Raw genomic sequence first — 48,361 nt, 5'->3', positions numbered from 1 at the left:
CGAGCGCGCGCGCCGCCGCCGTGATCAGCGAATCCATGCTCATGGGAATCCCGCCACACTTGTCACTCCCCGCCGCCCGTGGTCCAGACCTAATCTAACACGGCACTTCCGCTCATTCGCTCGCTGCGTCGCTGCATCGATCGGCGCGGCAAACCACAGGAGGACTGAACAATGGCCACGAACCCGACCCAGCCGACCCATCCCACCGCCACGCGCAACGCCTGGCTCGCCGCGCGTCTCGATCTGCTCGAAGCCGAAAAAGCGCACACGCGCCAGAGCGACGCCCTCGCGCGGCAACGCCAGGCGCTGCCGTGGGTGCGCGTCGACAAGACCTACAGCTTCGATACCGAAGCCGGTCAGGCGAGTCTCGCCGATCTGTTCGCGGGACGCTCGCAACTGCTCGTCTATCACTTCATGTTCGGCCCCGATTACGCGGCGGGCTGCCCGTCGTGCTCGTCGATCGCGGACGGCATCGAAGGCGCGGCCACGCATCTCGCCCACCACGACGTGATGCTGAGGGCGGTCTCGCGCGCGCCGCTCGCGAAGCTGCTGGCCTATCGTGCGCGCATGGGCTGGACGTTTCCGTGGGCGTCGTCGAACGGCAACGCCTTCAATTACGACTTCAACGTCGCGTTCACCGAAGCCCAGCAGCGCGACGGCGCGATCGAATACAACTACGCGCAGCAGGGACACGCGATGGACCTGACGCCGCCGCCCGAACCCGTCGCGCAGTTCGCGGCAAGTTGCGGCACCGACGCCGCCACCTACACGCGCGACCGCCCCGGACTCAGCGCGTTCGTGCTTGAAGACGGCGTGGTCTATCACACCTACTCGACCTACGCGCGCGGCCTCGACGGCGTGTGGAGCATGTATCAATGGCTCGACCGCGCGCCGAAGGGACGCAACGAGACCGGCGTGTGGTGGCACCGTCACGACGAATACGCGAAGGCGTGAGCGCATCATGAACGGCATCGGCGAACGGCGCGCGGCGCCCGTTTCGAAGCGCTTGCGCGTCTTCATCGTCTCGTCGGCATGGCTCGCGGCGAGCAAGGCGATGAACAGCGTGCAGCCCGCCTCGTTCGGCGCGATGGGCGGCATGCCGATGCCGGGCGGCTGGATGCTCTCGCACGTCTGGACGCCGACGTGCGGACACACCTGGCTCGACGCCGCCGCCGCGTTCGCCGCGATGTGGCTCGCGATGACGATAGCGATGATGCTGCCTTCGCTCGCACCTGCGCTCTATCGCCATGCGCGTGCGACCTATGCAACGCGAGCCACGCGCTTAATGCATGCGCCGTCGCGCGCGCTGCTGGTGGGCGCGGGCTATTTCGGCGTGTGGCTGCTCGCGGGCTTGCTGCTGTTTCCATGCGGCGCGGCGCTCGTCGCCCTCGCGCTGCACGTACCGGCCCTCGCACGCGCGACGCCAGGGATCGCCGCTTGCATCGTGATCATCGCGGGCGCGCTGCAATTCACACGCTGGAAAATGCACGCGCTGATGTGCTGCCGGATCGAGGCGCATGGCGAGCGCATCGAACATGACGTCAAGTTCGCTTCTTCATTTTCGTTAGTTGCATTAACTTCGTTAGTTGCATTAACAACATGGACGTCGTTGCGCGACGGCGCGCGTTTCGGCCTGCATTGCGTGATGTGTTGCGCGAACTGGATGGCTGCGCTGATCGCCATCGGCATGATGAATCCGCACGCGATGCTCTGGGTGACGGCCGCCATTACCGCCGAACGCGTGCTGCCAAATCAGAGACTTATCGCACGCACGACCGGTAGCGTTTGCCTCGCATGGGGCGCGTGGATGATCGCGCGCGCGGCCATCGTCTAACGCATCACGCAAAGCGATGCACATCACGCTGGCGGCAAGCGTGACGAACCGCTAACATCATCGCCTTTTCGTATTTCGGCGCTCGCGCATTTGCCCGATGAAGGCCCCGCTTCTAACCGCCCTCGCGCTCGCTTCGGGCAACACCGTGACGTGGCTGCTCGGCTTGCGCGTCGTCGGCGCGACCGACTGGCTGCCTGGCTGGTATCGGCTGCATCATTGGGGCGATACGACCGTGGTCGTGCTCGCCACGCTCTCGCTCTATCTGATGAGCCGCGCGTCGCTCAAGGCTTATGCCGTGCATTGCCTCGCGCTGTTTCTGCTGTGGGAAATTCCCACCGTGCTTTACGGCGTCGAGCGACTCGCCGGGCCGCCCGTGCCCGACGCCGTCCATGCGCAGATCGCGCCGTTCATCGCGGGCTGCCTGCTTCTGCTGACGGCCGCGTCGGCCATCGGCGCGGCCAATTATGTTGCGCCGCGCCGTAAAACACGGCGTAAAAAATAACCTCGAGATAACCTCGCGATAACGTCGCGCCCGCGCCTCCCGACGGCGATTCACGTCATACTGACGCCTCCATCCGCCCGAGGACCGCACGCGATGACCACGACGCCGACGAACCCCTCCGCCCGCATCGACGAACTGATCGCCGGCATCGACGACTGGCGCGGCGCCACGCTCGCCGCCGTGCGCCAATGCATGCGCGAAGCCGACCCGGCCATCGTCGAGGAATGGAAGTGGATGGGCAGCCCGACCTGGTCGTGCGACGGACTCATCGCCGTCGCGAACGCACATAAGGGCAAGGTCAAGGTGACGTTCGCGCACGGCGCGGGCCTGGCCGATCCCGATGGACTGTTTAACGCGGGACTCGAAGGCAACGCGCGCCGCGCCATCGACTATGCCGAAGGCGACAAGGTCGATGCCCGCGCGCTCAAGCGGCTCGTGCGCGCCGCGATCGAATACAACCGCGCGCATCTGAAGAAGAACGCAAAGACAAAGTCCGCGTGAACGCATCACGCGGCACCGTTCGCGCGCCGGAAGTCGCTCACGCGATCGCCTTCCCCGCCTCCACATCCGCGAGCCGATCCACGGGCACGCGATACCGCCGCGCCGTGAGATCCGCGACGATCGACAACGCGATCTCGGGCGGCGTGCTGCCGCCGAGATACAAGCCGACCGGCGCGCGCAACGCATCGAGCGCGGCGTCCGTCACGCCGAACAGTTGCAGACGCTCGCGACGCGCCGCGCTATTGCGCCGCGAACCGATCGCGCCGACATAGAACGCGGGCGTCATCAACGCTTCCATCAGCGCGAGGTCGTCGAGCTTCGGATCGTGCGTGAGCGCGATCACGGCCATGCGCGCGTCGGGGCGCATCGCGAGCACGGTGTCGTCGGGCATCGTGCGCACGCGCGCCACGCCCGCCACGCGCCAGTCGTCGAGATACGATTCGCGCGGATCGCAGACCGTCACCGCATAGCCGAGCGGCAAGGCCATCGTCGCCACGTATTCGCTCAACTGTCCCGCGCCGATCAGCAGCAGGCGCCACGACGGACCGTGCACCGTGGTGAGACGTTCGCCGTCGAAGCTGAAGGCATCCGCCTGTGTTGGCGAGTGCGAGTGAGCGTGCGACTGCACGCGCACGAGCGTCACCGCGCCGCTGCGCAGATCGAGCGTGCGGCGCACGAGTTGTCCTTCGCGCAGCGCGTCGAGCAGCGCATCGAGGCGGCTATGCGCGCCGAGCGTTTCGCACGCGAGGCGCATCGTGCCGCCGCAAGGCAGGCCGAAGCGATGCGCTTCGTCGGCGCTCAGGCCGTACTCAAGCGTCGAGGCGCGCGTGCGCGGCGGACCTTGTGCGCGCAGGCGCTCGACGAGATCGTCCTCGATGCAGCCGCCCGAGACCGAGCCGACGATATGGCCGTCGTCGCGCAAGGCCATCAGCGAGCCGAGCGGACGCGGCGACGAACCCCACGTGCGCACCACCGTGTAGAGCCACGCCGCGCGCCCCGCCGCCAGCCAGCGCGTCGCTGTTTCCAGCACTTCGCGATCCGCGTCCTGCAGGTTCACGCTTGCCTCCGTTTCGTTCCGTTGTGCGCCGTTTTGAATCGGTTGGCGCTGCAAGCTCAATGCGTCTGCGCCCGCACGCGCGCCGACGCGCTCTCCAGATCGCGCCACGCAGGTTCGTCCGGCGCATAACGCGCGCGGATATAGCCCGCGAGTTCGGCCATCTGGCGGTCGTCGAAACTGTCCTTGAAGCCGGGCATGTAGCCGAGCCCCGCCGTGGCGGGCTGGTCGATGCCGTTCATCAGCACGTGCAGCAGATTGTCGGGGCTCGCCTGGCTCACGCTCGTGTTCAGCCCCATCAGCGGACGCACGCCGAAGTGACCGACGCCGCCCGATTGCGCGTGACACACCGCGCACGCGGCTTCGAACATGCGCTGGCCGTTCTGGAAGCCGAGCGCCGTGAGCGTGTCGGCGTTCGCGCCCGCCGCGCGCGTGGCGGCGGCGTGCGCGGCGTCGGCCGCTTCGACCGGCGGCGAGAGCGAAGCGATGTAATGCGCGATCGCGCGCACGTCCGATTCGGGCAAGTCGGCGAGACCCGCGACCACGGGCGCCATCGGCCCCGCCGCCACGCCGTGCTCCGGCGAAAAACCCGTGCGCAGATAGGCGAACAGCGCGTCCTCGGTCCATGGCACGGGCGCAGCGCCTTTGCCATCCTTGCTGGCTTTGCCCGCGTGCGCGGCCAGCAGCGAAGGTGCGTCCCAGCCTTCGGCGCTGCCGCCCGTGAGGTAGGCGAAGCCGCCCTTCTCCGCGCCGAGCGCGTTGCGCGGCGTGTGGCACGCGCCGCAATGGCCCGCGCCATCGACGAGATATTTGCCGCGATTCCAGAGCGCCGAACGTTGCGGATCGGGCGCGTACTGGGCGTCGTCGTGGAAAAGCCAGTTCCAGCCCGCGACGAGGCGGCGCTGATTCATCGGAAACGGCAGCTTCGTTTCGGGCGCGGCCTGCTTCACGGCCGGTTGCGACATGAGCCACGCGTAGAGCGACATCATGTCGGCGTCGCTCATGCGCGCGAACGACGTGTACGGAAACGCGGGATACAGATGGCGGCCGTCGCGCGCAATGCCCTGACGCATCGCGCGCGCGAATGCTTCGTAAGTCCATGCGCCGATGCCGGTCTCGCGGTCGGGCGTGATATTGGTCGACCAGACCGTGCCGAACGGCGTCTCCAGCGCGAAGCCGCCCGCGTTGGTCGCGCCTCCCGGCGCGGTGTGGCAGACGGCGCAATCGCCCGCGATGGCGATCTGCCGGCCGCGTTCGAGCATCGCGGCGCTCCATGCCGAGGCGTCCGCGTTCGCGCCCGCAGGCAACGGGGCGATGGGCGCGGGGCCAGGCAGCATCGAGCATGCGAGGCCGATCAGCCCGCCCGCCACGCCGCCGATGCCGCCGCCCGCGAGCCAGCGTTTCCAGCGCGAGGGACGACGCTGCGCCGCGGGCGCATCGAGCGCGACGGCCGGACCGGCTTGCGCGAACGCGCGGCGCAGCGTCTCAGGATCGAACGGCGGCGCGCGAAAGCGCACGCCGGTTGCGTCGTAGAGCGCATTGGCGATGGCGGCGGCCGCAGGCGCGCTCATCCGATCGATACGATTTTCGTCTTGATCGTTGCGGCCTTGAATCGATACGGATTCCGAATCACATGGCGATTCGATCAGGTCGTGCGAGACCGCTGCCTGATTGCTTGCTGGCGCGCCGGTTTCGTCGTGCGTCGCGCGTGCGATGCGACGTACGCCGGTTGCGCGCGCGATAGCCTCTTCGATCTCCCACGCGGGCATGCCCGTGAGCGCGCTTTGATCCGGCGTGCCCGCGCCTTGACCGGCCACCACGCGGCGCACGGCGATATCGCCGGTCTCGCGGTTCACGTCGAGATCGACGACCCATGCGGACCAGCTTGCAACTTGCGTCACCGGTTGTGCCGATGCGCTTTTATCCGCGTAATCGAGTGCGGGCGCTGAACGCGGCGCGTCGTCGACATGACTTTCGCCATCGAACGCGAACCCGCGCCCACGCACCCACGGCGACGCGGGTTCTGCGGCGGGCGCAACCGGCGCGCCCCACGCGGCACGCTCGCTGACCATGCGGATCACCTCGCGCGCCCCGGCGTCGCGATTCGCGTCGAGATGGTCGAGACGCAGCGCGACCGCATCGCGGCGCACGTCGTGCGCGATTTCGTCGATGAACGATTCGCGCGCGAACGCATGCGCCTGAGCGGAAATCGCGCGCGCAGGATCGTCCACGGCGACGCTGGCCTGAACATGGCGATACAGCAGCGGCGGCATGGCCGCTTTTTGTGCATCGGCGGATTCGGCCTCTGTATCGAGACGCGCGCGGTAATGCCACTTCGTCATCGTGCCATCCGCCGCGAGACGGGCTTCGACGGCCAGTTGCGCATCGGCATCGCGTCCGTGAGCGGGCCACGCGTAATCGGCGCGGCGCAGCGTGCCGGGTTCGTGCGCGGTCGCATCTGTATTCAGAGCGGTCGGCGCCACATCGGCACGCACGCGCAGCCCTTGCGGATCGTCCTCGCTCATCGCGCCTCGCTTCCCTGCTGACGTTCCTGCTCCTGCTGCAGATACAGCGCCGCGCGCTTCACGGCGCGCACGATCTCCAGATGCGTGCCGCAGCGGCACAGATTGAAGCGCAGCGCGTCGCGTATCGCGTCTTCATCGGGCGACGGATTGCGCGCGAGCAGCGCCGTTGCGCTCATGATCATGCCGTTGAGGCAATAGCCGCACTGCGCGGCCTGCTCGTCGATAAAGGCGCGCTGCACCGGATGCAGCGCGTCGAGCGTGCCGAGTCCTTCGAGCGTCGTCACCTCGCGTTCGCGCGCCGCCGCGACCGGCACCACGCACGAACGCGTCGGCTGGCCATCGACGAGCACCGTGCACGCGCCGCACTGGCCCAGACCGCAGCCGTACTTCGGCCCATTGAGTTCGCAGTCGTTGCGCAGGATATAGAGCAGCGGCGTGTCGGGCGTGGCGCCCTCGATGGTGCGCGTCGTGCCGTTCACGCTGAGCGTGAGCGGCCCCGCGTGGGAAGCGGAATGCAACATGAACTGACTCGAATTGAAGGTAAACACCGGCCGCATCGTGCATGACGGCTTGCGGCCCTGCACGGCGTTCGACGAACGCGCGCACAGGACCCGCGCACAAGACCGCCGCACAAAACCTTATAACCCGCCGAAATTCGACGCGCACGCGCATTCGCGCGCGCGTGCACAGCGCTGTTACGCCGTGGCGGCCTCGCTGGCCGTCTGCGCGTGCTTCGCTTGCGGCGAAACGAGCGGCGTGTTGAACACGTCGTACGCGAACACCCACGCCGGATCTTCGTTCGTGCGCAGCCACGTATTGTTGTGCGAGACCAGCTGCACCTTCGACGCGCGCTCGGCCCGGTTCGCTTCATACAGCGCGAACGCACCCGCGTAATCGGTCGTGCCCACTTCGTCGAGACAGCGCGTGAGCATCGCCGCGTCCTCGATCGCCATCGCCGCGCCCTGCGCCATATGCGGCTTCATCGGATGGCAGGCGTCGCCGAGCAGCACGAGACGGCCACGGCTCCAGAGCGGCAGCGGATCGCGTTCGAGCAGCGGCCACTTGGTGATCGACGGCGACACGTTGATGAGGTTCAGCACGTCCGGGTGATAGCCCGCGAACGCCTCGCGCATTTCCTCGCGGCTGCTCTCCATCATCGAAACGCCCGTGGGCCATTCGGCTTGCGGCACGCCCGTCACGTAGTAGTACTCGTCGCGCTTCTCGGTCACGTAGTAGACCATCATGTGACGATCTTCCGACCACCACTTCACGCACATATCGTACGGACGATTGCCGAGCAGCGAAGCCGGAAACACCGCGCGATGCGCGACATAACCCGTATAACGCGGCGGCTCCGCGCCCAGCAGATGTTCGCGGATCTTCGAGTTCACGCCGTCCGCGCCAATCACGATATCGGCGGTTTCCACGCTGCCGTCGGCGAACGTCAGGCGCACTTCGCTGCCCGTATCCTCCACCGCGCTCAGGCACTTGCCGAACGCGATCGTGCCCGGCGCAACGGCATCGGTCATGAGCTTGTGGAAGTCGCCGCGATGCACGGTCAGGTAGCTCGCGCCGTAGGTCTTGAGCGCGTAATCGCCGAGCGGAATCTGCGCAATCGCTTCGGCCGTCTGCCAGTCGCGGCTGTACCAGTAATCGGGGTGCGAGCCCATGACGTTGAGCGCGTCCTCGCAGCCGATGCGGCGCATGATTTTCATGACGTTGGGCCCGAGGTGGATGCCCGCGCCGAGACGCGAAAACGCGGGCGCCTGCTCGTAGAGGCGGACGTCGTGGCCGCGGCGCTGCATCAGCGCGGCGGCTGCCACGCCGCCAAGGCCTGCGCCGATGATGGCGATACGGGGTTTGCTCATGATTTCTCCAGGTCGTGCGCCCTCGCGGCAAACGCGCCGCCGGGCCGGGTTGAGTTCGAGGTCTGTCGAGGTGAAATGTAGCGTACACATTAGAAAATAAATCGGCAAGCACAAACTTTTCCTCTGCACATCCCCCACGTTTACAGCATAAAGTCGCTATATATGAAGCGACTCGCGCAGGCGATTAATTTTCCACGTTGCACATTTAAAACGTACACACTAGACTTTGCCCAGATTTCGACGACGCCTGCGCCAGGCGGGTCTCGTCGCCGCCCAACTGCAATGGAGTGAGCGTCATGAGCAAGACTTACCGCATCGGCCAGATCGTGCCGAGCTCGAACACCACGATGGAAACCGAGATTCCGGCGATGCTGCGTCTGCGCGAAGCGATCCGCCCCGAGCGCTTCACGTTCCATTCGAGCCGCATGCGCATGAAGAAAGTCGTCAAGGAAGAACTCGCCGCAATGGACGCCGAATCGGACCGCTGCGCCGTCGAACTCTCCGACGCGCGCGTCGACGTGCTCGGCTATGCGTGCCTCGTCGCGATCATGGCGATGGGCCGCGGCTATCACCGCGTTTCGCAGGCGCGCCTCACGAAGCACACGGCCGAAAACGGCGCGGCCGCGCCGGTGCTCACGAGCGCGGGCGCGCTCGTCGACGCGCTCAAGGTGATCGGCGCGAAGCGCATCGTGGTGGTCGCGCCGTACATGAAGCCGCTCACGGAACTCGTGGTCGACTACATCCGCCACGAAGGCTATGAAGTGCTCGACTGGCGCGCGCTGGAGATTCCCGACAATCTCGAAGTCGGCCGCCACGATCCCGCGCGTCTGCCCGAGATCGTCAAGACGCTCAATTACGCCGACGCCGATGCGATCGTGCTGTCCGCCTGCGTGCAGATGCCGTCGCTGGCCGCCGTCGCGAAGGTCGAAGCGATGACCGGCAAGCCGGTGATCACGGCCGCCATCGCGACCACCTACGCGATGCTGCGCGAACTCGATCTCGAACCGATCGTGCCGGGCGCGGGCGCGCTGCTCTCGGGCGCTTATTAAGTCCAATCGATCTCAATCGACCTCAACGACCGCAATCGATCCGTCAAGCAACCGGAGCCCCTCATGTCCAGCACGTTTCTCTACGGCGCGAACGTTCACGCGAACGGCATCCGCCAGCACTATCTGCGCTACGGCGGCAATGATCGCGCGCGCGCCGCACGGCCCGCGGTCATCGTCATTCCCGGCATCACGAGTCCGGCGATCACGTGGGGCTTCGTCGGCGAGGTGTTCGGCGCGGCCTTCGACACCTATGTGATCGACGTGCGCGGACGCGGTCTTTCCGAAGCGTCGGCCACGCTCGATTACAGCGTCGATGCGCAAGCCGCCGACGTGGTCGCGCTGGCCGCCGCGCTCGGCCTCGAACGCTATGCGCTGGTCGGTCATTCGATGGGCGCGCGCATCGCGGCCCGCGCAGCGCTGCGTGCGGATCGCGCGCTCGAATCGGTGGTGCTGGTCGATCCGCCGGTCTCCGGCCCGGGACGCCGCGAGTATCCGGGCAAGCTGCCGTGGTACGTCGATTCGATGGCGCTCGCGCGTCAGGGCATCGACGCCGAAGGCATGCGCGCGTTCTGCCCCACGTGGACCGACGAGGAATTGCGTCTGCGCGCCGAATGGCTGCACACCTGCGATGAACGCGCCGTGCTCGCTTCATACGAAGGCTTCCATACCGACGACTTCCACGCGGACGCCGCGCAACTGACGCAGCCCGCGCTGCTCATCACCGCCGAACGCGGCGACGTGGTGCGCGACGAAGACGTGGCCGAACTGCAGCGCGCCACGCCCGCGATGCAGCACGTGCGCGTGCCCGACGCGGGCCACATGATTCCGTGGGACAACGCCACCGGTTTCTACGCGGCATTCGGCGATTTTCTCGGCGCGCCGCTCGCGCAAAACGCCGACGTCAACACGGCCGTCACGGCTTGATTCGCAACGCTCACCGGAGAACTCACGATGCCCGTCAGCGACCATCAATTGATCGAAGCGTGGAAGGAAGTGCTCACGCTCTCGCGCCTCGAAGCCGGCCAGACCGTCACGATCCTCACGAGCGTGGCCACGCATCCGCAAACGCTCGCGTGCGCGCTGATCGCCACGCAGTCGATGGGCGCGATCGTCAACCGGCTCGACCTGCCGCCCGTCAATGGCGAAAAAGCCTTCAGCCGCGACTCGCTCGCGTGGCTCGGCACCACGCCGCTCACGGGCAATCACGCGGCCATCGCGGCGCTCAAGGCCAGCGATCTCGTGCTCGACCTCATGACGCTGCTCTTTTCGCCCGAGCAGCACGACATCCTCAAGTCGGGCACGAAGATCCTGCTCGCGGTCGAGCCGCCCGAAGTGCTCGCGCGCCTCGTGCCCACGCGCGAAGACCGCGAGCGCGTGCTCGCCGCCGCGAGCAAGATTAGCGCGGCGCGCGAGATGCGCGTGAGTTCGCCCGCGGGCACGGCGCTCGTCTGCCCGCTCGGCGAATTCGGGCCGACCGCCGAATACGGTTTCGTCGACGAACCGGGCCGCTGGGATCATTGGCCGAGCGGTTTCGCGCTCACGTATCCCGACGACCGCACCGCGCACGGCACCATCGTGATCGATCGCGGCGACATCCTGCTGCCGCAAAAGCGCTATGTGACGGAGCCGATCGTGCTGACCGTCGAAGGCGGCTACGCGACGAAGATCGAAGGCGGCGTCGATGCCGCGCTGCTGCGCGACTACATGGAAACGTTCGCCGATCCCGAGGGCTATGCGATCTCGCACATCGGCTGGGGATTGCAGCCGCGCGCGCGCTGGTCGACGCTCGGCCTCTACGATCGCGAGGCGACTATCGGCATGGACGCGCGCGCGTTCGAAGGCAACTTCCTGTTCTCGCTCGGACCGAACAACGAAGGCGGCGGCTCGCGCACCACGACCTGCCATATCGACATTCCGCTGCGCAACTGCACCGTCAAGCTCGACGACGACACCGTCGTGCGCGACGGGCGCGTCGTGCGCTGAGCGCCGCTTCTAAGCGCCGTTTCTGAGCGCCAATTCATTCGCAGGACATTCGCACATGAACGATCACGCACATCACAGCGATCACGCCGAAGCCGCCGTCTACCGCCAGCAAGGCTTCGGCACGCCGCTGCCCGTGAAGGGCAACATCGGCCTGCTCATCATCGACTTCGTGGTGGGTTTCGCGGACCCGAAGACCTTCGGCGGCGGCAATATCGCGCCCGCCATCGCCCGCACGCAGCAGGCGCTCGCCCTCGCGCGCGAACACGGCTGGCCGGTCGCGCACAGCCGCATCGTCTACGCGGCCGACGGCAGCGACGACAACGTGTTCTCGCTGAAAGTGCCGGGCATGGCCACGCTCACCGAGGATCATCCGAACAGCGCGATCGTGCCCGAACTCACGCCCGCGCGCGGCGAACTCGTGGTGCGCAAGACCGTGCCGTCGGCGTTCTTCGGCACGCAGCTTGCGCCGTGGCTATCGCAACGCGCGGTGCAGACGCTGCTGGTCGCGGGCGCGGTGACGAGCGGCTGCGTGCGCGCGAGCGTCGTCGATGCGATGTCGCATGGTTTTCGTCCGCTCGTGCTCTCCGACTGCGTGGGCGACCGCGCGATCGAGCCGCACAACGCCAACCTCTTCGACATGCAGCAGAAGTACGCCGCCGTGATGCCGCTCGACGACGCCATCGCCGCAATCGAAGCCGCGCCCCGCTGAGCGCAACCTTCGCGCGTTGTTCGTCGTTGCGCCTCGTTGCTGGGCCCATTGTTTGACGCGCGTTTTTTGTCGGCTTAACGTCAGGCGAACGCGCGCACGGGCGACAGGCGAACCCGGCCACCTCACACGCCCGCCCGCCGCGCCGCCACAGGAACTCTCTGCCGTGAACCGCTCCGAACTGCTCGCGCGCGCGGGCTGCCTCACCGTCGTGCGTCAGCCCGCGCCGCCCGTCAAGCCCGCGCCCGGCCAGCCGGGCAGCCTCTCGTCGTTCGTGCCCGAGGTGCCGGAAGTGTTCGTCGCCGTGCTCGACGACGGCCGCATTCTCGCGTTCAACGGCCACGTCGACCTGGGCACGGGCATTCGCACCTCGCTCGCGCAGATCGTCGCCGAGGAACTCGACGTGCCTGCCGCGCGCGTATCGATGCAGCTCGGCCACACCGCCGCGACACCGAATCAGGGGCCGACCATCGCGAGCGCCTCGATCCAGATTTCGGCCACGCCGCTGCGTTGCGCGGCGGCTCAGGCGCGCCTTGCGCTGCTCGATCTCGCGGCCCGGCATTTCGGCGCCGATATCAACGCACTCGCCACCGATAACGCCGACGTTTTCTTCAAGGATGCAGAACGCGACGCGCGCCGCGTGAGCTTCGCGCAACTCGTGGCGAACCAGCGCATCGCGCTCGATCTCGATCTCAAGGCCGTGGTGAAGGACCCGTCGACGTATCGCGTGATCGGCAAGTCGTCGCCGCGCGTGGATATTCCCGCGAAGGCCACGGGCGCGCTGACCTTCGTGCACGACATGCGCGTGCCCGGCATGCTGCACGGCCGCGTGGTGCGTCCGCCTTATAGCGGCATCGATAGCGGCGCGTTCGTCGGCAAGCTGCTCGATAGCGTCGATCGCGAATCGGTCGCGCATGTGCCGGGGCTGCGCGCCGTGGTCGTGCACGGCGATTTCGTCGGCGTGGTGTGCGAACGCGAGGAACAGGCGATGCGCGCCGCGCGCGAATTGCGCGTGACGTGGAAGCCGCTGCCCGCGCTGCCTTCGCTCGACGATCCCGGCGCGGCCATCCTCGCCGCGCCCGCCGTGCGCCGCCCGCTGCTCGAAGAAGGCGACGTCGAGGCCGCGCGCGCCGCGCCCGACGCGCTCACGCTCACACGCACCTACGTCTGGCCGTATCAGATGCACGGTTCGATCGGCCCGTCGTGCGCGCTCGCCGATTATCGCGAGCCGGGCGCAGGACGCATCACCGTGTGGTCGGGCACGCAGAATCCGGTCTCGCTGCGCTACGACCTCGCGACGCTTGCGGGCCGCGACGAAGCCGACATCGACATCGTGCGCATGGAGGCTGCGGGCTGCTATGGCCGCAATTGCGCCGACGATGTCTGCGGCGACGCGCTGCTGCTCTCGCGCGCCGTGCAGGCGCCCGTGCGCGTGCAGCTCACGCGCGCCGACGAGCACGCGTGGGAGCCGAAGGGCACGGGCCAGGTGGTCGAGGTCACCGGCACCGTGTCGCGCGATGGGCGCATGACGGGCTACGACTTCCGCACGCGCTATCCGTCGAACGATGCGCCGTTGCTGGCCGCGCTGCTCACGGGCGGGGTGGCGAGCGAGCCGCGCGTGTTCGAAATGGGCGACCGCACCGCCGTCTCGCCCTATGTAAGCGCGAACCGGCGTTTCGTCTGCGAGGATCTCGCGCCGCTCGTGCGGTCGTCGTGGTTTCGCGGCGTCTCCGCGCTGCCGAATTCGTTCGCGCACGATGCATTCGCCGACGAACTCGCGGCGCAAGCGGGCGTCGATCCGCTCGACTTCCGCCTGCGCCATCTGCAAGATGAGCGCGCCGCCGAGTTGCTCGAAGCAGTCGCGCAACGCGCGGGCTGGAGATCGCGCACGAAAGGCAGCGCCACGGCAAATGAAGACGAACGCGACGAGCGATATGCACGCGGACGCGGCATCGCCTACGCGCGCTACGTGCATAGCCGCTTTCCGGGCTTCGGCGCGGCGTGGTCTGCGTGGGCGGTCGATCTGGTGGTCGATCGCGTGACCGGCGAGGTGCGCGTGGAGCGCATCACCGTGGGCCAGGACACGGGCACGATGGTGAATCCCGACGGCGTGCGTCATCAGATCCACGGCAACGTGATTCAGGTGTTGAGCCGCTCGCTAAAGGAGCGCGTGCGTTTCGCCGACGGCAAGGTGGCGAGCCGCGAATGGGGCAGCTACCCCATCCTGACCTTCCCCGAACTACCCGCCGTGGACGTCGTGCTGATGCCGCGCCAGGGCGAGCCGCCGATGGGCGCAGGCGAATCGGCTTCGGTGCCGGGACCGGCCGCGCTCGCGAATGCGATTTTCGATGCGACCGGCGTGCGCTTTTACGCGCCGCCCTTCACGCCCGACACGATCCGCGAAGGCTTGCGCGCGGCGGGCAGATTGCTCGACGCGCGCCACGCGGAAGCGGCCGGGGCCGCCCGCTAGCGGCGCACGTTTTTACTACGTTATTCGCCGTCCGATTCCATCATCTTGCGCAGCAGGAACAGCAGCGCCACGCGCTCGCCCGCGTTGAGTTCGCCGTAAGTGCGCTCGGTCACCTGCTTCGCGAACGGCACCGTGCGCTCGATCAGCGCGAGACCGGCGGGCGTGGCGCGCACGAGCAGCTTACGGCCGTCATTGGGGTCGGGCAGCACTTCGATCAGCGCACGCGACTTCAGGCGCTCGACCACGCCGCGAATGGTGGCCTGGTCGATGGCCGTGGTCTTGACGATGTCGTTGAGCGAGCAGCCCTGCTTTTCCTTCACGGCGCACAGCGTGACGAACTGCGCGGCGGTGAGGTCGGAATCGGGAATGGCTTCCTGGAAGATCGAGACGTGACGCTGATAGGCGCGGCGCAGCAGATGGCCCACCTGATCGTGGAAGTCGTAAGAGTCCTTGGGAGACGGCATGAAGATCCGGCCGGAAACGGCCTGTTGGCGAAAAAATGTAGTGTACACCTTAGACATTGACGCCCGATACGCGCGGCAGCGCGCAATTTGCTTTCGATCATCCGCGCATTTATTACGCCGATGCAGGGACGAAAACGAACGAGCGTGCCACGAGGCTCGGCCAACGCAAGGATCAGGCCAGTCGCAATCCAGCGTCGACGCTATGAATTCGAGCGTATTCGCACAAATTTAGTGCTGTTTCAGCACCATCTCGCTGCGTGAACAAGCCCGCATTCGCAGCGCAAATACGCCTTGTTTAAAGGCTGAAAGCTTCGCCAACGCGCGCCTGATGAAAACCCTTACCTCTACCGATTCACCAGAATATTTAGAGCGTATACGCTTAGTTTTTGACATGCTATACAGTCATCTGTGAGCGCTCGATGTGTGCACGCATCGGACGACTAACTTCCATCCGCTTCATCCCACCAGGGAGCCTTCCATGTCAACCGTGCAATCCGGCAGCGCCACACTTTCACCTGCCGGCGCCCAACACGGCGAGCTATACCGCAAGGTCACGTTCCGCCTCATCACGATCTTTTGTCTGTGCTATTTCGCGGCCTACCTGGACCGGATCAACATCGGCCTCGCGAAGCTCCAGATGCTCGACGCGCTCAAGTTCAGCGACACGATCTACGGTCTCGGCGCGGGCCTGTTCTTCGCGGGCTATATCCTCTTCGAAGTGCCGAGCAACCTCATTCTTCAGCGCGTGGGCGCGAAGCTGTGGATCGCGCGCATCATGATCACGTGGGGCATTCTCTCGGGCGCGACGATGTTCGTGACCACGCCCATGCAGTTCTATATCGTGCGCTTCCTGCTGGGCGTGGCCGAAGCCGGCTTCCTGCCCGGCGTGCTGCTCTACCTCACGCAGTGGTATCCCGACGCGCGGCGCGCGCGCATCGTCGCGCTGTTCATGGTGGGCCTGCCGCTCTCCAGCATGATCGGCAGCCCGATCTCGGGCTGGATCATGCGCTTCTTCGACGGCGCACACGGCCTCGGCGGCTGGCAATGGCTGTTCTTCATCGAAGCCCTGCCCTCGGTGCTGCTCGGCCTCGCGATCCTGCGCTGGCTGCCGAACAACATCGAATCGGCACCGTGGCTCGACGCGCAGGAAAAGAAGACCTTGCGCGGCAATCTCGACGCCGATTCCACCGGCGGCAAGAACCATGCGCTCGGCAAGGCCTTTGTCGATCCGAAGGTGTGGGCGCTCGGCCTGATCGATCTGTGCGTGCTGCTCGGCCTCTACGCCGTGAGCTTCTGGCTGCCGACGATCCTGCGCGACACCGGCGTGAAAGACACCTACACGATCGGCTGGCTGATGGCCGTGCCCAACGCCGCCGCCGTGATCGCCACGCTCTGGTGCGGCGCGAGTTCGGACCGTCTGCGCGAGCGCCGCTGGCATATCGTGGTGCCCTTCCTCGTCGCGTCCGTGGCGCTGGCCGTCGCGGCGGGCGGCTCGCACGGCACGCTGTCGACCGTGCTGCTGTTCTCGCTCGTGAACGCGGGCGCGGCAGCAGCCATGCCGGTCGTGTGGTCGCTGCCCTCGACCTTTCTCAAGGGCTCGGCGGCGGCGGGCGGCATTGCCTTCGCGTGTTCGATTGCGAACCTCGGCGGCTTCGGCAGCACCTACTTCATCGGCTGGCTGCGCGATACCTTCCATTCGCAAAGCGCCGGCCTGTATGGCTTCGCTGTCTGCATGGTGATCGGCGGCGCGCTGGCGCTGTCGTATCCGAAGCAGGTCGTCAATCGCTGATCGACCTGGGGCGCGCATGATGGCATAGCGTTGTCTGAAACACGTTAGCCGAACCATCCGCTGGCAATTTTCAAACCCGCTCGGAAGAACGCGCATCGCCGTCCCTCAACCGGACGGCGATGCGCTTTTCATTGGACGAATCATTCAGCACCACGCATCAATCGTGCGAGCACGATCGTTCATACGCATCGCGCATTACCCATCCGCATGACAAGGGCACCCATCGCGCATCAGGTCGAAATACGCCGAAAAAAATGCGTCTTTGACCGGATGGACTTATCGCGGCAACCATGCCAGATTGCCCTTTCATGCGCGTCATCTACGAAGATGACGCCCCGCTTCACTCACAACGGGGGACAGTGTGCACCACCCGATTTTCTCCCCTGCCCACGCTGGCTGAATGGCGATGAGCATCGAACGCGCCAGCCCGCTGCGTACGGACCCGATGCGTACGCCCGCCGCGCCGCGCATCGTCGTGCTTGGCGCGGGGCCTGCGGGCGCCGCCGTCGCGCGCGCGCTCGCGATGCTCGGCTACGCGGTGCAAGTGGTCAGCGACTGGCGCCGTTTCGATGCTGTCGAAGCGTTGTCGACGCGCGTCATCGAAGGGCTGCGCCACGCGAATCTGCATCGCGCCGCCAGTTGCGCGCACGGACCTTGCGTGCGCACGACGCTCTGGAACGGCGTGCTGCAAACGCTTAACGCGGAGTTTCTGGTCGACCGCCGCGAGTTCGACGAAGCGCTGCGCGAGGACATGCGCAGCGCGGGCGTCGACGTGATCGAAGCGAACGTGCGTACGCTGCAATCGTCACCGGACGGACACGATCTCATGATCGAGACCGGCGATGGCCCGCTCTCGCTGCGCGCCGACTTTCTCGTCGAGGCGCGCGGACGGCTCGCGCCGCTCATGCGCGACGCCACGCGCGGCCCGCAAACGCTCAGCCTGCTCAATAGCTGGGATGGCCAGCCCGGCAGCGCGGCCTGCGCCGTCGAAAGCCTGCCGGACGGCTGGGCGTGGATGGCGCGCCTGCCCGACGGCCGCTGTTACTGGCAGATGACGCTCGACGTCGCGTGCGCCGAGCTGCCGCCGCGCAACGAGTTGCCCGCATTCTGCGCGCGCATGCGCCACGCGCCGCTCGCGAGCGACTTCTTCGCGGGCGACACCGACACCGACGCGCGCCTCTACGCGCGCAGCAGCACAGCCACGCTCTGCGGACGCACGGGCGCGGACAACTGGCTGCGGGTCGGCGACGCGGCGCTGGCCGTCGATCCGTTGTCGGGCAACGGCATCTTCCAGTCCTTGTCGTCGGCCTTGCAGGCGCCCGCCGTGATTCACACGCTGCTGAGCTGCCCCGAGCGCGCGCCGCTCGCGCTGCGCTTTCATCAGCAGCGTATCGAACAGCTGTTCACGCGTTTCGCGCGCACGGGCCGCGACGTCTACGCGCTCGAACAGCGCTGGGCTACGCGCCCGTTCTGGGAAACGCGCCGCCTCTGGCCCGACGACGAACCCTCGCAATCGAGCGCCGATTTCAGCCAGCTGGTGATCGAGCGCGCGCCCGTGATCGACGGCGACCTGATCGCCGAAGCCGAAGTGGTCGTGACGCCCGATCAGCCGCTCGGCGTCTGGCATCTGCAAGGCGTGCCGCTCGCGCCCATCGTCGAAGCCTTGCGCAAGCAGCCCGCCGAACAGGTCCTCAAATCGCTCGATGCCGAACAGGCGCGCATGGTGCGCCACTGGCTGTCCGCACACGGCTATCCGCAGCCGTCGGCGTGAGGCATTGCGCGTGCTTTGTGCGTTTTTCACGCGTTCTTCACGCATGTTTCAAGCACCGCTTTCATCACGCGAACTGAAACACCCCGCGCGTTTATTACGCAAATGTGCACATGCACAGCTCGCGGCGCGGCGCGCGAATTCAAAATGCGCAGCGTGACGCCATCGCTTTTTCATCCTCTCTATACTCATGCGCGTGTCCGGGCCACGCTGCCGCGCACGCATGATTCCGTCTGATCGCGCATGACCTCCGGCGCCGGACGCAGCCTTCGCCACGCGGCCACGCGGCGCGTCGCGAAACCTCGCGGCTCCGGCGTCACTCCCCTCGTCGTTTCTTCCCCGGCTTGAACAAGGAGAGCTGCACATGAGCACGTTCACCACTCGCGATGGCACGTCGATTTTCTACAAGGATTGGGGCAGCGGACGCCCGGTCGTGTTCTCCCACGGCTGGCCGCTCACGGCCGACGCCTGGGACGCGCAAATGCTGTTTCTCGTGCAGCAGGGCTTTCGCACCATCGCGCACGACCGCCGCGGCCACGGCCGTTCGGACCAGCCCGCCAGGGGCAACGACATGGACACCTGGGCCGACGATCTCGCCGACCTGCTCGACAAGCTCGACGTGAAAGAAGCCACGCTCGTCGGCCATTCGACGGGCGGCGGCGAAGTCGCGCACTACATCGGCCGTCACGGCACGAAGCGGGTCGCGGGCGCGGTGCTGATCGGCGCGGTGCCGCCGATCATGATCAAGAGCGAAAAGAATCCCGGCGGGCTGCCGAAGGAGGTGTTCGACGGCATCCGCAAGGGCGTCGTCGACGATCGTTCGCAATTCTTCAAGGACCTCGCGGTGCCGTTCTACGGCTTCAATCGCGAAGGCGCGAAAGTCTCGCAGGGCACCATCGATTCGTTCTGGCAACAAGGCATGTGGGGCGGCATCCTCGCGCTCTACGAATGCGTGCACGAATTCTCGGAAGTCGATTACACCGAGGACCTGAAGAAGATCGACGTGCCCACGCTGATCCTGCACGGCGACGACGACCAGATCGTGCCGATCGACGACGCGGGCAAGCTCTCGGCGAAGATCGTCAAGGACGCCACGCTCAAGATTTATCCGGGCGGCCCGCACGGCATGTGCACGACGATGGCCGATCAGGTCAATGCGGATCTGCTGGCGTTTTTGAATCGCAAGTAAGCGTCTGCCACGCGGGCGCTTGCGCAAAAGCCGCAAGCCCCGCGTGCCGATCCATCTCGCGCAGCTCGTTCGCATACGTTGCGGTACACGCGCGGCGCGAGGCCGATGATCGCAACGAGTCCACCGATCGCCGCGGTCACAACCGCCCCGCCCGCGATCCAGTCCGGCGCATCTTCGCGCGCGTCCTTCTGCTTTTGCGCACACGCACAATCCGCGCTCGATCGCCGCATCGCCCCCTCCAATAATTCGCAAGGCAATCGATATCCGCACCGCATCCCGGTCCGGCGCCGATCGTTTTGCGCATTGCAGCACGACCAATACCCCACTAAACGACCAGGAAAACACCCCCCGAAACGATCTGTCCCGGAAAAAAATTCTTCTATAAGACTGCCCGATTCGGTCGGCTTTTCGCAAGGGTCTTTACCAGCTTGACAAAGAATCGAGGGCCAAAACGAAAATAGGCGCGGAAGGCCGCCGGAACGCCCTCGACACGCCATTAACCCTTATGCGACGGCCACTTGGCGCGATAACGTTTTCAGCGCGCGCCCCGCTCGAACACGCCAAACGCGACGTCTTCGTGACGAAACGACGCCACGCAACGCAATTTCACGATATGAAATCCTTGTTCGATTGGCCCCCGGGCCGCTCCAAAATCAGGCAAAATCCAGGTGTTTCGCCGACTGCGCGCAGCCGGTGGTGTCACCACCCTGTTTGAGAACCCGCCAAGAAGCCGATGAGTACCCAGCAACCCACCATCATCTATACCCTGACCGATGAAGCGCCGCTGCTCGCCACCAGCGCGTTTCTGCCGATCATCCGCACCTTCGCTGCGCCGGCCGGCGTGAACGTCGAGACCAGCGATATTTCCGTGGCGGGCCGTATCCTCGGCGAGTTTCCCGAATTCCTCGCGGAAGAGCAGCGCGTCCCCGACAACCTGGCTGAGCTGGGCCGTCTGACGCAACTGCCGGAAACCAACATCATCAAGCTGCCGAACATCAGCGCATCGGTGCCGCAGCTCGTCGCCGCGATCAAGGAACTGCAGGGCAAGGGCTACAAGATCCCCGACTTCCCCGAAGATCCGAAGACCGACGAAGAAAAGGCCATCCAGAAGCGTTATTCGAAGTGCCTCGGCTCGGCCGTGAACCCGGTCCTGCGTGAAGGCAACTCGGACCGCCGCGCACCGCTGGCCGTCAAGAACTACGCGAAGAAGCACCCGCACAGCATGGGCGAGTGGAGCATGGCTTCGCGCACGCACGTCGCGCACATGAAGCATGGCGACTTCTATCACGGCGAAAAGTCGATCACGACCGACAAGGCGCGCGAAGTGCGCATGGAACTCGTGACGAAGAGCGGCGAAACCATCGTCCTCAAGCCGAAGGTTTCGCTGCAGGCCGGCGAGATCGTCGACAGCATGTTCATGAGCAAGACCGCGCTGCTGGCTTTCTACGAAGACCAGATGGAAGACGCGCGCAAGACGGGCATCATGCTCTCGCTGCACGTGAAGGCGACCATGATGAAGGTCTCGCACCCGATCGTGTTCGGCCACGCCGTGCGCACGTTCTACAAGGACGCGTTCGCGAAGCACGCCAAGCTGTTCGAACAACTGGGCGTGAACGTCAACAACGGTCTCGTCGATCTGTACACGAAGATCGAAGCGCTGCCGGAATCGCAGCGTGAAGAAGTCATCCGCGACATGCACGCGTGCCACGAGCACCGTCCGGCGCTGGCGATGGTCGATTCGGCCAAGGGCATCTCGAACCTGCACGCACCGAACGACGTGATCGTCGACGCATCGATGCCCGCGATGATTCGCGCAGGCGGCAAGATGTGGGGCGCCGACGGCCGTCCGGCCGACACGAAGTGCCTGATCCCGGAAAGCACGTTCGCGCGCATCTACCAGGAAATCATCAACTTCTGCAAGACCAACGGCGCATTCGACCCGAAGACCATGGGCACGGTGCCGAACGTCGGCCTGATGGCGCAGAAGGCTGAAGAGTACGGTTCGCACGACAAGACCTTCGAAATCCCGCAGGACGGCACGGCGCGCATCGTCGACAACGCCACCGGCGAAGTGCTCGAAGCCCTCACGCAGCCGGTCGAGCAAGGCGACATCTGGCGCATGTGCCTCGTGAAGGACGCGCCGATCCGCGACTGGGTCAAGCTCGCCGTCACGCGCGCGAAGAACTCGGGCACGCCGGCCGTGTTCTGGCTCGACCCGTACCGTCCGCACGAAAACGAAGTGATCAAGAAGGTCGAAACGTACCTGAAGGATTACGACCTGACGGGCCTCGACATCCAGATCATGTCGCAAGTTCGCGCGATGCGTTACACGCTCGAGCGCGTGATCCGCGGCCTGGACACGATCTCGGTCACCGGCAACATCCTGCGCGACTACCTGACCGACCTGTTCCCGATCATGGAACTGGGCACGTCGGCGAAGATGCTCTCGATCGTTCCGCTGATGGCCGGCGGCGGCATGTACGAAACGGGCGCAGGCGGTTCGGCGCCGAAGCACGTGCAGCAGCTGGTTCAGGAAGACCACCTGCGCTGGGACTCGCTCGGCGAATTCCTCGCGCTGGCCGTCTCGCTGGAAGACCTCGGCATCAAGACGAACAACGCGCGCGCCAAGCTGCTCGCGAAGACGCTCGACGCCGCGACCGGCAAGCTGCTCGACAACAACAAGGGCCCGTCGCCGAAGACCGGCGAGCTGGACAACCGCGGCAGCCAGTTCTATCTGTCGCTGTTCTGGGCGCAAGAGCTGGCCGCGCAGAAGGACGACGCGGAACTCGCCGCTCACTTCGCGCCGCTCGCGAAGGCACTGGCCGAGAACGAGCAGAAGATCGTCGGCGAACTGGCCGCTGTTCAGGGCAAGCCGGTCGATATCGGCGGCTACTACAAGCCTGACTTCGCGAAGCTCGCGGAAGTCATGCGTCCGAGCAAGACGTTCAACGACGCGCTCGCAGCCGCAGCGAAGTAAGTGTCGATCATGCGCCTCGCCTTGCGCGGGGCGTCGTGAGCGTCACGCAAAAACGCCCTTGCAGCATCATGCTGCAAGGGCGTTTTTTTGCGCTCAATATTAGTTCGACATACTTACTTTTTATTCAGCGCGATTTCATAGCGGATATGTCCGCTGCGCGGCACGATGCGGTCGTACACGGCCTGCGCCGCTTCGTTCGCCTCGTTCGTGATCCAGTAAATGCGAAACCAGTGCTCGCGCTCGCCGATCTCCCGCAGCCGCTCGATGAAGGCCGTGGCCACGCCCTTTCTGCGCCCTTCCGGCGCCACGTAGAGGTCTTCCAGATAGCAGACTTGCTGGTCGCTCCATGTGTTCGGATGCAGCACGTAATTGCACAGACCGAGCGGCTCACCGCCCTCCCCGTGTGCGATCAGCGCGTGAATCGGCTCCGCGGGATCGGCGATGCGCGACCACGTGCGTGCGGTCACGCGCTCGTCGAGCGTCACGTCATAGTGACGGCAATAGGCCTGCCAGAGCGCGAGCCACGCGGCATGATCGGCGGCCTCGATGGGACGGATGGCGAAATCGGCGGACGGCACGAACGGGCTCCTCGTTATCGTTCACGGCACGCCCTCATCGTACCCGATTACTTCGCTATCCTGCCGACCTCCCGCGCTGGACGGCCGCCTCGCAACCCGTTATGCTGAAATCATCCATCTCGATGACACAGCAAATCTGAAATCATGCCCGCCGATATCAGGACGATCGACCTGAACCTCTTGCGCGCGCTCGACGCCCTGCTCGACGAGCGCAACGTCACGCGCGCGGCGCGCCGTCTCGCGCTCACGCAGCCCGCCGTGAGCGGCATGCTCGTGCGCCTGCGCGAAGCCTTCGACGACCCGCTGTTCATCCGCACCCAGCGCGGCATCGCGCCCACGTTGCGCGCGCTCGAACTCGTCGCGCCGCTCAAGCAGATTCTCGGCGAAGTGGAAACGCTGCTCACGCCGCAAGCCTTCGATCCCGCGAGCGCCGACTTCACGCTCACGCTCGCCGCCACCGATTACGCGCTGCAAGCCGTCGTCGCGCCGTATCTCGCGGTGCTGCGCCGCGAAGCGCCGGGCATCCGCGTGGCCGTGGTGCCGGTGCAGGATCCATCGCTGCACGCGCAACTGGCGCGCGGCGACGTGGACGTGGCGCTCGTCACGCCCGAGAGCACGCCCGCCGATCTGCACGCGCGGCGTCTGTTCGACGAGCGCTATGTGTGCGTGATGCGCGCCGATCATCCCGACGCCGCGCGCGGACGCATCACGCTCGCGCGTTTTTGCGCGCTCGATCATGCGCTGGTGTCGTACACGGGCGGCGGCTTTCATGGCGTCACCGACGAAGCGCTCGCGCAGCATGGCCGCACGCGCCGCGTCGCGCTCTCGGTCACGAGCTTTCTCGTGCTGCCCGAAATCCTGCGCGCGAGCGATCTGATCGCCGTGGTCCCGCAACGTCTCGCGCAGCGCGCCGAAGGCCTCGCCGTGCTGCCCGCTCCGCTGGAGATTCCTGGCTTCACGAAGACCGCCGCGTGGCACGAACGTACGCATCGCGATCCGGCGCGGCGCTGGGCACGCGCATTGCTCTTTGAAACCTGTGCATCGATTCAAAGCGCTTAAACCCAACAAGCGCGAGTCGAGCGCGAATTGAGTGATTCGTCCAGCATTCGATTCTGCTTGCGAACGCAGCGATTTCGAAAGGCGGCACGCCACATAACTCGCGTTCGACAGACGCCTGGCGTTAGAATCGAAACTCCCATCGTTCACATCGCCCTCACTCATGCTCCGACCGTCTGCACCGGAAAACGAAGCCGAGCGTGTGGAGACACTGCGGTCGTTTCAGATCCTCGACACGCAACCCGAGGAACGCTTCGACCGCATCACGCGCCTCGCACGACGTCTGTTCAACGTGCCGATCGCCGCCGTCACGCTCGTCGACACGCGGCGTCAATGGTTCAAGTCGCATCCGGGTCTCGACGTCTCCGAAACCCCGCGCGACGTCTCGTTCTGCGGCCATGCGATTCTCGGCGACGACCTCTTCTTCGTCAGCGACGCGCGCACGGACGTGCGCTTCGCCGACAACCCGCTCGTCACGGGCGCGCCGAACATCCGCTTCTACGCGGGCTGTCCGCTCTCGGCCGGACAGCAGATGCGGATCGGCACGCTCTGTCTGATCGACAGCCGCCCGCGCGAATTCGACGACGAAGAACGCGTGGTGCTGCGCGACCTCGCCGACATGGCGCAGGAAGAAATCGCCGCCACGCAGATGGCGACCACCGACGAACTCACCGGCCTGTCGAACCGGCGCGGCTTCAAACAGCTCGCCGAACAATCGTTGCGCATGCGCCGCAGCGCGCAGCGGCCCGTCTCGCTGCTCTATCTCGACCTCAACGGCTTCAAGCAGATCAACGACACCTACGGTCACGCCGAAGGCGATCACGCACTCGTTGCGTTCGCAACGATCTTGCTGACCGCATTGCGCGAAGGCGACGTGATCGGCCGGCTGGGCGGCGACGAGTTCGCGGTGCTGCTCGGCGACGCCGACGAAGCCGGCACGCTCGCCGCCATCGAACGCATCCGCACGCAGCTCGACGTATTCAACCGCACGGCGCGCAAGCCCTACGAACTGCGTTGCAGCGTCGGCAACGCGGCGGCCGGCGGCGACTTCACGGGTTCGATCGACGACTTGATGGTGCGCGCCGACACCTCGATGTATCAGCAAAAGCGCGCCACGGGCAGCGAGCGTCGATAACAACGGCCGCCAGGCGCGCCACCAGCCCATCATGCGTTTTTCGCATGTTTTTCGCGGCGTCTATTTTTGTCCGCGGATGTCGTCCGATTTCCGGCGACGTATCGTCATGACGTGCGGCACGCTTTTTGCGTGCACACGATGACTACGTTCGTCGGGGATCGACATGATGAAATCACTACACGAAGCGCGCGAGCGCACGATGATGGCCGCGACCGGCCTGGCCGTCGGACTCGCCGCCACGGCGGCGGGCGCGGGACTCTGGTTGCGCGCGCTGGCCAGCGACAGTGCCGCGAACGCCGACGTTCAATCGGCTTCGGTGGCCGCCATCCTGCTCGGCGTGTTTCTCGCGACCTGCGCGGGCCACGAAATCTGGCGCGGCCGCGCGCGCTAAGCGCCTTCGCAGCCCGCTATTTCAGGCGCCTACGCGCTCCAGGCCCTCTTCCTCGATCATCGCCATCAGGAGCGTCGTGAAGGCGCTCGCGGCGAGCGTGGGCGTCGCGCGCTTGCGCGCCAGCAGCGCCACCGTGCGTTGCGGCAACGCGGGCGTGACCGGCACGCTGGCGAGTCCGCGATGCTCGCGCAGCACCGTGGAAGGCAGCACGGTCGCGAGCGCGCCGTCCTTCACGAGCTTGAGCACGGTGCCCACGGCATTGGCCTGCACGATCACGGGTGGGCTAATCTGGTGCGCACGAAAATAGGCATCGGCGAATTTACGCACCACGAAATCCGGGCTCAGCAGTGCGAGCGGCACGTCCTGAAGCTGTTGCGCCGTGATCGGCTTGCGCCGCCGCGCGAGCGCGTGGCCCGTGCCGACCAGCAGCGAGATCGGCTCCGCGAAAAGCGGCTGGGTGTGCAGTTGCTCGGAGCGCACATCGGTAAAGCCGATGCCGAGATCGAGCGCGTCGCGTTCGAGCCGCGATTCGATTTCTTCGAGCGGCAGTTCGCTCACTTCCACGGCGATGGCGGGATGCGCCGCATGAAAACGGCGCAGCGCGGGACCGATCAGATATTCGGCGAAGGTGGGCGCATAGGCGAGGCGCAGCAAACCGCGCGTGAGGCCGCGCACGTCCTGCAAGGCGCGCTTGCCCGCGTCGAGATGATCGAGCGCCTTGCGCGCGTGCTCGATATAGACGCGCCCGAAATCGGTGAGACTGATCGCGCGGCCGCTGCGGTCGAACAGCGCCGCGCCGAGTTCTTCTTCGAGCTGACGAATCTGCTGCGAAAGCGCCGGCTGCGAGACGTGCAGCACCTCGGCCGCGCGGGTGAAATTCTTCAACTCGGCCACGGTGAGCACGTAGCGGATCGGGCGAAGCATCAAGGCGGCGGTCTCCTGGATTGGGCTCAGCGGTGTTCTCAGCGCACCTTTCGATTGTCCGACATCGACGCCACCTCCGCCCGCAGCGACACTGCAATCCAATCATAAGGCGCGCTTATCGTGCCGATCGCAATAACGTCTTGGACGCGCGCGGGCGCGCTGCGCAAAATGGGGTCGTGCGCGCCCAACCTCGGCGCGCCCTCATTCTACCGTCGGGGGAAAGGATGTTCGAAGCTTTCGCGATGTCCGCCGTCGCCGTCACGGCGGGGGCGAGTCTGACCTTCCTGTGCGCGATCCTGTTGCCGGATACGCTCGCGAAAAAGAGCGCCGAGCACGGCCGCTACGCGGCGCTCGGCACCGCGCCGGGCCGTCCGGCGAGCACGCGTGCGCGGGGCGAACGGCGCGTGCGCCGCCATCGGCATGCGCTGCCGTAACGGCTCGATGGCCTCAATGCGCGCGATAACGTCAGCTGAAATGCGCGCCCGCGTTCAGTACACGTCGCGCACGTAGCGCTTGTCGCGCGCCATCTGTCCGACGTATTCACTGGCGGCCTCGTCGCTCATGCCGCCATGCTGCGCGACCACCGACTTGAGCGCGGCATCCACGTCCTTGGCCATGCGGCTCGCGTCGCCGCAGACGTACAGATGCGCGCCCTCTTCGAGCCATGACCACATCTGTGCGCCCTGCTCGCGCATGCGGTCCTGCACATAGATCTTGTCCTGCTGATCGCGCGAGAACGCGAGGTCGAGGCGATTGAGCAGACCGTCGTCGCGCATCTGCTCCAGTTCCTCGCGATAGTAGAAGTCGGTGGCCGCGTGCTGCTCGCCGAAAAACAGCCAGTTGCTGCCCGAGTCGCCGCGCGCGCGGCGCTCGTGCAGGAAGGCGCGGAACGGCGCGACGCCCGTGCCGGGGCCGACCATGATCATCGGCGTATCGCCATGGCGCGGCGGACGGAAGTGCGTGCTTTTCTGCACGAACACGGGCACGCTGCCTTCGGCCACGCGGTCGGCGAGAAACGTCGACGCCACGCCTTTGCGCTCGCGGCGGCCGTTGTTGTAGCGCACCGCCGAGACCGTCAGGTGCACCTCGCCCGCATGCGCCTTCGGGCTCGACGAAATCGAATAGAGGCGCGGCTGAAGTCGCTTGAGCATGCCGATCAGTTCGGGCGCCGAGAGTTCGACCGGGTATTCGTGCAGCACGTCGGCGAGCTGCTGGCCCCAGAGCCATTGCTTGAGGTCGCCCTTGCGGTCCTCGCCGAGCATCGCCGCGAGTCCCGTGTCCTTGGCACGCGCGGCGACGAAGGCCAGCGCGTCGGGACCGGGCCGCGCGATTTCGTAGTGCGTGGCGAGCGCCTCGGCGAGCCGCATCGTGCCCGCGCCCGGCACGTCCACGGAGGCGTCGCCGTGCAGATGCGTGAGATCGAGCAGTTCGTCGACGAGCGCCGGGCAGTTGGTCGGCCACACGCCGAGCGCATCGCCCGCTTCGTATTCGAGTCCCGCCTCGCCGGTGGCGAGCGAGAAATAACGCGTGTCTTTCGACGCGCCCTTCATGTTCAGGCGCACGTTGCCGATCAGACGCGACGCGGCGGGCCGCGCCTTGGTCGGCGCGCTGCCGGGCAGCGCCTCGGGAATCGCGCCGCCGGCGGGCACCGCGTGCAGCGCGGCGTCCTCTTCCTTGATGCGCAACACCACGCGATCGAGCCACGCGTCGGCGGCCTCCTGATACTCGCTGTCGCAATCCACGCGCGCCATCAGGCGTTGCGCGCCGAGCGCGTCGAGCCGCGCATCGAGATTGCGGCCGTGGCCGCAGAACTGATCGTAGTTGCGGTCGCCGAGCGCCAGCACGGCATAGCGCAGCGACGCGAGGCGCGGCGCATTCTCCGCCTTGAGCGCCGACCAGAACGGCTCGCCGTTATCGGGCGCATCGCCATCGCCGAACGTGCTGGTCATCAGCAGCACGTACTGGGCTTTTTCCAGCGTCTCCAGCGAATAATCGGCCATGCAGGTCGCGCGGATTTCGAAGCCCGACTCCATCAGCTGCATCGCGTAACGCTCGACCAGCGACTCGACATTGCCGGTCTGCGAGGCCCACAGCAGCGTCACTTTCGGACGCGCATGCGCGATGCGCACGGCCGAAGCCTTGTCGCCTTGCAGCGCGTGAATCGCGTGATTGCCCTGCGTCGATTGCGTCGATTGCGTCGATTGCGACGATTCCAGCGCGGCGGGCGCGCCGACGCTGAACAAGCCCGCCAGCGTGCCGTCGAGCCACGCGCGCGTGGCGGGCGCGAACGGCGCATGCGCGGGCAGCGACGGCACCGCTTCGCCGCGCGCCTGCGACGCACGCAAGCCGCCGACGAAACCCGCCAGCCAGAGCCGTTCCGTCTCGTTCAGCGACGGCGCGGCCAGCTCGCCCAGTCCAAACAGATTCGCAAACGCGTCGAGGCGCGCGCCGTCGTGGGTCACTTCGCGGGACATGGTACTTTCCTGGAGCAGTGGAGCGGCGGCGCGCTCGGGAGTCGGTTGGGCGTCGGGCGCGGCGGTGCCGGGTGCGGGCACGGCTTCGGCTTCGACGCGCGTCAGCGCGACTGCACAAAATTTTAGTTCGGGCTGCTGAGAAACGGCATCGATGGCGTCGTTGGTGACAGCGTTCACGCAGAGTTCGTCGCCGAACACGTCGTTCCAGTGCATCGGCGCGAAGCAGTTGCCGGGCATCACGCGATCGGTCACGACGGCGGGCAGCACGACGCGGCCGCGCCGCGAACGCACTTCCACGCGATCCTTCGCGGCGATGCCGAGCGCGCTCGCATCCTCGGGATGAATCTCGACGAACGGCGCCGGATTGAGCTTGTTGAGCATCGCCACCTTGCCGGTCTTGGTCATGGTGTGCCACTGATGCTGCAATCGGCCCGTATTGAAGACGATCGGGAAGGTGCCGTCGGGCAGTTCGGCGGGCGCAACGTGCGGACGCGCGAAGAACACGCCCTTGCCGTGCGGCGTGGCGAACGCGAGACGCGGGCGCGTGCCGTCGGCGTTTTCGCGCAGCGTCTGGCTCACGCCGTCGTTCAGATAGCGCAGCGGATTGCGCTCGCTTTGCGCGCCTTGCACATCGGCGGGCGCGCACGGCCATTGCAGCGGCGTTTCGCGCAGCTTAGCGTGGCTCGCGCCGCGCAGATCGTAGCCGGTCTTCGGATTCGAAAAGCCCACGATCTCGTCGAACACTTCCGCCGCGCTCGCGTAGCTGAATCCGTCTTCGTAACCCATCGCGCAGGCCACGCGCGCGATCAGTTCCCAGTCGGGCAGCGCCTCGCCCGGCGGCTCGACGGCTTGCTGCATGAGCGTCATGTTGCGCTCGGAATTGATCATCACGCCTTCGGCCTCGGCCCAGAGCGCGCCGGGCAGCAGCACGTCGGCGTAGGCGTTGGTCTCGGTGTCGAGAAACGCGTCCTGCGCGATCACGAGGTCGGCGGCGCGCAAACCGGCCACCACGTTCTTGCGGTTCGCGACCGAGGCCACCGGATTCGTGCAGATGATCCAGCACGCCTTGATCTCGCCGGCCGCCATGCGCTCGAACATGTCGATGGTGCCGCCGCCGAGTTTCGTCGTGAGCGTGCCGCGCGGCAGCGACCACGCGTCTTCCACGAAGCCGCGATCTTCCTCGGAGAGCACCGAGCGCTGGCCCGGCAGGCCCGGACCCATATAACCCATCTCGCGCCCGCCCATCGCATTGGGCTGGCCCGTGAGCGAAAACGGCCCGCTGCCGGGACGGCAGATCTTGCCGGTCGCCAGATGCAGATTGCAGATCGCGTTGGTGCTCCAGGTGCCGTGCGTACTCTGGTTCAGGCCCATGGTCCAGCAGGTCATGAACTCGGGCGCGTCGCCGATCATCTGCGCGGCGCGGCGGATATCGTCGGCGGGAATGCCGGTGATCTCCGCGACTTTCTCCGGCGTGTAGTCGGCGAGAAACGCGGGCATCTCGTCCCAGCCCTGCGTGTACTGCGCGATGAAAGCGGCATCCGTGCGGCCGTTTTCGTGCAGCAGATGCAGCAGGCCGTTGAGCAGCGCGAGGTCGGTGCCCGCCTTGATCTGCAGGAACAGCGAGGCCTTGTCGGCAGTCGCATTACGGCGCGGATCGACGACGATCAGCTTCGCGCCCGCCTTCACGCGATCCATCATGCGCAGGAACAGAATCGGATGGCAGTCCGCCATGTTCGCGCCGATCACGAAAAACAGATCGGCCTTGTCGAAGTCCTGATACGAACCGGGCGGGCCGTCCGCGCCGAGCGAGAGCTTGTAGCCGCTGCCCGCGCTCGCCATGCACAGGCGCGAATTCGACTCGATGTTATTGGTGCCGACATAGCCCTTCGCGAGCTTGTTGACGAGGTACTGCGCCTCGATCGACATCTGGCCCGAGACGTAGAACGAAAGCGCTTCGGGGCCGTGCGCGTCGAGCGTTGCGCGCAGCCGTGCGGCCGTGTCGGCGATCGCCTGGGCGATCGGCAGCGGCACCGGGTCCTCGTCGCGCGCGTGACGCACGAACGCGCGTTCGAGACGGCCCGAATTGCGCAGCGCCACGTGCGCCGACGAACCCTTCGTGCACAGACGTCCGAAGTTGGTCGGATGCTCGGCGTCGCCGGCGATCTTCGTGACCGCGCCATCCTCGACGTGCAGGATCATGCCGCAGCCCACACCGCAGTATGGGCACACGGTCTTGACGGTTTTCGCGGACTTCGGGCTGGTCATGCGCGTTCGGGCCTGGCTGGTGTGATCGAGGTTCGAATCAGAAAAGCAGCGAGAAAAACAGCGGAAAAATCAGGCCGAAATCCACACCTGGCCGTTTTCCACACGCGTGGCGAACGCGTTCACCGAGCTGTCCGGCACTTCGAGACACTCGCCGGTTTCCAGATCGAAGTGATGCTTGTAGATCGGCGAGGCCACCACGATGCGCTCGCCCAGACTGCCGACGAGACCGCGCGAAAGCACGGCCGCGTTCGAGTTCGGATCGTAGTTGCCGATCGCGAACACGCGCGCCGCGCCGTCGTCGACATGGAACACGGCGACCTGCTCGCCGTTCACGAGCGCGCACACGCCGGTGTTCGGCACGATGTCGTCGAGCTGGCAGATCGAGACCCAGGTTTCGTCTTGCTGAAGAATGGCGTTCATTTCGGATTCCTCGTTATCTAGCGGTTGGATCGAGCAGTTGAAAACAGCTACGTCACATCGTTTCGGCGACGACCGGAATCGCCGCCAGGCCTTCGTACTGCGCACGCACCGGCATGCCCTTGCGTTCTTCGAGCGTAGCCGGACGGATCTGGCCGCGCTCCTCGACGAAGGTCACGTTCTCGTCGCCTGCTTCGCTGTTGACGAAGTGACGGAAGCGACGGCGCGTGGCCGGATCGGTCACGGCGACCTTCCATTCGTCTTCGTAGGTGTCCACCACGAGCTGCATTTCGGCTTCGAGTTCGGCGGCGAGACCGAGCTTGTCGTTCACGACCACGTCGATCAGATAATCGAGACCGCCTTCGAGGTTGTCGCGCCAGACGCTCGTGCGTTGCAGGCGGTCGGCCGTGCGCACGTAGAACATCAGGAAGCGGTCGATGTAGCGGATCAGCGTTTCGCGGTCGAGGTCGGCGGCGAGCAGTTCGGCGTGACGCGGCTTCATGCCGCCGTTGCCGCAGACGTAGAGATTCCAGCCCTTCTCCGTGGCGATCACGCCCACGTCCTTGCCCTGCGCTTCCGCGCATTCGCGCGTGCAGCCCGAGACGCCGAACTTGATCTTGTGCGGCGCGCGCAAGCCCTTGTAGCGGTTCTCCAGACCAATCGCGAGGCCGACCGAATCGCCCACGCCGTAACGGCACCACGTCGAACCCACGCACGACTTCACGGTGCGCAGCGACTTGCCGTACGCATGGCCCGATTCGAAGCCCGCGTCGATCAGTTCTTCCCAGATCAGCGGCAGTTGCTCGACGCGCGCGCCGAACAGGTCCACGCGCTGGCCGCCCGTGATCTTCGTATAGAGGCCGTACTTCTTCGCGACCATGCCCACCGCGATCAGCCCTTCGGGCGTGACCTCGCCGCCCGGCATGCGCGGCACGACCGAATAGGTGCCGTCGCGCTGGATGTTGGCGAGGTAGTAGTCGTTCGAATCCTGCAGGCTCGCGTGCTCCTTCTTGAGCACGAACTCGTTCCAGCACGAAGCGAGAATGCCGGCCACCGCGGGCTTGCAGATATCGCAGCCGAGACCGTGGCCGTGCTTCGCGAGCAGGTCGCCGAAGGTCTTGATCTGCTCCACGCGCACGATGTGATACAGCTCCTGGCGCGAATACGGGAAGTGCTCGCACAGATGATTGTTGACGCTGAGGCCCTGGCGCTTCATCTCCGACTTCATGATCTGCGTGACGAGCGGCACGCAGCCGCCGCACGATGCGCCCGCGCAGGTCGTGGCCTTCATCGCGCCGATGCTGGTCGCGCCGTCGCGCACCGCCGCGCAGATCTGCGCCTTCGAGACGTTGTTGCACGAGCAGATCTGCGCGCCGTCGGGCAGCGCCTCCACGCCGAGCGCGGGTTTGGCGCTGCCGTCGGATTGCGGCAGGATCAGGAATTCGGGCGCTTCGGGCAGCGCGATGCCGTTGAGCATCATTTGCAGCAGCGTGCCGTATTCGCTCGCGTCGCCGATCATCACCGCGCCCAGCAGCTTCGTGCCGCATTCGGACACGACGAGCTTCTTGTAGACCTGACGGCGTTCGTCGGCGAAACGATAGGCGCGGCTGCCCGGCGTCTTGCCATGCGCGTCGCCGATGCTCGCCACGTCCACGCCCATCAGCTTGAGCTTGGTGCTCATGTCGGCGCCCGCGAAGCACGTCGCGGCTTCGCCCGCGAGCGTCTTCGCCACATTGCGCGCCATGTCGTAACCCGGCGCGACGAGGCCAAAAATCTGCCCTTGCCACAGCGCGCATTCGCCGATCGCGTAGATATGCGGATCGCTCGTGCGGCAGTCGTTGTCGATGGCGATGCCGCCGCGCGGGCCGACTTCGAGCCCGCAGGCACGCGCGATGTCGTCGCGCGGACGGATGCCCGCCGAGAACACGATCATGTCGGTTTCGAGGTGCGTGCCGTCGGCGAACACCATGCGATTCGCGGCGCCTTCACCATCGACGATCGCCGTGGTGTTCTTCTGCGTGTGCACCGTCACGCCCAGTTCTTCGATCTTCGCGCGCAGCACGCGGCCGCCGTCGTCGTCGACCTGCACGGCCATCAGGCGCGGCGCGAATTCCACCACGTGCGTTTGCAGGCCGAGATCGCGCAGCGCCTTCGCGCATTCGAGGCCGAGCAGGCCGCCGCCCACCACCACGCCGGTTTTGGCGCTCGCGCCGCGCGCCTGCATCGCTTCGAGATCTTCGATCGTGCGATATACGAAGCAATCCTGACGATTGTTGCCTTCGATCGGCGGCACGAACGGCACCGAGCCGGTAGCGATCACGAGTTTGTCGTAGGCGAGCGTTTCGCCGTTCGACACGCTCACGGTGCGCGCCTCGCGGTCGATCGACACGGCCTTCGCGTCGAGCACGAGGCGCACGCGCTCGCGCACGTCGTCGCGTTCGAAGAAGCCCGGCGCGACGAGCGAGAGATCGTCGGCGCTCTTGCCCGAGAAAAATTCGGAGAGATGCACGCGGTCGTAGGCGGGGCGTGGCTCCTCGCAGAGCACCGTGACGCGCACGTTCGCGCTTTCCGCGAGCACGCTCTCCAGAAATTTATGGCCCACCATGCCGTGGCCAATGACGACGACGTTCAGACCGTTCACTGCGAGCGTAGTTTGCGTCATGCTTGTGCACCAAATAAAAAGGCGTCCCGCGATGCCAGCTTGCGAAAAGCCAGACTCGGGGGACGCCGTTGCCCTGAATTCAATCGATTTGTACTGCTCTGCTGCTGCGCAGCCGGATCGCCGTTGATCCTGTTGAATGATCGTTATGCAAGCGCTGTGCCAATTCGCACGCATACCGCGAAAGCCCCGTCTGGCGGGCGTTTCGCGGCAGCGCCCGCGCATCGCGCACAAAAACGGCACGACGCTTCGTGATGCAGCAGGGCACAGATTTGGTGCCGTGCAGCACATTCGCTGTGCGCTGCGTTCTTGCAGGTGCGTGCGTTGTCAATGCGGGCGAGCCCGGTTTCGGGCGCGTCGCGTGCGGCTGCAAAGGCATCGGGAAGCGATCGGCAAGATCAGTACGCGCGCTGGTCTGGAACTTGCGTAAATCGACGCGTGTGAGTCGATACGAACGGCAACGATGCCGGACGCGTCGCGCGCGACGAAGCGCGCGGCGCATCGTCCTCGCAGGATGGACAGAACACAGGACAACGGCGTCCCCTCGTCATCGATGACGAGCGGACGCCGTTTTTTATTGGCGACACAGCCACACAGCCATACGGGTACACGACATGACGAACACGAACGCCATGAACACGACGGGCAAGGTCACGTTATTGAGCGCGGGTCCGGGCGACCTCGACCTGCTGACGTTGAAGGCCGCGAAAGCGCTCGCGAGCGCCGACGTCGTGCTGATCGACGACCTCGTGAATCCCGAAATCGCGACGCTCGCACCGCAGGCGCGCGTGATCAAGGTCGGCAAGCGCGGCGGCTGCCGCTCCACGCCGCAAGCGTTTATCGAGCGTCTGATGCAGCGTTACGCGAAGAAGGGTTTGCACGTGGTGCGCGTGAAAGGCGGCGACGCGCTGCTGTTCGGCCGCGCGGGCGAGGAACTCGCGGCGCTCGATCGCGCGGGCATTCCGGTGGAGATCGTGAACGGGATTTCGTCGGCGTTCGCGGCGGCGGCGGGACTGGGCGTGTCGCTCACGCATCGCGATCATTGCCAGGGCGTGATTTTCGTGACGGCGCATCTGCGCGATCACAGCGAGCCCGACTGGCGCGCGCTCGCGGCCACCGGCATGACGCTCGCCATCTATATGGGCATGAGCCGCATCGAGGGCCTGTGCGCGACGCTCGCGCAATCGCTCTCGCCCGCCACGCCCGCCGCCGTCGTGCAGTGGGCGGGCAGCGCGAACGAGCGCCGCGTGACGGGCACGCTCGGCACCATCGCGGCGCGCGCGCGCGACGCCGGGCTGGGCAGTCCGGCGATCATTCTGGTCGGTGATGCGATTGGCGAGGCGCTGGCGTTCGCGCCGCGTGACAGCGAGTGCGCCGCGCTGCTGTCGGCAGGCATGCTGCCGCAATTGCGCCGCGCGTAAGCGCCGCGTGGGCGCTTACTTGATCTCGATTTCGACGAACACCACTTCGCGCGGCGACGCATTGACGACGTTGTGCTCCACGCCCTGCAAGCCCGCGTAGCTCTGGCCCGCGACGAGCGCCTTCTCGCGCGGACCGTCGCGGGTTTCGATCAGCAGCGTGCCATCGGTTTGCGGCACGACGATGTAGTCGTGGCCGTGCACGTGCCAGCCGGTTTCGGCGCCGGGCGCGAAGCGCCATTCGGTGACGATGGCGCTCGCGTTCGAGACTTGCACGGTGGGGACGGCTTGCGGTCGGGACATGGGGCGCTCCTTGCTCCTGATTGTTATCGGCGATGTATTGCGCCGATTCTCAGGCAAGCGAGCCTTACGGGAAATAGACAGTGCGTGCGCGCCGACCAGCACAGTTGCACACACTCACGCGAACGCGCCGCTCAATTAGTCAGCATGCCGAACCAAACTCAGCGCCCGCCGCCCACCACGCGCTTCACCACCAGACCCGGCAAACGCAAGCCGAATCCGGCCACGAGCCGCAGATGCATCCACGAGAGCAGCAGGTTGTCGCGCGCATAGTTGAAGTGCGAAACGCCGCCTTCGTCGGCCTTGAAATAACGCACCGGCGCTTCGATCTGGATCGGCCGCACGCCCGCCCAGCACAAGCGCACGGCGGCTTCGGGATCGAAGTCAAAGCGGCGCATCCACGGCAGACGCGTCATGATCGTGCGCAGCGGCGCGATCGGATACACGCGGAATCCATACAGCGAATCGCCGATCCCGGCCCACAGCGTTTCGACATCGGCGAGCAGGTTCGACACGCGGCGGCCCTGCACGCGCAGCTGCGGCGCGCTCGCGTCGAACTTCGGACGGCCCAGCACCATCGCCTGCGGATCGGCCTGCGAGGCGGCCATGAAGCGCGGAATCAGCTCGGCGGGATGCTGGCCGTCGGAGTCCATCGTGAGCGCGTGCGTATAGCCCTGCGCGGCGGCGGCCTCGATGCCCGCGAGCACCGCGCCGCCCTTGCCGCGATTGTGCGGCAGCACGATCACGCGCAGGCCGTCGTCCTGCGCGGCCATCGCCTGAAGACGCTCGGCGCTGCCGTCGGTGCTGCCGTCGACGACCACCCACACGGGGTTCCAGTGCGCGCGCGCGGCGCGCACCGTCTCGTCGACCTTCACGCCGGGGTTGTAGCTCGGGATCAGGACGAGATGCGTCGCGCTGGCGCGCGGCGGGGTGGAGGTAACGTCGGCTTGCATGGAACGGGGTACGAGAAGCGGAAAGGTTGGGACGGCGCGCGCGATCAGGCGAGGCCGCCGTTGATCGACAGCACCTGGCCGGTCACGTAGGCGGCGGCGTCGGAGACCAGATAGGCGACCATGGCCGCCACTTCCTCCGGCTTGCCGGCGCGCTGCGCGGGCACGATCTGCTTGAGGCGCTCGGCGGGAAACGCGCGCTCCGCCATCGGCGACTCGATCACGCCCGGCGCGATCGCGTTCACGGTGATGCCGCGCGACGCCACTTCGAGCGAGAGCGCCTTGGTCGCGCCGATCAGCCCGGCCTTGGCCGCCGAATAGTTGACCTGGCCGCGATTGCCCATCACGCCCGCGAGCGACGCGACGTTCACGATGCGCCCGCGGCGCGTGCGGATCATCGGCAGCAGGAGCGGCTGCGTGACGTTGAAGAAACCGTTGAGCGACACGTCGATCACGCTGCGCCACTGCTGGCGCGACATGCCGGCCATCGGCGCGTCGGCGGTGATGCCCGCGTTGTTGACGAGGATCTGCACCGGGCCGCCGTTGGCATCGTCGATCAGCGGGGCGAGCGCGGCTTCTGTGGCGTCGGCGTCGGTGACGTCGAAGGCGATCGCGTGCGCCTGGCCGCCCGCGGCGACGATGCGCTGCGCCACGGCTTCGGCCTGCGCGAGCTGCCGGTTCGCGTGGACCCAGACTTCATGGCCCGCCGCGGCCAGGGCGTCGCAGATCGCCTGGCCGATCACTCCGCTGCCGCCGGTCACGAGTGCGCGCATCGGCTCTCTCCTGTCGTTCGTCGGTCGCGTGGCGCGTGCGATCAGCGCACGCGATGCGCATCGACGTAGGCGGCCAGCGCGCCGAGCGTCGCGAAGATCTTTTCGTTGTCGGGGTTATCCGAGCGCAGTTCGAAACCGTACTTCTTCGAGATCAGCAGCGCGATTTCGAGGATGTCGATGGAGTCGAGACCGAAGCCCTCGCCATAGAGCGGGGTCTCGGCGGTGACGTCGTCGAGCGCGACGTCTTCGAGATTCAGTTCGCCGACGATGAGCGCGGCCAGTTCGTGTTCGAGAGCGTTCATAGGCGTGCGGGTCGTTTGACGGGTCGGGTCGAATCGGGGCCGCACGGGGCGGGACATTTCACGCGCCGCCGCTTGCCGCGCCTGGGCGCCACCCCGCTCCGCCTGCCCGATTTAGGGATCGTTGGGTAAAAGTTACGCGGATTCTAGACGATGGGTATCGGGGCGTATACGGTGTCGCCGGCCGAAAGGTTACAGACGTTCCGAACCGTCTCACCCGCAATTTTGGGACACGACCGCCGCAGACGCTTGCACGGCATTGGACGCGCCGCGTTCGGAGCGGGCCCGCGCCTTGCAGTAAGGCATACAAACGGTTACAAACCTGCCGGTGCCTTGTCGGACGGCGCTGCGCCGCCACCCTAAAATACGCCTGCCGTCCTCACGCGGCCCTTTTTTGTCATACGTATGAGGATTGACGGCATGGAAAATAGCGCCACCGCCGTCTTCCGCCACTACCATTCAAGATAAGGAACCTGATGTCACGCCGCACCGCCCAGCCTGCCGCGCCCGCGCCGGACCGCCGTCCGGGCAGCGCCCGCTCCCCGAGGGAAGCGGCGCTGGGTGTCGTGCGCGCCGGGCTCGGCGTGGCGGTCGTGGTCGCCTACCAGCTGCTCGCGCATCGCGCGGTCGCGACGCCCGGCGAACAGGGCCTCGGACTCGCGATGGCGCTGCTGCCGCCGCTGGCGCTCGCGCTGTCGGCCGCCGCCGGATCGCCGCGCCGCGCCTGGCTGCTGCCGCTCTGGGCGCTGGCCGCCGGGGCCTTGTGGAGTGCGCGCACGCCGCTTGCTTATCATTTCGAATGGGGACTGTATCTGGAGCACGTGAGCTTCAACCTCGCGCTGGCGCTGCTGTTCGGCCGCACGCTGGCCGCCGGGCGCGAGCCGCTGTGTACGCAGTTCGCGCGCACGATACGCGGCGGCGGCCCGATGCCGCGCGCCATCGTGCGTTACACGCGCCGCATCACGCTTGCGTGGACGCTGTTTTTCGTGGCGATCGCCGCCGTCTCGACGCTGATGTTCGCGTTCGCGCCGATCGTCGCCTGGGCGACCTTCGCCAACTATGTCGCGCTGCCGCTGGTGGGCGCGATGTTCGCCGTCGAGCACGCCTGCCGCGCGCTGGCGCTGCCGCACGAACCGCGCGCCCGCATGCTCGACGCGGTGCGCGCCTACCGCGCGCGCGCCATGTCATAAACGTCGCGCAGGCCGCGCAAAGCCGCGCCGGCCGGGGATTTCGCAGGGTATTCGTATCAACCGATTTATGCAGACTCATCCGTTGCTGTTTCACGCTTCGCCCCGCCAGGTCATCGCCTGGCGCGATGGCGCGCCCGTCACCGTGCAAGGCTTTCTGGCCGACGTCGCACGCGTGGCCGACGCGCTGCCGCCGGGCGGGCACGTGTTCAACGTCTGCCGCGACCGCTACCGCTTCGCGGTGAGCCTGTGCGCGGCGCTCGTCGCGGGCCGCATCAGCCTGCTGCCGTCCACGCACGCGCCAGAGACGGTCCGACAGCTCAAGGCCTTCGCCCCCGACACGTTCTGCCTGCACGACGCGCCCGAGTGCGCGATCGACCTGCCGCGCTTTCGATACCCCGACACGCCCGCCGCAAATCTGACCAAAGATGACTGCGCCGACGCTCAGGACAACGCCAACAACAACGCCGACGACGCCCCCTTCGCCGTCCCGCAGATCGACGCCGCGCGCGTGATGGCCTACGTCTTCACCTCGGGCTCGACCGGCGCGCCGGTGCCGCATCGCAAGACCTGGGGCTGCCTCGTCGAAGGCGTGCGCGCCTCGGCGCAGAGCCTCGGCCTGAGCGGCGACGGCGCGGCGGCGCACACGCTGGTCGGCACCGTGCCCGCGCAGCATATGTACGGCTTCGAATCGACGGTGCTGCTCGCGCTGATCGGCGGCCTCGCGTTCAGCAGCCGCCAGCCGTTCTACCCCGCCGACATCCGCGCGGAACTCGATGCCGTGCCGCAGCCGCGCGTGCTCGTCACCTCGCCGATCCATCTGCGCACGCTGCTCGCCAGCGACGCGCCGCTGCCGCGCGCCGCGCTGGTGCTCAGCGCGACCGCGCCGCTCGCCGAAAAGCTCGCGAGCGAAGCCGAGGCGCGGCTCGGCGCGCCGCTGATCGAGATCTACGGCAGCACGGAAACCGGCCAGATCGCCACGCGCCGCACCGCGCAAGGCGCGACGTGGCGGCTGCTGCCGCGCATCCGCTTCGAGGCGCGCGCGACCGGGGACGAGGACAGCACCACGTTCTGGGCCAGCGGCGGCCATCTCGACGAACCCGTGCCGATGGGCGACGCGCTCGAACTGCTCGACGCGCAGCGTTTCCTGCTGCACGGCCGCAAGCAGGACCTCGTCAATATCGCGGGCAAGCGCACGTCGATCGCGTATCTGAATCATCAGCTCAACGCGATTCCCGGCGTGACCGACGGCGTGTTCTTCATGCCCGACGACGACGATTCCACGCGCGGCGACGCCGCGATCACGCGCCTCGTCGCGCTGGTGGTCGCGCCCTCGCTGAGCGTCGCCGACCTGCAGCGCGCATTGCGCGAGCGGATCGACGGCGCGTTCATGCCGCGTCCGCTGGTGTTCGTCGACGCCCTGCCGCGCAACGAAACCGGCAAGCTGCCGCGCGACGTGCTCGCGGCGCTGGCCGCGCGGCACGCGCGCGCGACGGCGTCGGAATCCGCGCGAGTGGCACAAGCCGCAAAACCCGCACAACGCAGCGCCGACAACGCAACCGCACACGCCCTGCGCTTCACGATCGGCGCCGATCATCCCGCGCTGCCCGGCCACTTTCCGGGCCTGCCGATCGTGCCGGGCGTCGTGCTGCTCGACCGCGCGATCGACGCCATCGGCACCGCGCTGGACCAGCCGCTCGACCGCTGGCGTCTCTCGGCGGCCAAGTTCCTGAGCCCGGCCGCGCCTGGCGAGGCGCTCGACCTCGCCTTCGACGCCGCCGCGAGCGGCGCGATCCGCTTCACCGTGCGCGCGGGCGAGCGCGACGTCGCGAGCGGCACGCTGGCCGTGCAACCCGCACAAGCGGAGGCCGCGCGATGAAACCGAACCTGCCGCCCGCCGCCGAAGGATCGAACGCACCGAACGCATCGACGAACGCATCGCCGAACGCGTCAACGAGCACATCGCAAAACGCATCGACCGCATCCGCCAAACCCGCGCGCACCGACTGGGCCCAGCGCGAGGAACGCGGCAGCGCCCTGCTGCTGCGCGTAATGACGTGGCTTTCGCTGCGCCTCGGCCGCCCCGCCGGGCGCGCGCTGCTGCATCTGTGCGCCGCCTATTACGTCCTGTTCTCGCCGCGCGCACGCGGCGCCTCGCGCGACTATCTGCGCCGTGCGCTCAAGCGCGCGCCGCAGTGGCGCGACCTCTGGCGTCACGTGTTCACGTTCGCGACCACGATCCACGACCGCATCTATCTGATGCACGGGCGCTTCGATCTGTTCGATATCCGTCCGCACGGCCAGACGCTCGTCGACGAAGCGCTCGCGGGCGGACGCGGCGCGTTCCTGATGGGCGCGCATCTGGGCAGTTTCGAAGTGGTGCGCGCGCTCGGCCGCACGCGCCCCGACCTGCGCGTGGTCGTGACGATGTTCGAGGAGAACGCGCGCAAGATCAACGCGACGCTGGCCGCCGTGAATCCCGCCGCGAGCCCGGAAGTGATCAGCCTCGGCCAGATCGATTCGATGCTGAAGGTCAATCAGCGGCTCGACGAAAACTGCATGGTCGGCATGCTGGCCGACCGCACGCTGCTCGCCGACGACTCCGCCTCGCTGCGCCGCATGGCCTTTCTCGGCGAGCCCGCCGCATTCCCGCTCGGCCCGCTTTACATGGCCGCGATGCTCAAGCGTCCGGTGCTGTTCATGACCGGTCTCTATCGCGGCGGCAACCGTTACGACGTGCACTTCGAAATGGTCGCCGACTTCACCCACACGCCGCGCGAAGCGCGCCGCGCCGCCATCGACGCGGCGCTCGCGCGCTACGTCTCGCTGCTCGACAAGTACGCGCGCGCGGCGCCCTATAACTGGTTCAACTACTTCGATTTCTGGAAAACGGTCAAGCCCGCGGCCGCGCCCTCCGCGCCCGTGGAAAGCGCCGCGCCCGCACGCGATGCCGGCGCGGCCAGCGCGCCGCGCCGCAACGAGGCCGCCGCACGCGGCGCGCACGCCACGCGCGCGACCCGCGCCGCCTCGGCCAGCCTGACCGCCCGGGAGACTTCCGACGCATGAGCACGACCCCACGTATGCCCTTTCGACTTTCCTCGCGCCGCCTGATGGCGCGCGCATTCGCCGCCGCCGCGCTGCTTGCGGGCGGCGCCACGCTGAGCGTCATCGGCACGCTCGCGCCCGTCACGTCCGCCCAGGCCGCGCCCGCCTGGACGCTCGACCGCCTGATGGCGACGCTCGCGCAGCACAAGACCGGCCGCGCGACCTTCACCGAAACGCGCTGGCTGGCGATCGCCGCCGAGCCCGTCGAATCGTCGGGCGAGCTGGCGTTCGCCGCGCCCGATCATCTGGAAAAACACACGCTGAGCCCGAAGCCGGAGCAACTGATCGTCGACGGCGACATGCTCACGGTCGACCGCAACGACCGCAAGTACACGCTCGCGCTCGCGCATTACCCGGAAGTGGGCGCGTTCATAGAGAGCATCCGCGCGACGCTCACGGGCAACCGCTACGCGCTCGAAAAGACCTACAAGGTCGCGATCGCCGGACGCGGCGACAACTGGATGCTCACGCTCACGCCGCGCGACTCGCGCATGCAAAAGGTGGTCAACACGATCACGCTCGAAGGCACGCGCGGCGAGCTGCGCAGCGTGGCGATCCAGCAGGCGGGCGGCGATCATTCGCTGATGAAATTGCAGCCGCTCGCGCCTGCGTCGGCGGCGTCGCCTGCATCGCCCTCGCCGGGTGCCGCGGCGAAAGCGTCGAAATCGGCGAAGTCGGCCGCCTCGGGCGAGTTGGGCTAAGCGCCCCGCCCGTTCGAGCCCGCTCGACCCCACCCAAACGGAAACAGGGACGCGCCGATGGACGACCGCACCCGCCCCGCCTCCGCATCGAAGCCCGCTTCCCTGCCCGCTTCCACGCCCGCACGCAGGCCGGCGTTCAGGCAGCCCGCGGTCCTGCTGTGGCTGCTGTTCCTGCTCGCCTGCGCCGTCACCATCGCGCGCACGCAGTTCGTCACCGACCTCTCCGCGTTCCTGCCGCGCGCGCCCAGCGCGGGCCAGCGCGTGCTCGTCGAGCAGTTGCGCGACGGGCTGGTTTCGCGGCTGATTCTCGTCGGCATCGAAGGCGGCGACGCGTCGTCGCGCGCGCGGCTCTCGCGCGAGATCGGCGCGACGCTGCGGGCCGATCCGCAATTCGCGGCGGTCCATAACGGCGAGGCCGTCAACGACGCGCGCGACCAGCAGTTCGTCTACGCGCACCGCTACGCGCTGAGCCCGTCGGTCACGCCGCAGCGCTTCACGGCGGCGGGCCTGCACGACGCGCTCGGCGAGAGTCTCGATCTGCTCAGCTCGTCGGCGGGCCTCGTCGCGAAGGATCTGCTGCCGCACGACCCGACCGGCGAAGTGGCCGCGCTCGTCGATCAGCTCGACAGCGCCGCGCAGCCCGCCACGCGCGACGGCGTCTGGGCTTCGCGCGACGGCGCGCGCGCCGTGCTGGTCGCGCAGACCGCCGCCGCGGGCTCGGACACCGACGCCCAGGCGCGCGCCATCGACGCCGTAAAGCGCGCCTTCGCCTCGGCCACGCGCACGCTGCCGAATGCCACCGACGCCTCCGCCTATCGCGTGGTGATGACCGGTCCCGGCGTGTTCTCGGTCGAGACGCGCGACGCGATCCGCCACGACGTCGAGCGCATTTCGGTGCTGAGCCTCGTGCTGATCGTCGCGCTGCTGCTCACGCTCTATCGCTCGCCGCGCCTGCTCGTGCTCGGCCTGCTGCCGGTGCTCTCGGGCGTGGCGGCGGGCATCGCGGCCGTGAGCCTCGCGTTCGGCGCCGTGCAGGGCCTCACGCTCGGCTTCGGCACCACGCTGATCGGCGAGGCGGTCGATTATTCGATCTATCTGTTCGTGCAGTCGTCGCCGTCTTCGTCGCCGTCTTCCTCGCTTTCATCGTCGATGCAAACGCACCGCGACGCCGCGCTGCGCGCCTGGATCGCCGCCTACTGGCCGACGATCCGCCTCGGCGTGCTGACCTCCGTGTGCGGTTTCGCGTCGATGCTGTTCTCGGGCTTTCCGGGCCTCGTGCAACTGGGCGCGTATTCGATCGCCGGACTCGTCACGGCCGCGCTCGTCACGCGCTTCGTGCTGCCGCATCTGCAAGGCGGCGCGCACGCGATCCGCGACGTCTCGCGCCTCGGCGCGGCGCTCGCGCGCGCGGCCGCGTTCGCGCCGCGTCTGCGCTGGCCGCTCGCCGCGCTGGCCGTGGGCGCGGTCGTGTTCGCCGCGTGGCATCGCGACACGCTCTGGAGCCACGAACTGTCCGCGCTGAGCCCCGTGCCCGCCGCGAGCCAGGCGCTCGACACGCGTCTGCGCGCCGACCTCGGTGCGCCCGACGTGCGCTATCTGGTGGAGATTCCGGCCGCCAGCGCGCAGGCCGCGCTCGAAGGCGCGGAACGCGTCGGCGCGCAATTGCAGCCGCTGGTCGCGCAAGGCACGCTCGCGGGCTTCGAAAGTCCCGCGCGCTATCTGCCGAGCGACGCCGCGCAGCGCGCGCGGCTCGCGAGCCTGCCCGACGCCGCCACGCTGACGGCGCGTCTGCGCGAAGCGGTCGCCCATCAAAGCATCAGCGTGAAGCCCGAGGCCTTCGCGCCCTTCGTCGCCGATGCGCAGGCCGCGCGCGCCGCGCCGCTCATCACGCGCGCCGACCTGAACGGCACCTCGATGGCGCTCGCCGTCGACGCGCTGCTCACGCAACGCGACGGCCACTGGAACGCGATGCTCGCGCTGCGCGCGCCCGCGAGCGCCTCGAAGGCCGCCAACACATCGAGCCTCGACGCCGACGCGATCCGCGCCGCCGTCGCGCAAGCGGGCGTGCCCGACGCGCTGTTCGTCGACATGAAAGCGGAAGCCGACCGCCTGTACGTGAACTACGTGCGCGAGGACATCCGGCTCTCGCTCGCGGGCTTCGTGGCGATTGCCGTGCTGCTGGCGCTCGCGCTGCGCTCGGTGCGGCTCGCCGCGCGCGCGCTCGCGCCGCTCGTCGCGGCCGTGCTGGTGGTGGTCGCGGGCTTCGCGCTCGCGGGCGTGCCGCTGACGATCCTGCACCTCGTCGGCATGCTGCTGATCGTGGCGGTGGGCTCGAACTACGCGCTGTTCTTCTGCAAGCGTGGCGCGCACGGCGCGCAGACCATCGCGCCGCACACGCTGGTCTCGCTGCTGGTCGCCAATCTCGCGACCGTCGCGGGCTTCGGCCTGCTGGCGCTCTCGCACGTGCCGCTGCTCGAAACCTTCGGCCTGACCGTCGGCCCCGGCGCGATGCTCGCGCTCGCGTTCGCCGCGATCCTCGCGCCGCGCGATGCGGCCACGCCCGAGGTGAAAACCGCGCGCCTGGACACGCGCGCAGACACGCACGCCGCGACCCAGCCCCATCGACAAGGAAACCCGGCATGAACGGCCCCACGCCGCTTGAACCGCGTGAGCGCCACGGTGCCCACGCGCCGCGCACGCCCCACGCCCCGCGCGCGTTCGCGCTCGCGGGCGGCGCGCGCCGCTGGCTGCCGTCGCCGTTCATCGCCGGCGCGGCGGCAGTGCATGCGGGCGCGGCGGCCGCGCTCGTCGCGCAGCCGTCCGCGTGGCCGTGGGCGGTCGGCAGCGTGGCGGCCTCGCATCTCGCGCTGACCGCCGCGGGCCTCTGGCCGAAAAGCGCGCTGCTCGGCCCGAACTGGACGCACCTGCCCGCGTCGTCCGCGCCCGGCGCCGACCGTCGCCTCGCCCTCACCATCGACGACGGCCCCGATCCCGAGATCACGCCGCGCGTGCTCGACCTGCTCGACGAATACGGCGCGCACGCGACCTTTTTCTGCATCGGCGAACGCGCCCGCCAGCATCCCAAATGGATCGAGGCGATCGTCGCGCGCGGCCATGCCGTGGAGAACCACAGCCAGCGTCATCGGCATACGTTTTCGCTGAGCGGGCCCGGCGCGCTGCGGCGCGAAATCGAGGCCGCGCAGCGCACGCTCACGGAAATCAGCGGCACGCGTCCGCGCTTTTTCCGCGCGCCCGCCGGCTTGCGCAATCCGTTTCTCGAACCGGTGCTCTGCGCGCTCGGGCTGCAACTGGCGAGCTGGACGCGGCGCGGCTTCGACACGCGCGAGCGCGATCCGCGCACCGTGGCGCAGCGTCTGCTGACCGGCCTCGCGCCGCGCGACATCCTGCTGCTGCACGACGCCAACACGGCCCGCGACGCGCTCGGCCAGCCGGTCGTGCTCGCCGTGCTGCCACAGGTGCTGCGCGCCGCCGCCGACGCGCAATTGCACTGGACCACGCTGCGCGCCGCGCTCGACACCGCGCCGTCTGCGAGCCAAGGCGGACACGGCGGACGCAGCGCCCCGTTTGGTAAAATTTGACCCTTAAATGGCGCGCGCGCCGGCCTCAGGACCGAACTCCGTGAACCCACTTCTCGTCTCGCACTTCACCGCCACCAGCTGCCTCGGCCACGGGCTCGACGCCATGCTCGACGCGCTGCGCGAGCGGCGCAGCGGCCTCGCGCCGTGCGACTTCGAACGCGCGGATCTCGATACGTGGATCGGCGCGGTGCGCGACCTCGACGCCGTCGAAATCCGCGCCGATCTCGCGGCCTACGCGTGCCGCAATCATCGTCTCGCGCAACTCGGTCTCGAACAGGACGGTTTCGCCGGGCGCGTGCGCGACGCCGTCGCGCGTTACGGCGCGGAGCGCGTGGGCGTGTTCGTCGGCACCAGCACGAGCGGCATCCTCGAAACCGAAAACGCCTATCGCGAGCGCGATCGCGACACCGGCCTGCTGCATCCCGGCTTCGACTACGCGCGCACCCACAATCCCTACGCGCTCGCCGCGTTCGTGCGCGCCTACTTCGGCGCGCGCGGTCCGGCCACGTCGATTTCGTCGGCGTGCTCGTCGAGCGCGAAGGTGTTCGGCTCGGCGCGGCGCATGATCGAAGCGGGCCTGATCGACGCGGCCGTGGTGGGCGGCGTCGATTCGCTGTGCCTCACCACGCTGTACGGCTTCAACTCGCTCGAACTGCTGTCGCGCCAGCCGTGCCGGCCGTTCGACGTGGCGCGCGACGGCATTTCGATCGGCGAGGCGGCGGCGTTCGCGCTGCTCGAACGCCTGCCCGCGCAAGCTGACCAGGCCGACGCGTTGCCCGGCGACGCGATCCTGCTGCTCGGCGTGGGCGAATCGAGCGACGCGCATCACATGTCGTCGCCGCATCCCGACGGGCTCGGCGCGCGTGCCGCGATCGAGCAGGCGCTCGCGAGCGCGGGCCTCGCGCCGGGCGACATCGACTACATCAATCTGCACGGCACGGCCACGCCCAGCAACGACGCCTCCGAAAGCCGCGCGGTGGGCGCGCTGTTCGACGCCACGCCGTGCAGCTCCACGAAGGGCGCGACCGGCCACACGCTCGGCGCGGCGGGCGCGCTCGAAGCGATTGCATCGGCGCTCGCGCTGCGCCACGGCTTCGTGCCCGCGGGCGTCAACACGCAGGTCGTCGATACGGCGCTCGGCGTCGATTACGCGCTCGCGAACCGCGACGCCACCGTGCGCGCCGCGCTCAGCAATTCGTTCGGCTTCGGCGGCACGAATTGCAGCCTCCTGCTCGGACGCGCGGATTTCGCGATGAATCGCCTGAACAACGGTGCAAAAAACGCCGCAAACAACGAGGTGCAATCGTGAAACTGCATGCGTGGATCGAAGGGATCGGCGTGATCGGTCCGGGTCTCGTGGACTGGCCGCAGGCCGCCGACGTGCTCGCGCAGCGCTCGCCGTACGAGGCCGCGCGCACGGTGCTGCCCGCGCCCGCGAGCCTGCCCGCCGC

39 protein-coding genes are annotated in these 48,361 nt (G+C 67.4%); 25 read left to right on the top strand and 14 right to left on the bottom strand.

Annotated features, from left to right (window positions below):
• Positions 1-171: 171 nt before the first annotated feature.
• From LDO54_RS10155 to LDO54_RS10140, 4 genes are all read left to right on the top strand, one after another.
• Positions 172-954: a DUF899 domain-containing protein gene (locus LDO54_RS10155; protein ID WP_224009802.1), complete on the top strand. Its 783-nt coding sequence runs from the start codon at positions 172-174 to the stop codon at positions 952-954.
• A gap of 7 nt (positions 955-961) precedes the next feature.
• Positions 962-1,834, top strand: a complete 873-nt coding sequence (locus tag LDO54_RS10150; RefSeq protein WP_224009801.1) for a DUF2182 domain-containing protein — start codon at positions 962-964, stop codon at positions 1,832-1,834.
• 97 nt (positions 1,835-1,931) lie between these two features.
• On the top strand, positions 1,932-2,336 hold the full coding sequence (locus LDO54_RS10145; protein ID WP_224009799.1) for a hypothetical protein: 405 nt from the start codon (positions 1,932-1,934) through the stop codon (positions 2,334-2,336).
• Between the two features lie 93 nt (positions 2,337-2,429).
• A complete protein-coding gene (locus LDO54_RS10140; RefSeq protein WP_224009797.1) occupies positions 2,430-2,837 on the top strand; it encodes a DUF1801 domain-containing protein in 408 nt (135 codons plus the stop codon).
• A gap of 37 nt (positions 2,838-2,874) precedes the next feature.
• On the opposite strand, the gene LDO54_RS10135 is transcribed toward LDO54_RS10140, so the two are convergent.
• The 4 genes from LDO54_RS10135 to LDO54_RS10120 all read right to left on the bottom strand — a co-directional run bounded on the left by LDO54_RS10135 (position 2,875) and on the right by LDO54_RS10120 (position 8,284).
• The gene (locus LDO54_RS10135) at positions 2,875-3,888 is read right to left on the bottom strand and encodes an XdhC family protein (RefSeq protein ID WP_224009810.1); all 1,014 of its coding nucleotides are present in this window, start codon (positions 3,886-3,888) and stop codon (positions 2,875-2,877) included.
• Positions 3,889-3,950: 62 nt separating this feature from the next.
• Positions 3,951-6,416 carry a cytochrome c gene (locus tag LDO54_RS10130; RefSeq protein ID WP_224009795.1) on the bottom strand — a complete coding sequence of 822 codons (2,466 nt, stop codon included), beginning with the start codon at positions 6,414-6,416 and terminating at the stop codon, positions 3,951-3,953.
• A complete protein-coding gene (locus LDO54_RS10125; RefSeq protein ID WP_224009793.1) occupies positions 6,413-6,937 on the bottom strand; it encodes a (2Fe-2S)-binding protein in 525 nt (174 codons plus the stop codon). Before LDO54_RS10125 ends, LDO54_RS10130 begins: the two co-directional genes overlap by 4 nt.
• A 174-nt stretch (positions 6,938-7,111) precedes the next feature.
• Complete coding sequence (locus tag LDO54_RS10120) at positions 7,112-8,284, bottom strand: FAD-dependent monooxygenase (RefSeq protein ID WP_224009791.1); 1,173 nt, start codon at positions 8,282-8,284, stop codon at positions 7,112-7,114.
• A 296-nt stretch (positions 8,285-8,580) separates the two neighbouring features.
• On the opposite strand from LDO54_RS10120, the gene LDO54_RS10115 reads away from it, so the two are divergent.
• The 5 genes from LDO54_RS10115 (at position 8,581) to LDO54_RS10095 (ending at position 14,492) form a co-directional block, all read left to right on the top strand.
• Positions 8,581-9,333, top strand: coding sequence for a maleate cis-trans isomerase family protein (locus LDO54_RS10115; RefSeq protein ID WP_183715497.1), 753 nt, complete (start codon positions 8,581-8,583; stop codon positions 9,331-9,333).
• 63 nt (positions 9,334-9,396) lie between these two features.
• Positions 9,397-10,257 (top strand): alpha/beta fold hydrolase, encoded by an 861-nt coding sequence (locus LDO54_RS10110; RefSeq protein ID WP_224009789.1) that lies wholly within the window; start codon positions 9,397-9,399, stop codon positions 10,255-10,257.
• Positions 10,258-10,284: 27 nt separating this feature from the next.
• On the top strand, positions 10,285-11,316 hold the full coding sequence (locus LDO54_RS10105) for a 2,5-dihydroxypyridine 5,6-dioxygenase (RefSeq protein WP_224009787.1): 1,032 nt from the start codon (positions 10,285-10,287) through the stop codon (positions 11,314-11,316).
• Between the two features lie 55 nt (positions 11,317-11,371).
• Entirely contained in the window at positions 11,372-12,025 is a 654-nt protein-coding gene (locus LDO54_RS10100) for an isochorismatase family protein (protein ID WP_224009785.1), read from the top strand.
• A gap of 163 nt (positions 12,026-12,188) precedes the next feature.
• Positions 12,189-14,492 carry a xanthine dehydrogenase family protein molybdopterin-binding subunit gene (locus LDO54_RS10095; protein ID WP_224009783.1) on the top strand — a complete coding sequence of 768 codons (2,304 nt, stop codon included), beginning with the start codon at positions 12,189-12,191 and terminating at the stop codon, positions 14,490-14,492.
• A 20-nt stretch (positions 14,493-14,512) separates the two neighbouring features.
• On the opposite strand, the gene LDO54_RS10090 is transcribed toward LDO54_RS10095, so the two are convergent.
• A complete protein-coding gene (locus LDO54_RS10090) occupies positions 14,513-14,956 on the bottom strand; it encodes a MarR family winged helix-turn-helix transcriptional regulator (protein ID WP_065059047.1) in 444 nt (147 codons plus the stop codon).
• Between the two features lie 478 nt (positions 14,957-15,434).
• Here LDO54_RS10090 and LDO54_RS10085 point away from each other — a divergent pair, with 478 nt between their 5' ends.
• From LDO54_RS10085 to LDO54_RS10070, 4 genes are all read left to right on the top strand, one after another.
• Positions 15,435-16,745, top strand: a complete 1,311-nt coding sequence (locus LDO54_RS10085) for an MFS transporter (RefSeq protein ID WP_224009781.1) — start codon at positions 15,435-15,437, stop codon at positions 16,743-16,745.
• Positions 16,746-17,151: 406 nt separating this feature from the next.
• The gene (qhpG, locus tag LDO54_RS10080) at positions 17,152-18,516 is read left to right on the top strand and encodes a flavin-dependent monooxygenase QhpG (protein WP_224009779.1); all 1,365 of its coding nucleotides are present in this window, start codon (positions 17,152-17,154) and stop codon (positions 18,514-18,516) included.
• Between the two features lie 361 nt (positions 18,517-18,877).
• Complete coding sequence (locus tag LDO54_RS10075; RefSeq protein ID WP_224009778.1) at positions 18,878-19,702, top strand: alpha/beta fold hydrolase; 825 nt, start codon at positions 18,878-18,880, stop codon at positions 19,700-19,702.
• 733 nt (positions 19,703-20,435) lie between these two features.
• Positions 20,436-22,679: an NADP-dependent isocitrate dehydrogenase gene (locus LDO54_RS10070; RefSeq protein WP_224009776.1), complete on the top strand. Its 2,244-nt coding sequence runs from the start codon at positions 20,436-20,438 to the stop codon at positions 22,677-22,679.
• A gap of 113 nt (positions 22,680-22,792) precedes the next feature.
• Here LDO54_RS10070 and LDO54_RS10065 read toward each other — a convergent pair whose 3' ends face one another.
• Positions 22,793-23,257, bottom strand: coding sequence for a GNAT family N-acetyltransferase (locus LDO54_RS10065; protein WP_224009774.1), 465 nt, complete (start codon positions 23,255-23,257; stop codon positions 22,793-22,795).
• Positions 23,258-23,401: 144 nt separating this feature from the next.
• Between LDO54_RS10065 and LDO54_RS10060 the strand changes: the two genes are divergently transcribed.
• The 3 genes from LDO54_RS10060 (at position 23,402) to LDO54_RS10050 (ending at position 25,839) form a co-directional block, all read left to right on the top strand.
• Entirely contained in the window at positions 23,402-24,316 is a 915-nt protein-coding gene (locus LDO54_RS10060) for a LysR family transcriptional regulator (protein ID WP_224009772.1), read from the top strand.
• 160 nt (positions 24,317-24,476) lie between these two features.
• Complete coding sequence (locus LDO54_RS10055; protein WP_224009770.1) at positions 24,477-25,448, top strand: GGDEF domain-containing protein; 972 nt, start codon at positions 24,477-24,479, stop codon at positions 25,446-25,448.
• Between the two features lie 163 nt (positions 25,449-25,611).
• Entirely contained in the window at positions 25,612-25,839 is a 228-nt protein-coding gene (locus LDO54_RS10050) for a hypothetical protein (RefSeq protein ID WP_224009768.1), read from the top strand.
• Positions 25,840-25,860: 21 nt separating this feature from the next.
• On the opposite strand, the gene cynR is transcribed toward LDO54_RS10050, so the two are convergent.
• Positions 25,861-26,763 carry a transcriptional regulator CynR gene (gene cynR, locus LDO54_RS10045; protein ID WP_224009767.1) on the bottom strand — a complete coding sequence of 301 codons (903 nt, stop codon included), beginning with the start codon at positions 26,761-26,763 and terminating at the stop codon, positions 25,861-25,863.
• A 224-nt stretch (positions 26,764-26,987) separates the two neighbouring features.
• Here cynR and LDO54_RS10040 point away from each other — a divergent pair, with 224 nt between their 5' ends.
• Positions 26,988-27,197, top strand: coding sequence for a hypothetical protein (locus tag LDO54_RS10040; protein WP_224009765.1), 210 nt, complete (start codon positions 26,988-26,990; stop codon positions 27,195-27,197).
• Positions 27,198-27,251: 54 nt separating this feature from the next.
• Here LDO54_RS10040 and LDO54_RS10035 read toward each other — a convergent pair whose 3' ends face one another.
• The 3 genes from LDO54_RS10035 to nirB form a co-directional block, all read right to left on the bottom strand.
• Positions 27,252-31,502 carry a bifunctional nitrate reductase/sulfite reductase flavoprotein subunit alpha gene (locus LDO54_RS10035; protein ID WP_224009763.1) on the bottom strand — a complete coding sequence of 1,417 codons (4,251 nt, stop codon included), beginning with the start codon at positions 31,500-31,502 and terminating at the stop codon, positions 27,252-27,254.
• Positions 31,503-31,571: 69 nt separating this feature from the next.
• The gene (gene nirD, locus LDO54_RS10030) at positions 31,572-31,922 is read right to left on the bottom strand and encodes a nitrite reductase small subunit NirD (RefSeq protein WP_224009761.1); all 351 of its coding nucleotides are present in this window, start codon (positions 31,920-31,922) and stop codon (positions 31,572-31,574) included.
• A 52-nt stretch (positions 31,923-31,974) separates the two neighbouring features.
• Positions 31,975-34,551: a nitrite reductase large subunit NirB gene (gene nirB, locus LDO54_RS10025; protein ID WP_224009809.1), complete on the bottom strand. Its 2,577-nt coding sequence runs from the start codon at positions 34,549-34,551 to the stop codon at positions 31,975-31,977.
• A 659-nt stretch (positions 34,552-35,210) separates the two neighbouring features.
• On the opposite strand from nirB, the gene cobA reads away from it, so the two are divergent.
• Entirely contained in the window at positions 35,211-35,999 is a 789-nt protein-coding gene (gene cobA, locus LDO54_RS10020; protein ID WP_224009806.1) for a uroporphyrinogen-III C-methyltransferase, read from the top strand.
• Between the two features lie 15 nt (positions 36,000-36,014).
• On the opposite strand, the gene LDO54_RS10015 is transcribed toward cobA, so the two are convergent.
• The 4 genes from LDO54_RS10015 to LDO54_RS10000 form a co-directional block, all read right to left on the bottom strand.
• On the bottom strand, positions 36,015-36,299 hold the full coding sequence (locus LDO54_RS10015; protein WP_224009759.1) for a cupin domain-containing protein: 285 nt from the start codon (positions 36,297-36,299) through the stop codon (positions 36,015-36,017).
• Between the two features lie 158 nt (positions 36,300-36,457).
• The gene (locus LDO54_RS10010; protein WP_224009758.1) at positions 36,458-37,249 is read right to left on the bottom strand and encodes a glycosyltransferase family 2 protein; all 792 of its coding nucleotides are present in this window, start codon (positions 37,247-37,249) and stop codon (positions 36,458-36,460) included.
• Between the two features lie 44 nt (positions 37,250-37,293).
• Positions 37,294-38,019, bottom strand: coding sequence for a 3-oxoacyl-ACP reductase FabG (gene fabG / locus LDO54_RS10005; RefSeq protein ID WP_224009756.1), 726 nt, complete (start codon positions 38,017-38,019; stop codon positions 37,294-37,296).
• A gap of 41 nt (positions 38,020-38,060) precedes the next feature.
• Positions 38,061-38,378: a phosphopantetheine-binding protein gene (locus tag LDO54_RS10000; protein WP_224009754.1), complete on the bottom strand. Its 318-nt coding sequence runs from the start codon at positions 38,376-38,378 to the stop codon at positions 38,061-38,063.
• Between the two features lie 416 nt (positions 38,379-38,794).
• Between LDO54_RS10000 and LDO54_RS09995 the strand changes: the two genes are divergently transcribed.
• The 7 genes from LDO54_RS09995 to LDO54_RS09965 all read left to right on the top strand — a co-directional run bounded on the left by LDO54_RS09995 (position 38,795) and on the right by LDO54_RS09965 (position 48,219).
• On the top strand, positions 38,795-39,508 hold the full coding sequence (locus LDO54_RS09995) for a hypothetical protein (protein ID WP_224009752.1): 714 nt from the start codon (positions 38,795-38,797) through the stop codon (positions 39,506-39,508).
• Between the two features lie 67 nt (positions 39,509-39,575).
• Positions 39,576-41,384 carry an AMP-binding protein gene (locus tag LDO54_RS09990; protein WP_224009750.1) on the top strand — a complete coding sequence of 603 codons (1,809 nt, stop codon included), beginning with the start codon at positions 39,576-39,578 and terminating at the stop codon, positions 41,382-41,384.
• A gap of 173 nt (positions 41,385-41,557) precedes the next feature.
• A complete protein-coding gene (locus LDO54_RS09985; RefSeq protein ID WP_224009804.1) occupies positions 41,558-42,571 on the top strand; it encodes an LpxL/LpxP family acyltransferase in 1,014 nt (337 codons plus the stop codon).
• The gene (locus tag LDO54_RS09980) at positions 42,568-43,311 is read left to right on the top strand and encodes an outer membrane lipoprotein carrier protein LolA (RefSeq protein ID WP_224009748.1); all 744 of its coding nucleotides are present in this window, start codon (positions 42,568-42,570) and stop codon (positions 43,309-43,311) included. The genes LDO54_RS09985 and LDO54_RS09980 overlap by 4 nt, the downstream gene beginning before the upstream one ends.
• 57 nt (positions 43,312-43,368) lie before the next feature.
• A complete protein-coding gene (locus LDO54_RS09975) occupies positions 43,369-45,954 on the top strand; it encodes an MMPL family transporter (RefSeq protein ID WP_224009746.1) in 2,586 nt (861 codons plus the stop codon).
• Positions 45,951-46,910: a polysaccharide deacetylase family protein gene (locus LDO54_RS09970; protein WP_224009744.1), complete on the top strand. Its 960-nt coding sequence runs from the start codon at positions 45,951-45,953 to the stop codon at positions 46,908-46,910. The genes LDO54_RS09975 and LDO54_RS09970 overlap by 4 nt, the downstream gene beginning before the upstream one ends.
• 40 nt (positions 46,911-46,950) lie before the next feature.
• Positions 46,951-48,219, top strand: coding sequence for a beta-ketoacyl-[acyl-carrier-protein] synthase family protein (locus LDO54_RS09965; protein WP_224009742.1), 1,269 nt, complete (start codon positions 46,951-46,953; stop codon positions 48,217-48,219).
• The last annotated feature ends 142 nt before the right edge of the window (positions 48,220-48,361 follow it).

The sequence above is a fragment of the Paraburkholderia tropica genome (assembly GCF_914484835.1).
Classification (GTDB): domain Bacteria; phylum Pseudomonadota; class Gammaproteobacteria; order Burkholderiales; family Burkholderiaceae; genus Paraburkholderia; species Paraburkholderia tropica_A.
This window is presented reverse-complemented; position numbering and strand designations above follow the sequence as displayed.

What these genes read in the sequence shown, in the direction of transcription:
- LDO54_RS10150 (WP_224009801.1), top strand. Translation starts at nt 962, where the DNA reads ATGAACGGCATCGGCGAACGGCGCGCGGCGCCCGTTTCGAAGCGCTTG.
- LDO54_RS10010 (WP_224009758.1), bottom strand. Translation starts at nt 37,249, where the DNA reads ATGCAAGCCGACGTTACCTCCACCCCGCCGCGCGCCAGCGCGACGCAT.
- LDO54_RS10120 (WP_224009791.1), bottom strand. Translation starts at nt 8,284, where the DNA reads ATGAGCAAACCCCGTATCGCCATCATCGGCGCAGGCCTTGGCGGCGTG.
- LDO54_RS10130 (WP_224009795.1), bottom strand. Translation starts at nt 6,416, where the DNA reads ATGAGCGAGGACGATCCGCAAGGGCTGCGCGTGCGTGCCGATGTGGCG.
- fabG (WP_224009756.1), bottom strand. Translation starts at nt 38,019, where the DNA reads ATGCGCGCACTCGTGACCGGCGGCAGCGGAGTGATCGGCCAGGCGATC.
- LDO54_RS10015 (WP_224009759.1), bottom strand. Translation starts at nt 36,299, where the DNA reads ATGTCCCGACCGCAAGCCGTCCCCACCGTGCAAGTCTCGAACGCGAGC.
- LDO54_RS10145 (WP_224009799.1), top strand. Translation starts at nt 1,932, where the DNA reads ATGAAGGCCCCGCTTCTAACCGCCCTCGCGCTCGCTTCGGGCAACACC.
- LDO54_RS10110 (WP_224009789.1), top strand. Translation starts at nt 9,397, where the DNA reads ATGTCCAGCACGTTTCTCTACGGCGCGAACGTTCACGCGAACGGCATC.
- LDO54_RS10085 (WP_224009781.1), top strand. Translation starts at nt 15,435, where the DNA reads ATGTCAACCGTGCAATCCGGCAGCGCCACACTTTCACCTGCCGGCGCC.
- LDO54_RS10125 (WP_224009793.1), bottom strand. Translation starts at nt 6,937, where the DNA reads ATGTTGCATTCCGCTTCCCACGCGGGGCCGCTCACGCTCAGCGTGAAC.
- cobA (WP_224009806.1), top strand. Translation starts at nt 35,211, where the DNA reads ATGAACACGACGGGCAAGGTCACGTTATTGAGCGCGGGTCCGGGCGAC.
- LDO54_RS10060 (WP_224009772.1), top strand. Translation starts at nt 23,402, where the DNA reads ATGCCCGCCGATATCAGGACGATCGACCTGAACCTCTTGCGCGCGCTC.
- LDO54_RS10040 (WP_224009765.1), top strand. Translation starts at nt 26,988, where the DNA reads ATGTTCGAAGCTTTCGCGATGTCCGCCGTCGCCGTCACGGCGGGGGCG.
- LDO54_RS10000 (WP_224009754.1), bottom strand. Translation starts at nt 38,378, where the DNA reads ATGTCCCGCCCCGTGCGGCCCCGATTCGACCCGACCCGTCAAACGACC.
- LDO54_RS09990 (WP_224009750.1), top strand. Translation starts at nt 39,576, where the DNA reads ATGCAGACTCATCCGTTGCTGTTTCACGCTTCGCCCCGCCAGGTCATC.
- LDO54_RS10115 (WP_183715497.1), top strand. Translation starts at nt 8,581, where the DNA reads ATGAGCAAGACTTACCGCATCGGCCAGATCGTGCCGAGCTCGAACACC.
- LDO54_RS10140 (WP_224009797.1), top strand. Translation starts at nt 2,430, where the DNA reads ATGACCACGACGCCGACGAACCCCTCCGCCCGCATCGACGAACTGATC.
- LDO54_RS10070 (WP_224009776.1), top strand. Translation starts at nt 20,436, where the DNA reads ATGAGTACCCAGCAACCCACCATCATCTATACCCTGACCGATGAAGCG.
- nirD (WP_224009761.1), bottom strand. Translation starts at nt 31,922, where the DNA reads ATGAACGCCATTCTTCAGCAAGACGAAACCTGGGTCTCGATCTGCCAG.
- LDO54_RS09985 (WP_224009804.1), top strand. Translation starts at nt 41,558, where the DNA reads ATGACGTGGCTTTCGCTGCGCCTCGGCCGCCCCGCCGGGCGCGCGCTG.
- LDO54_RS10105 (WP_224009787.1), top strand. Translation starts at nt 10,285, where the DNA reads ATGCCCGTCAGCGACCATCAATTGATCGAAGCGTGGAAGGAAGTGCTC.
- LDO54_RS10075 (WP_224009778.1), top strand. Translation starts at nt 18,878, where the DNA reads ATGAGCACGTTCACCACTCGCGATGGCACGTCGATTTTCTACAAGGAT.
- LDO54_RS09975 (WP_224009746.1), top strand. Translation starts at nt 43,369, where the DNA reads ATGGACGACCGCACCCGCCCCGCCTCCGCATCGAAGCCCGCTTCCCTG.
- LDO54_RS10155 (WP_224009802.1), top strand. Translation starts at nt 172, where the DNA reads ATGGCCACGAACCCGACCCAGCCGACCCATCCCACCGCCACGCGCAAC.
- LDO54_RS09995 (WP_224009752.1), top strand. Translation starts at nt 38,795, where the DNA reads ATGTCACGCCGCACCGCCCAGCCTGCCGCGCCCGCGCCGGACCGCCGT.
- LDO54_RS10055 (WP_224009770.1), top strand. Translation starts at nt 24,477, where the DNA reads ATGCTCCGACCGTCTGCACCGGAAAACGAAGCCGAGCGTGTGGAGACA.
- LDO54_RS09980 (WP_224009748.1), top strand. Translation starts at nt 42,568, where the DNA reads ATGAGCACGACCCCACGTATGCCCTTTCGACTTTCCTCGCGCCGCCTG.
- LDO54_RS10035 (WP_224009763.1), bottom strand. Translation starts at nt 31,502, where the DNA reads ATGACCAGCCCGAAGTCCGCGAAAACCGTCAAGACCGTGTGCCCATAC.
- LDO54_RS10090 (WP_065059047.1), bottom strand. Translation starts at nt 14,956, where the DNA reads ATGCCGTCTCCCAAGGACTCTTACGACTTCCACGATCAGGTGGGCCAT.
- LDO54_RS10050 (WP_224009768.1), top strand. Translation starts at nt 25,612, where the DNA reads ATGATGAAATCACTACACGAAGCGCGCGAGCGCACGATGATGGCCGCG.
- LDO54_RS09970 (WP_224009744.1), top strand. Translation starts at nt 45,951, where the DNA reads ATGAACGGCCCCACGCCGCTTGAACCGCGTGAGCGCCACGGTGCCCAC.
- qhpG (WP_224009779.1), top strand. Translation starts at nt 17,152, where the DNA reads ATGAGCATCGAACGCGCCAGCCCGCTGCGTACGGACCCGATGCGTACG.
- LDO54_RS10100 (WP_224009785.1), top strand. Translation starts at nt 11,372, where the DNA reads ATGAACGATCACGCACATCACAGCGATCACGCCGAAGCCGCCGTCTAC.
- cynR (WP_224009767.1), bottom strand. Translation starts at nt 26,763, where the DNA reads ATGCTTCGCCCGATCCGCTACGTGCTCACCGTGGCCGAGTTGAAGAAT.